58 protein-coding genes (2 of these 58 running past the window's edge) are annotated in these 57,671 nt (G+C 31.5%); 27 read left to right on the plus strand and 31 right to left on the minus strand.

The features are described from left to right. Positions 1–694 carry the 3' portion of a 3-hydroxyacyl-CoA dehydrogenase NAD-binding domain-containing protein gene (locus tag ACIJYA_RS01490; protein ID WP_435088715.1) on the plus strand. The gene continues 1,529 nt to the left of window position 1, outside the view, so the window shows 694 of its 2,223 coding nt (coding positions 1,530–2,223); its start codon lies beyond the left edge, outside the window; the stop codon is at positions 692–694. A gap of 2 nt (positions 695–696) precedes the next feature. Here ACIJYA_RS01490 and ACIJYA_RS01495 read toward each other — a convergent pair whose 3' ends face one another. Both ACIJYA_RS01495 and ACIJYA_RS01500 read right to left on the minus strand, forming a co-directional pair. Then, positions 697–1,341: a peptidylprolyl isomerase gene (locus tag ACIJYA_RS01495; RefSeq protein WP_435088716.1), complete on the minus strand. Its 645-nt coding sequence runs from the start codon at positions 1,339–1,341 to the stop codon at positions 697–699. 2 nt (positions 1,342–1,343) lie between these two features. Continuing rightward, a complete protein-coding gene (locus tag ACIJYA_RS01500) occupies positions 1,344–2,066 on the minus strand; it encodes a putative zinc-binding metallopeptidase (protein WP_435088717.1) in 723 nt (240 codons plus the stop codon). 56 nt (positions 2,067–2,122) lie between these two features. On the opposite strand from ACIJYA_RS01500, the gene speB reads away from it, so the two are divergent. Both speB and ACIJYA_RS01510 read left to right on the plus strand, forming a co-directional pair. Continuing rightward, on the plus strand, positions 2,123–3,082 hold the full coding sequence (gene speB / locus ACIJYA_RS01505; RefSeq protein WP_435088718.1) for an agmatinase: 960 nt from the start codon (positions 2,123–2,125) through the stop codon (positions 3,080–3,082). Between the two features lie 20 nt (positions 3,083–3,102). Then, on the plus strand, positions 3,103–4,539 hold the full coding sequence (locus ACIJYA_RS01510) for an aldehyde dehydrogenase family protein (protein ID WP_435088719.1): 1,437 nt from the start codon (positions 3,103–3,105) through the stop codon (positions 4,537–4,539). Here ACIJYA_RS01510 and argE read toward each other — a convergent pair. After that, the gene (gene argE / locus ACIJYA_RS01515; protein WP_435088720.1) at positions 4,536–5,726 is read right to left on the minus strand and encodes an acetylornithine deacetylase; all 1,191 of its coding nucleotides are present in this window, start codon (positions 5,724–5,726) and stop codon (positions 4,536–4,538) included. The genes ACIJYA_RS01510 and argE overlap by 4 nt on opposite strands. A gap of 27 nt (positions 5,727–5,753) precedes the next feature. Between argE and ACIJYA_RS01520 the strand changes: the two genes are divergently transcribed. Genes ACIJYA_RS01520 through ACIJYA_RS01555 form a run of 8 tightly spaced genes read left to right on the plus strand, consistent with a single transcriptional unit; the run spans position 5,754 to position 13,208 of the window. Then, a complete protein-coding gene (locus tag ACIJYA_RS01520; RefSeq protein ID WP_435088721.1) occupies positions 5,754–6,095 on the plus strand; it encodes a tRNA-binding protein in 342 nt (113 codons plus the stop codon). Between the two features lie 2 nt (positions 6,096–6,097). Continuing rightward, the gene (locus ACIJYA_RS01525; protein ID WP_435088722.1) at positions 6,098–6,688 is read left to right on the plus strand and encodes a LysE family translocator; all 591 of its coding nucleotides are present in this window, start codon (positions 6,098–6,100) and stop codon (positions 6,686–6,688) included. Positions 6,689–6,695: 7 nt separating this feature from the next. Then, the gene (gene acnA / locus ACIJYA_RS01530) at positions 6,696–9,365 is read left to right on the plus strand and encodes an aconitate hydratase AcnA (RefSeq protein WP_435088723.1); all 2,670 of its coding nucleotides are present in this window, start codon (positions 6,696–6,698) and stop codon (positions 9,363–9,365) included. 2 nt (positions 9,366–9,367) lie between these two features. Beyond that, a complete protein-coding gene (locus tag ACIJYA_RS01535) occupies positions 9,368–10,012 on the plus strand; it encodes a hypothetical protein (protein ID WP_435088724.1) in 645 nt (214 codons plus the stop codon). After that, positions 10,005–11,303: a PQQ-binding-like beta-propeller repeat protein gene (locus ACIJYA_RS01540; protein WP_435088725.1), complete on the plus strand. Its 1,299-nt coding sequence runs from the start codon at positions 10,005–10,007 to the stop codon at positions 11,301–11,303. Before ACIJYA_RS01535 ends, ACIJYA_RS01540 begins: the two co-directional genes overlap by 8 nt. A gap of 2 nt (positions 11,304–11,305) precedes the next feature. Then, positions 11,306–11,737 carry a hypothetical protein gene (locus ACIJYA_RS01545; RefSeq protein ID WP_435088726.1) on the plus strand — a complete coding sequence of 144 codons (432 nt, stop codon included), beginning with the start codon at positions 11,306–11,308 and terminating at the stop codon, positions 11,735–11,737. Beyond that, positions 11,737–12,792 (plus strand): cell division protein ZapE, encoded by a 1,056-nt coding sequence (gene zapE / locus ACIJYA_RS01550; protein WP_435088727.1) that lies wholly within the window; start codon positions 11,737–11,739, stop codon positions 12,790–12,792. Before ACIJYA_RS01545 ends, zapE begins: the two co-directional genes overlap by 1 nt. Next, positions 12,789–13,208, plus strand: coding sequence for a secondary thiamine-phosphate synthase enzyme YjbQ (locus tag ACIJYA_RS01555; protein ID WP_435088728.1), 420 nt, complete (start codon positions 12,789–12,791; stop codon positions 13,206–13,208). The genes zapE and ACIJYA_RS01555 overlap by 4 nt, the downstream gene beginning before the upstream one ends. Before the next feature lie 12 nt (positions 13,209–13,220). Here ACIJYA_RS01555 and ACIJYA_RS01560 read toward each other — a convergent pair whose 3' ends face one another. The 17 genes from ACIJYA_RS01560 to ACIJYA_RS01640 all read right to left on the minus strand — a co-directional run bounded on the left by ACIJYA_RS01560 (position 13,221) and on the right by ACIJYA_RS01640 (position 31,309). After that, the gene (locus tag ACIJYA_RS01560; RefSeq protein WP_435088729.1) at positions 13,221–14,639 is read right to left on the minus strand and encodes a cryptochrome/photolyase family protein; all 1,419 of its coding nucleotides are present in this window, start codon (positions 14,637–14,639) and stop codon (positions 13,221–13,223) included. 4 nt (positions 14,640–14,643) lie between these two features. Continuing rightward, complete coding sequence (locus ACIJYA_RS01565) at positions 14,644–15,774, minus strand: diaminopropionate ammonia-lyase (protein WP_435088730.1); 1,131 nt, start codon at positions 15,772–15,774, stop codon at positions 14,644–14,646. Positions 15,775–15,777: 3 nt separating this feature from the next. Further along, positions 15,778–17,103, minus strand: coding sequence for a type III glutamate--ammonia ligase (gene glnT / locus ACIJYA_RS01570; RefSeq protein WP_435088731.1), 1,326 nt, complete (start codon positions 17,101–17,103; stop codon positions 15,778–15,780). A 34-nt stretch (positions 17,104–17,137) separates the two neighbouring features. Further along, positions 17,138–18,445, minus strand: coding sequence for an FMN-binding glutamate synthase family protein (locus tag ACIJYA_RS01575; RefSeq protein ID WP_435088732.1), 1,308 nt, complete (start codon positions 18,443–18,445; stop codon positions 17,138–17,140). Positions 18,446–18,447: 2 nt separating this feature from the next. Next, a complete protein-coding gene (locus tag ACIJYA_RS01580; protein WP_435088733.1) occupies positions 18,448–19,128 on the minus strand; it encodes a protein glxC in 681 nt (226 codons plus the stop codon). 3 nt (positions 19,129–19,131) lie between these two features. Then, complete coding sequence (locus ACIJYA_RS01585) at positions 19,132–20,010, minus strand: class II glutamine amidotransferase (RefSeq protein ID WP_435088734.1); 879 nt, start codon at positions 20,008–20,010, stop codon at positions 19,132–19,134. 12 nt (positions 20,011–20,022) lie between these two features. Further along, positions 20,023–20,175 carry a hypothetical protein gene (locus tag ACIJYA_RS01590; protein ID WP_435088735.1) on the minus strand — a complete coding sequence of 51 codons (153 nt, stop codon included), beginning with the start codon at positions 20,173–20,175 and terminating at the stop codon, positions 20,023–20,025. Between the two features lie 62 nt (positions 20,176–20,237). Continuing rightward, positions 20,238–20,462 carry a hypothetical protein gene (locus ACIJYA_RS01595; RefSeq protein ID WP_435088736.1) on the minus strand — a complete coding sequence of 75 codons (225 nt, stop codon included), beginning with the start codon at positions 20,460–20,462 and terminating at the stop codon, positions 20,238–20,240. Positions 20,463–20,473: 11 nt separating this feature from the next. Then, positions 20,474–21,874, minus strand: coding sequence for an ammonium transporter (locus ACIJYA_RS01600; RefSeq protein WP_435088737.1), 1,401 nt, complete (start codon positions 21,872–21,874; stop codon positions 20,474–20,476). Between the two features lie 127 nt (positions 21,875–22,001). After that, entirely contained in the window at positions 22,002–22,424 is a 423-nt protein-coding gene (locus tag ACIJYA_RS01605; RefSeq protein WP_435086585.1) for a hypothetical protein, read from the minus strand. A gap of 8 nt (positions 22,425–22,432) precedes the next feature. Continuing rightward, positions 22,433–23,836 carry an FMN-binding glutamate synthase family protein gene (locus ACIJYA_RS01610; protein ID WP_435088738.1) on the minus strand — a complete coding sequence of 468 codons (1,404 nt, stop codon included), beginning with the start codon at positions 23,834–23,836 and terminating at the stop codon, positions 22,433–22,435. Continuing rightward, complete coding sequence (locus ACIJYA_RS01615) at positions 23,836–24,690, minus strand: GXGXG motif-containing protein (protein WP_435088739.1); 855 nt, start codon at positions 24,688–24,690, stop codon at positions 23,836–23,838. The genes ACIJYA_RS01610 and ACIJYA_RS01615 overlap by 1 nt, the downstream gene beginning before the upstream one ends. Continuing rightward, entirely contained in the window at positions 24,678–25,622 is a 945-nt protein-coding gene (locus tag ACIJYA_RS01620; protein WP_435088740.1) for a glutamine amidotransferase, read from the minus strand. The genes ACIJYA_RS01615 and ACIJYA_RS01620 overlap by 13 nt, the downstream gene beginning before the upstream one ends. 31 nt (positions 25,623–25,653) lie before the next feature. Continuing rightward, positions 25,654–27,123 carry a glutamine synthetase family protein gene (locus ACIJYA_RS01625; protein ID WP_435088741.1) on the minus strand — a complete coding sequence of 490 codons (1,470 nt, stop codon included), beginning with the start codon at positions 27,121–27,123 and terminating at the stop codon, positions 25,654–25,656. A gap of 72 nt (positions 27,124–27,195) precedes the next feature. Then, complete coding sequence (locus tag ACIJYA_RS01630) at positions 27,196–28,524, minus strand: NAD(P)/FAD-dependent oxidoreductase (RefSeq protein WP_435088742.1); 1,329 nt, start codon at positions 28,522–28,524, stop codon at positions 27,196–27,198. A 102-nt stretch (positions 28,525–28,626) separates the two neighbouring features. Then, positions 28,627–28,977, minus strand: a complete 351-nt coding sequence (locus tag ACIJYA_RS01635) for a hypothetical protein (protein WP_435088743.1) — start codon at positions 28,975–28,977, stop codon at positions 28,627–28,629. Between the two features lie 4 nt (positions 28,978–28,981). Further along, on the minus strand, positions 28,982–31,309 hold the full coding sequence (locus ACIJYA_RS01640) for a DUF1989 domain-containing protein (protein WP_435088744.1): 2,328 nt from the start codon (positions 31,307–31,309) through the stop codon (positions 28,982–28,984). Between the two features lie 180 nt (positions 31,310–31,489). Between ACIJYA_RS01640 and ACIJYA_RS01645 the strand changes: the two genes are divergently transcribed. The 6 genes from ACIJYA_RS01645 to ACIJYA_RS01670 all read left to right on the plus strand — a co-directional run bounded on the left by ACIJYA_RS01645 (position 31,490) and on the right by ACIJYA_RS01670 (position 37,136). After that, positions 31,490–32,395 (plus strand): ABC transporter substrate-binding protein, encoded by a 906-nt coding sequence (locus tag ACIJYA_RS01645; RefSeq protein WP_435089247.1) that lies wholly within the window; start codon positions 31,490–31,492, stop codon positions 32,393–32,395. A gap of 101 nt (positions 32,396–32,496) precedes the next feature. Beyond that, positions 32,497–32,940: a hypothetical protein gene (locus ACIJYA_RS01650; protein WP_435088745.1), complete on the plus strand. Its 444-nt coding sequence runs from the start codon at positions 32,497–32,499 to the stop codon at positions 32,938–32,940. 1 nt (position 32,941) lies between these two features. Then, on the plus strand, positions 32,942–33,316 hold the full coding sequence (locus ACIJYA_RS01655) for an MORN repeat-containing protein (protein WP_435088746.1): 375 nt from the start codon (positions 32,942–32,944) through the stop codon (positions 33,314–33,316). 2 nt (positions 33,317–33,318) lie between these two features. Next, positions 33,319–33,873 carry a hypothetical protein gene (locus tag ACIJYA_RS01660; protein WP_435088747.1) on the plus strand — a complete coding sequence of 185 codons (555 nt, stop codon included), beginning with the start codon at positions 33,319–33,321 and terminating at the stop codon, positions 33,871–33,873. Between the two features lie 74 nt (positions 33,874–33,947). Further along, positions 33,948–34,979, plus strand: coding sequence for a quaternary amine ABC transporter ATP-binding protein (locus ACIJYA_RS01665; RefSeq protein WP_435088748.1), 1,032 nt, complete (start codon positions 33,948–33,950; stop codon positions 34,977–34,979). Between the two features lie 3 nt (positions 34,980–34,982). Then, positions 34,983–37,136 carry an ABC transporter permease gene (locus ACIJYA_RS01670; protein ID WP_435088749.1) on the plus strand — a complete coding sequence of 718 codons (2,154 nt, stop codon included), beginning with the start codon at positions 34,983–34,985 and terminating at the stop codon, positions 37,134–37,136. Here ACIJYA_RS01670 and ACIJYA_RS01675 read toward each other — a convergent pair. Both ACIJYA_RS01675 and ACIJYA_RS01680 read right to left on the minus strand, forming a co-directional pair. Beyond that, entirely contained in the window at positions 37,133–37,507 is a 375-nt protein-coding gene (locus ACIJYA_RS01675) for a cupin domain-containing protein (protein ID WP_435088750.1), read from the minus strand. The two genes, ACIJYA_RS01670 and ACIJYA_RS01675, sit on opposite strands and share 4 nt — an antisense overlap. A 26-nt stretch (positions 37,508–37,533) precedes the next feature. Beyond that, on the minus strand, positions 37,534–38,871 hold the full coding sequence (locus ACIJYA_RS01680; RefSeq protein WP_435088751.1) for an NAD(P)-binding domain-containing protein: 1,338 nt from the start codon (positions 38,869–38,871) through the stop codon (positions 37,534–37,536). 145 nt (positions 38,872–39,016) lie between these two features. On the opposite strand from ACIJYA_RS01680, the gene ACIJYA_RS01685 reads away from it, so the two are divergent. Beyond that, positions 39,017–40,045 (plus strand): glycerol-3-phosphate dehydrogenase, encoded by a 1,029-nt coding sequence (locus ACIJYA_RS01685; protein ID WP_435088752.1) that lies wholly within the window; start codon positions 39,017–39,019, stop codon positions 40,043–40,045. 5 nt (positions 40,046–40,050) lie between these two features. On the opposite strand, the gene ACIJYA_RS01690 is transcribed toward ACIJYA_RS01685, so the two are convergent. Next, complete coding sequence (locus ACIJYA_RS01690) at positions 40,051–41,736, minus strand: formate--tetrahydrofolate ligase (RefSeq protein WP_435088753.1); 1,686 nt, start codon at positions 41,734–41,736, stop codon at positions 40,051–40,053. A 127-nt stretch (positions 41,737–41,863) separates the two neighbouring features. On the opposite strand from ACIJYA_RS01690, the gene ACIJYA_RS01695 reads away from it, so the two are divergent. The 5 genes from ACIJYA_RS01695 (at position 41,864) to ACIJYA_RS01715 (ending at position 49,680) form a co-directional block, all read left to right on the plus strand. Next, the gene (locus ACIJYA_RS01695; RefSeq protein WP_435086620.1) at positions 41,864–43,120 is read left to right on the plus strand and encodes a sarcosine oxidase subunit beta family protein; all 1,257 of its coding nucleotides are present in this window, start codon (positions 41,864–41,866) and stop codon (positions 43,118–43,120) included. Then, a complete protein-coding gene (locus ACIJYA_RS01700) occupies positions 43,121–43,390 on the plus strand; it encodes a sarcosine oxidase subunit delta (RefSeq protein ID WP_435088754.1) in 270 nt (89 codons plus the stop codon). Next, on the plus strand, positions 43,390–46,386 hold the full coding sequence (locus ACIJYA_RS01705; RefSeq protein ID WP_435088755.1) for a sarcosine oxidase subunit alpha family protein: 2,997 nt from the start codon (positions 43,390–43,392) through the stop codon (positions 46,384–46,386). Before ACIJYA_RS01700 ends, ACIJYA_RS01705 begins: the two co-directional genes overlap by 1 nt. Continuing rightward, positions 46,383–46,970, plus strand: coding sequence for a sarcosine oxidase (locus ACIJYA_RS01710; RefSeq protein ID WP_435088756.1), 588 nt, complete (start codon positions 46,383–46,385; stop codon positions 46,968–46,970). Before ACIJYA_RS01705 ends, ACIJYA_RS01710 begins: the two co-directional genes overlap by 4 nt. Before the next feature lie 175 nt (positions 46,971–47,145). Beyond that, complete coding sequence (locus ACIJYA_RS01715; protein WP_435088757.1) at positions 47,146–49,680, plus strand: autotransporter domain-containing protein; 2,535 nt, start codon at positions 47,146–47,148, stop codon at positions 49,678–49,680. 10 nt (positions 49,681–49,690) lie between these two features. Here ACIJYA_RS01715 and ACIJYA_RS01720 read toward each other — a convergent pair whose 3' ends face one another. Beyond that, positions 49,691–50,539 carry a DMT family transporter gene (locus tag ACIJYA_RS01720; RefSeq protein WP_435088758.1) on the minus strand — a complete coding sequence of 283 codons (849 nt, stop codon included), beginning with the start codon at positions 50,537–50,539 and terminating at the stop codon, positions 49,691–49,693. 107 nt (positions 50,540–50,646) lie between these two features. On the opposite strand from ACIJYA_RS01720, the gene ACIJYA_RS01725 reads away from it, so the two are divergent. Next, entirely contained in the window at positions 50,647–50,949 is a 303-nt protein-coding gene (locus tag ACIJYA_RS01725) for a hypothetical protein (RefSeq protein WP_435088759.1), read from the plus strand. Here ACIJYA_RS01725 and ACIJYA_RS01730 read toward each other — a convergent pair. Genes ACIJYA_RS01730 through ACIJYA_RS01740 form a run of 3 tightly spaced genes read right to left on the minus strand, consistent with a single transcriptional unit; the run spans position 50,946 to position 52,508 of the window. After that, the gene (locus tag ACIJYA_RS01730) at positions 50,946–51,386 is read right to left on the minus strand and encodes a hypothetical protein (RefSeq protein WP_435088760.1); all 441 of its coding nucleotides are present in this window, start codon (positions 51,384–51,386) and stop codon (positions 50,946–50,948) included. The genes ACIJYA_RS01725 and ACIJYA_RS01730 overlap by 4 nt on opposite strands. 3 nt (positions 51,387–51,389) lie before the next feature. Further along, positions 51,390–52,136: an aspartate/glutamate racemase family protein gene (locus ACIJYA_RS01735; RefSeq protein ID WP_435088761.1), complete on the minus strand. Its 747-nt coding sequence runs from the start codon at positions 52,134–52,136 to the stop codon at positions 51,390–51,392. A gap of 24 nt (positions 52,137–52,160) precedes the next feature. Beyond that, positions 52,161–52,508 carry a cupin domain-containing protein gene (locus ACIJYA_RS01740; protein WP_271515129.1) on the minus strand — a complete coding sequence of 116 codons (348 nt, stop codon included), beginning with the start codon at positions 52,506–52,508 and terminating at the stop codon, positions 52,161–52,163. 42 nt (positions 52,509–52,550) lie between these two features. Between ACIJYA_RS01740 and ACIJYA_RS01745 the strand changes: the two genes are divergently transcribed. Continuing rightward, the gene (locus ACIJYA_RS01745; protein ID WP_435088762.1) at positions 52,551–53,462 is read left to right on the plus strand and encodes a hypothetical protein; all 912 of its coding nucleotides are present in this window, start codon (positions 52,551–52,553) and stop codon (positions 53,460–53,462) included. 100 nt (positions 53,463–53,562) lie between these two features. On the opposite strand, the gene ACIJYA_RS01750 is transcribed toward ACIJYA_RS01745, so the two are convergent. From ACIJYA_RS01750 to purE, 4 genes are all read right to left on the minus strand, one after another. Continuing rightward, a complete protein-coding gene (locus ACIJYA_RS01750; protein ID WP_008545539.1) occupies positions 53,563–53,769 on the minus strand; it encodes a cold-shock protein in 207 nt (68 codons plus the stop codon). 113 nt (positions 53,770–53,882) lie between these two features. After that, on the minus strand, positions 53,883–54,341 hold the full coding sequence (locus tag ACIJYA_RS01755) for a GNAT family N-acetyltransferase (protein WP_435088763.1): 459 nt from the start codon (positions 54,339–54,341) through the stop codon (positions 53,883–53,885). Then, positions 54,342–55,388 (minus strand): 5-(carboxyamino)imidazole ribonucleotide synthase, encoded by a 1,047-nt coding sequence (locus ACIJYA_RS01760; protein WP_435088764.1) that lies wholly within the window; start codon positions 55,386–55,388, stop codon positions 54,342–54,344. A 1-nt stretch (position 55,389) separates the two neighbouring features. Next, on the minus strand, positions 55,390–55,881 hold the full coding sequence (gene purE, locus ACIJYA_RS01765) for a 5-(carboxyamino)imidazole ribonucleotide mutase (protein ID WP_435088765.1): 492 nt from the start codon (positions 55,879–55,881) through the stop codon (positions 55,390–55,392). A gap of 93 nt (positions 55,882–55,974) precedes the next feature. Between purE and ACIJYA_RS01770 the strand changes: the two genes are divergently transcribed. Continuing rightward, complete coding sequence (locus tag ACIJYA_RS01770; protein ID WP_435088766.1) at positions 55,975–56,940, plus strand: membrane dipeptidase; 966 nt, start codon at positions 55,975–55,977, stop codon at positions 56,938–56,940. 2 nt (positions 56,941–56,942) lie between these two features. Beyond that, positions 56,943–57,671 carry the 5' end (the start) of a hypothetical protein gene (locus tag ACIJYA_RS01775; RefSeq protein WP_435088767.1) on the plus strand. The gene runs 933 nt beyond the window's last position, so only the first 729 of its 1,662 coding nucleotides appear in the window; its start codon is at positions 56,943–56,945; its stop codon lies beyond the right edge, outside the window.

Raw genomic sequence — 57,671 nt, forward strand, 5'->3', positions numbered from 1 at the left:
TTTTCAAGAAACATGTAAGCATCTAAAATATTCCAAATATCCAGTAATCTCAGCTCCATCAGGCTTAACTCTTGGTGGTGGTTTTGAAGTGATGGTTCAAAGTAATTTTGTAGCTTCTCACACAAATATTGTTGTTGGTTTAGTTGAAACTATAGTTGGTTTAATTCCTGCTGGAGGTGGTTGTAAGGAAATGTTGGCTAGATGGCTTGATACTGAAGAAGCTGAAAAAGACCCAAATTATGCTCCTCTTAAGGTATTTGATATAATTGGTTATGGTAAGACAGCAACTTCTCCTGTTGAGGCTGAGCCAATGAAATATTTAAAACCTGAAGATAAAAAAATTATGAATAGAAACAGTTTGTTTGAAGTCTCAAAGGAAATTTTACAAAATAATAAAGACTTCAAATCACCATCAGAGACAAAATTTAATCTTCCAGGAAAAACAGTCCTTCCAGAAATGAATAAGATTTTAGAAAAACTCTACAATGATAAAGTTATTTTAGATCATGGGCTAAAGGTTGCTCAAGAATTAGCTCATGTATTAAGTGGTGGTGACACTTCAATTGACAAATCATTATCAGAAGATGATTTATATAAGTTAGAATTAGATGCTTTTATGAGGTTAATTGAAACTAACGAAACTCAAGATAGAATTAAACATACACTTGCAACAGGTAAGCCACTAGTAAATTAATTTTACTTAAACATCCTAACTGTATTTATAAAATCAGGTCTAAGTACATATTCAGATCTATGAGAATATTTAATTTTTTCTAAAACTTTAATACCGTAAATTACTTTTCCTACGGGAGTATATTCTCCCTCAAATAATGGTTCATCATCAAGGATAATAAAAAATTGACTGTCTTCAGTGTCATATTTTAAAGATCTTGCTAAGCCGACAGTTCCTTTTTTAAAATTAAATTCAGCATCAATTTCAGACTTAATTAAACCTAATCCAGATTTTCCAGTTCCAATTTTACCATAGTCTAACTGACTTCTTTTTCCATATTCAAGATCACCAGCTTGAACAAGTTTATCTTTAATCACTCTGTGGAAAGCAACATCATCATATGCTTTTAAATTAATTAATTTTTTAAATCTCTCAACTCCATTTGGAGATATTTCAGGATAAAGTTCAATTATAACATTTCCACATTCAGCATTGAGGATAACAATATTTTTTGGTTTTTCAAAATTAATCTCTTCAGGATTAATATTTTTTACGAATAAACATTTATTTTTAATTAAGATTGTGAAACTTAAAGTAAAAATTCCCAATAGTATTAAAAATATAAAAATCAACTTTTCATGCAATGAAGCTTTAACTATTTTAATCATATTTAAAATACAAAAGTATTATCAATTTTATTTAACTTATCTTTAATAAATTTAATTTTTTTATTAAGAATTTCATCATTTGAAACTTTATAGTTACCAGATATTAAATGTGAATATACTTCCGCCATATCTTCAGAAGGAATTGTCATTGAATATTCAGTAAAAAAACCGTTAGTATCTTTATATGTATCAAGACCTAATTTTTTTGAACAAGTGGAGCATTCTGCATATTTGAAATTTGGATTATTAAATTTTTTCCATTCATCTTCATTAAACAAATCTTTAAAACCATCATTAATAATATGAAACAATTCATGGTGAATTACTCTTTCAAAATATTTTTTATCAAATTTAAGATCTAGAATTAATGTTTTCATTAAATGATCTGGAATACCAGCTGTGTTAATTCCTGAGATTGAGAGATCTTCACACATGACAATATATTTAAGATTAATTTTTTTTAAAAATTCTTTTGAGTATTTTTTTAAATTGTTAGATATTATCTGATATTTTTCATCATATGTCCTCTTGTCTGAGTTGCTGCAGGCTATATTTTTTTGAACACCAAGTCTAAATGGTTTTTTTGCATATAAATATTTGAGTTTGTTAGGTGTTTTTAATTCGTATATTTCTAAATTTGGGATTTTGATTAGATTGTAAATAGAGTTCGAATTTGCTGAGGTTATTAAAAAAAATGATATTAAAATCAGCTTAAAAATCTTCATAAATACAATTTAGATGATATTCGATTTAAAAAGAATGTGGTACATTTTGTTTATAGATGAAAAAAGATCGCAATAAAAATCCTATTCAGCCTGTCAGTGGAACAAAGGTCCCAAGATTTGCCGGCCCATCAACGTTTGCAAGATTACCAGAGTTAAGAGATGTTGAAAGTTGTGATGTTGCAATTGTGGGAGTGCCATTTGATGCTGGTACAAGTTATAGACCAGGTGCAAGATTTGGACCACAAAGTATTCGACAAGCCTCAAGACATTTGAGAACCAATTATCATCCAAGTTATGATGTAGAGCCTTTCAAGGTTCAACAAGTTGCAGATGCTGGGGATATTACTTGCAACCCATTTAGTATTGATGAAGCCATAAAACAAATTGAAGCTGGGGCAACAGATTTATTAAATAAAGTAGGTGGTATAATTAGTTTAGGTGGAGACCATACAATCGCAGTACCACTTCTTAGAGCGATTAATAAAAAATGTAATGGCCCAGTTGCTCTAGTACATTTTGATGCTCATTTAGATACTTGGGATACTTATTTTGGTGCGCCTTATACGCATGGAACTCCGTTTAGAAGAGCAAGAGAGGAAGGTTTATTTTTAGATGATGCTTCAATGCACGTAGGTATTAGAGGCCCTTTATATAGTAGAGATGATATTAAAAATGATGAAAGTTTTGGATTTAAAATAATTCATTGTGATGAATTTCAGACAGAAGGAACAGATAAAATTGCTGAAAGAATTAAGAAAAGAGTAGGCGATAATCCTTTATATCTATCAATAGATATAGATGTGCTTGACCCTGCTTTTGCACCAGGTACAGGAACACCTGAGATTGCTGGAATGACAACAAGAGAGATGGTTAATGTTTTAAGAGGACTTTCAGGATTAAATTTAGTATCTGCTGATGTGGTAGAGGTTTCTCCCGCATATGATCATGCTGAAGTTACATCATTGGCTGCCGCAACAATTGTTTACGAATTAACAAATTTATTTGCAAAATCATAAAGAAAGGATAGTTTCTCAAAATGCTAGATAAGAAAAAATTTTATATCAATGGTGAATGGGTTTCTCCAAAAAAACCTAATGACATAAAAGTAATAGATCCTTCAACAGAAGAGGAATGTGCGTTAATATCTTTAGGTGGGATTGAAGATGTTAATGATGCTGTTAGTGCAGCAACAAAAGCTTTTGAGACTTGGGCATTTTCTTCAAAGGAAGACAGATTAAAATATTTAGAAGCACTTTATGCCGTTTATAAAAAGAGATGGGCAGATATGGCTCAAGCAATTTCTCTTGAAATGGGAGCACCAATTGATTTTTCAACTCAGCTTCAAGCTGGTACAGGGGCAAGTCATATCAAAACATTTATTAAGGTACTAAAAGAATACAATTTTGAAGAAAATCTTGGAAAACATGCACCTAACTGTAAGATTTTGCATGAACCAAAAGGAGTTTGTGCATTAATTACTCCATGGAATTGGCCAATGAACCAAACATGTTTAAAAGTAATTCCTGCAATAGCGAGTGGATGTACTATGGTTCTTAAACCATCTGAAATTTCACCTCTATCTTCTATAATATTAGCTGAAATGATAGATGAAATTAAATTACCAAAAGGTGTGTTTAATTTAGTAAATGGGGATGGAGCAGTTACAGGTAATACTTTAACAAGTCATCCAGATGTAGATATGATTTCTTTTACTGGATCTACTAGAGCTGGAGCTTTAATTTCTGAAAACGCTTCTAAAGATTTTAAAAGAGTAAGTCTAGAGCTTGGAGGAAAAGGGGCAAATATTATTTTTAAAGACGCAGATGCTGAAGCAGTAGAGAGAGGAGCTTTAAGATGCTTTAGAAATACAGGTCAATCTTGCAATGCACCAACAAGAATGCTAGTTGAAAAATCGATGTATGATGAGGCAGTTGAGAGAGTTAAAAATTTTGCTAATTCAATGAAAGTTGATGTTGCAACAAAAGAAGGAGATCACATTGGACCAGTGGTTTCTAAAACTCAGTTTGATAAAATTCAATCATTAATCCAAGTTGGAATTGATGAAGGGGCAAAACTAGTTGCGGGTGGAACAGGTAAGCCAAATGGTTTAGATAAAGGATACTTTGTTAAACCTACAGCTTTTGCGGATGTTAATAATCAAATGCAAATTGCAAGAACTGAAATTTTTGGACCAGTGCTATCTATTATTCCTTTTGAAACAGAGGAAGAAGCAATAACAATAGCAAATGATACTCCATACGGACTTTTAAATTTTATACAAACTCAAGATAAAGAAAAAGCTAATCGTGTGGCTAAAAAATTAAGATCAGGAATGGTGGATATTAATGGTGCAGGTCCTGCACCTGACGCACCTTTTGGTGGTTATAAACATTCTGGGATCGGTCGAGAAGCTGGAAAATATGGTCTTGAAGAATTTCTTGAAGTTAAATCAGTTAGTGGTTGGAGCGATTAATTAGCAATAGAATTTTTTTTTATCCCATCCAATAAATCTAAACACTTTTTAAGCTCATCTAGAACGATAAACTCATCAATTTTGTGAGCTTGTTCTATTGATCCAGGACCACAGACCACCGTACTAATTCCAATTTCTTGAAATAAACCTGCCTCAGTTCCAAATGACACAACTTGTCTAGAATTATCACCAGTCAAACTTGAGATTAATTCACAGGCATCTGATTTATCCTCTCTATCAAATCCAACTATTTCACCAATAATATTTTTTTCAATTGAAGCATTAGTAAAAATTTTTTTCATATCTGGGAGCAAGACTTCATTTGCATATTTGTCTATTTCTTGATTTAAAAATACACCGTCTTCTTTTACAACAGGTCTTGTTTCCCAATTAATATGACACTTATCAGCTATTACATTATGAGCTATCCCACCAAAGATGCCACCGATAGAAAGAGTAGAATGGGGTGGATCAAAAATAGAGTCTTTTGGTGCTCTTTCTCTAAGTTTTTCTCTTAATTCAATTAATTTATTTACATATCTTGAAGCATACTCAACAGCGCTTACCCCTTTGTGGGGAGCTGAACTATGACCTGCTAAACCTTTAAAGTAAGTTGTGTATTCATAACAACCTTTATGAGCATCGATGATTTTCATATTAGTTGGTTCACCAATAATACAAATGCCATCTTTAATATTTCTTTTTTTTAATTCTTCAATTAATATTGGGGCTCCCTGACACGCGGTCTCCTCATCAAAGGTAAAAGAAAAATGGATGTCTCTGTTTAAATTTAATTTAGAAAAAATAGGAGCATAAGCTAAAGCGCAAGCAATAAATCCTTTCATATCACATGAGCCTCTTCCATATAATTTGTCTCCCTTAACTGTAGCTGTAAAAGGATCAGAGCTCCAACCTTTCGAAACAGGCACAACATCTGTATGGCCTGATAAAATTATTGATTTTTTTGTGTTAGAATTCTTAGATTTAAGTGTCGCAAATAGATTTACTCTTTTTTTTTCATCATCATACGTTCTAAAAGAAGTTGCACCAAGTTTTTTTAAAATATCATCACAGTAGTTAATTAAAGAACTATTATCTTCTCCTGAAATAGTTTTAAAACCTATTAAGTCTGTTAAAATTTTAACTGAATTATCAAACAATAGCTCTGAATTATTTTCTGTACTCATATTTAGGTTCTATTATATATTAAATATATGAAAGAACAAATTACCTTTGATGACTTTGACAAAATAGACATTCGAGTAGGAACTGTCATTTCAGTTAAAAAAAATGAAAAAGCTAGAAAACCATCTTTAGTAGTTGAGGTTGATTTTGGACACGAAATAGGAATTAAGCAATCTTCAGCTCAAATTACCCATTATTACAACGAAGAAAATCTAAAAGGCAAACAAGTGATTGGTGTATGTAATTTTTCTGAAAAAAATATCGCAGGTGTGGTATCTCAAGTGCTTATTTTAGGATCAATAGACAAAGAAGGAAAAGTTATTTTAGTTCATCCGTCTCAAAAATCCGAGAACGGTCTACCTATAGCATAAGAATGCATCCAGAAATTTTATCACTTTCTTTGTTTATGTTTGTAACTAGTTGTTCACCTGGCCCCAATAATGTTGTTGCATCTCATTCTGGATTTAATCACGGAATAAAAAAATCAGTTCCATTAATGCTGGGTGTTATATTTGGGTTTACAACAATGTTGGCAATAGTTAATTTTGGATTAATTAATATTTTCAATATATATCCAATTATACAAAAAATTTTAATTGGAACGGGAACAATTTTTTTAATTTATCTTGCATATAAAATTTCATTTTCAAAATCATCTGACAAAAAAAATAATCTTGAACCTGTTAGTTTTGTTGAAACTTTTTTTTATCAATTTTTAAATCCAAAAGGTGTGATTGTTGCTGTAATAGCAGCATCAACCTATACAGAATCAGGAATTAATTTTATTAAATATTCATTATGGATGTTAGGAGTTGCTTTTTTATTTGCAATCATAAGCATTATTTTTTGGACTTTTTTAGGTAAATTTATGAGGAAATTCGCGACAAATGAGAAATTTATTAAATGGTTTAATTATGTTATGTCAACGCTCCTAATAAGTTGTATAGCAACTTTTTATTACTAAAGAAATTATGAAACCAGGAACAAAAAATTCTTACAAATCTCTTGCTGATATATCAATCAGTGACAAAAACTATAAATATTATTCACTTAAAAAAGCTGAAGAAAATGGTCTTGAAGGTATTTCGAAATTACCAAAATCTTTAAAGGTTCTTTTAGAAAATTTATTAAGATATGAGGATGATTTATCAGTAAATAAAAATCAAATTAATTCAATTAAAGAGTGGTTAAAATCAAAAAAATCAAATACTGAAATTGCATACCGACCAGCTAGAGTTTTACTTCAAGATTACACAGGTATTCCTGCTGTTGCTGATTTAGCTGCTATGAGAGAAGCAGTAAAAGATAAAAACAAAGATCCAAATACTATTAATCCATTATCTGCGGTAGACCTTGTTATTGATCACTCTGTTCAAGTAGATCAGTCTGCTAAATCAGATTCTTTTGAAAATAATGTTGATATAGAATTTGAAAGAAATGGAGAAAGATACTCTTTTTTAAAATGGGGCCAACAAGCATTTAATAATTTTAGAATAGTTCCACCAGGAACTGGTATTTGTCATCAGGTAAATTTAGAATATTTATCTAAAGTAGTTTGGTCTGAAGAGTTCCAAGGAGATAAGTATTTATTTCCAGATACATTAGTTGGCACTGATAGTCATACTACCATGGTCAATGGATTGTCTGTACTGGGTTGGGGCGTCGGTGGGATTGAGGCTGAAGCAGGAATGTTAGGTCAGCCAATTTCTATGTTAATTCCCGAGGTAATAGGCTTTGAAGTAAAAAATAAAATGCCCGAAGGAACAACGGCAACTGATTTAGTTTTAACAGTAGTTAAAATGTTAAGAGACAAAGGTGTAGTTGGAAAATTTGTAGAATTTTATGGAGAGGGTTTAGAAAATTTAACCCTTGCTGATAGAGCAACGATTGCGAACATGGCTCCAGAGTATGGTGCAACATGTGGCTTTTTTCCAATCGACGATGAAACATTAAAATATTTAAAATTTTCTGGACGAGATCAGCACACAGTCGATGTAGTTGAGCAATATGCAAAAGAACAAGGTTTATGGGCAAGTGATGAAATAGAATTTACAGATACAATCTCATTAGACATGTCTACAGTAGTTCCAACAATTTCTGGACCTAAAAGACCCCAAGATAAAGTGTTGTTAACTGATGCACCCATTTCATTTAAAAAAGTTCTAGAAAATGCAACAAATAAAAAAGATCATTCTATTTCTAAAGTTTCTAATACTGATTATGAAATTAAAGATGGGTCAATTTTAATTGCAGCCATAACTTCATGTACGAATACTTCAAATCCAAATGTTTTAATTGGTGCTGGATTACTTGCCAAGAAGGCTGTTGAATTAGGACTAGAAGTAAAACCCTGGGTTAAAACCTCTTTAGCACCGGGTTCTCAAGTAGTAACTGATTACTTAGCAAAAGCTGGATTAAACACTTATTTAGACAAACTAGGCTTTAATCTTGTAGGCTATGGTTGCACAACTTGTATTGGTAACTCAGGTCCATTACCTGAAAATATAGTAGATGCGATCCAAAAAGAAAATATTTACTCAGTTTCTGTTTTATCTGGAAATAGAAATTTTGAAGGAAGAATTTCCCCTCACATCAAGGCTAATTATTTAGCATCTCCTCCATTGGTAGTTGCTTACGCAATTGCTGGTCATATGGAAGTTGATTTATATAAGGATGCACTTGGTAAAGATAAAGAAGGTAATGATGTTTACTTAAAAGATATCTGGCCATCAAATAAAGAAATTGAAGATACTTTAAAACACTCGTTAAACGCAGAAATGTTTATTCAAAGATATTCAAATGTTTCAGAAGGACCTAGTCAATGGCAAAAAATTAAGACAGAAGAAAGTAGTATTTACAGTTGGGATGAGGGATCAACTTATGTAAAAAAACCTCCTTTCTTTGACAATTTACCAGACGAGCCTGAAGGATTTAAAAGAATCAAAGACGCAAGACCATTATTGATTTTAGGAGATATGGTTACAACAGATCATATTTCACCTGCAGGAAACATTCAAAAAGAAAGTCCAACTGGAGAATATTTTATGGAACACCAAATTCTTCCAAAAGATTATAACTCTTATGGATCAAGAAGAGGAAATCATGAAGTAATGATGAGAGGCACTTTTGCAAATATTAGAATTAGAAATGAAATGGCACCAGGAACTGAAGGTGGTTTTACAAAAATTTATCCAGAAGAAAAAGTATTACCTATTTATGATGCGGTTGTTGAGTATAAAAAAAGAGGCACAGATTTAGTTGTAATAGGTGGTAAAGAGTATGGAACTGGTTCTTCAAGAGACTGGGCTGCAAAAGGAACAAAATTATTAGGTGTTAAGGCAGTTATTGCTGAAAGTTTTGAGCGTATTCATAGATCAAATTTAATAGGTATGGGAATTTTACCTTTACAATTTACGAATGATATAAATAGAAAAAATTTAGATCTAATTGGATCAGAATTGATAAGCGTTCTTGATGTTGAAAAAGGCATTAATCCATCTGATGAAGTGACTGTTGAGATAAAATATGCCTCAGGAGATATCAAAAAAGTTAAAACATTATGCAGAATTGATACTAAAAATGAATTAGAATATTATAAAAATGGAGGCATACTTCAATATGTTTTAAGGAACATGATTTAATTATGGAAGAAGATATTTCAATTATAAATAGCAATACTAGAAATGAAAAAGTTAGAAACTTTTTTATTAATAATAAAAATAAAATTATCTCAACAGTGGTAATTTTGATTATTATTCTAATAGGAGCTTACAGTTTTGATAAATATAAAACTAATAAAAAAAGAGAAATATCAAATAAATTTAATTCAACTACTTTAGCCTACTCAGAAAATACTAAAAATAAAACAGTTCAAAATTTAATTGAAATTATTAATGAACAAGACCCAACTTATTCTCCTTTATCTTTGTATTTTATAATCGATAATGAATTAGTTTCTAATCAAAATGATATAAATAGCTATTTTGATATTCTGATTGAAAAGACATCTTTAGAAAATGAAATAAAGAATTTAATTATTTATAAAAAAGCTTTATTTAACGCTGATCAAGCTAAAGAAAGCGATCTATTAAATATTTTGAACCCATTGATTAATTCTAAAAGTGTATGGAAATCACATGCTTTGTACTTAATGGCTGAGTATTTTTATTCAAAAGATCAAAAACAAAAATCAAAAGAATTTTTCAATCAAATTGCTATTTTAGAAAATGCTAATCCAAACATAAAGCTTCAGGCACAAAAAAGATTGAACAGAGATTTAAGTGATTAAATTAATTTTCTTAATTTTTACATTATTTTTTTTATCCAATTGCTCTATTAGTGAAACCACCCGTATTTGGGATAATAAAGATGAAAATATAGATAATCAAAAAAATATAAAAAAGCTATTTGCTAAAGAAAAAAAAATAATCACCAAGTTTAATCCTGAGTTAAAGCTAGATTTATCTAAGATTGAGATTAACTCTTACACTATAGATAATCAAAATAATTATGGTTCACAAAATTATAGTGGTTTAAATGATAAAATTAGATCTTATAAATTTTCAAAAATAGAAGACGCTAATCAATTAAATTATAAACCAATATTTTTAAATGATGGGCTTATATTTTTTGACAAAAAGGGAACCATCACTAGATACGATAAAAATAGTAAAGTTATTTGGAAAAAAAATCATTACTCAAAGTCAGAAAAAAAACTAAGTCCTAAATTATATTTTGCTTTAGATGAACAAAATTTATTTGTTGCAGACAGTATTGCAAAATATTATTCAATTAACATTAAATCTGGTGAACTAAATTGGTCAAATAATGGAAATTACCCCTTTAATTCTGATGTAAAAAAAAGAGGAAATAAATTTTTTGTAATTGATTATAAAAATACTTTAAGATCATTTAGTGGATATGATGGTTCTGAATTATGGAATTTTCAAACCCAAGATTCTTTTACAAAGTCTGATACAAAAAATTCTCTTATTATTATTGGTGATTTAGTTATTTTTAATAATTCTATTGGAGACATTACTGCAGTCGATATAGAAACGGGCCTGATCACTTGGCAACTACCAACTCAAAGTAGCAATATAATTAATGAGTCTTATAATTTTAAAACTTCTAAATTAGTTTCTGATGGAAAATCTATTTATTTTTCAAATAATAAAGACGAATTTTATTCAGTAGATATAAAAACTGGAGTTACAAATTGGATTAATGAGGTTAATTCTAACATAATGCCGGCCATTATCGGGAATCTGATTTTTACTGTATCTGATAATGGTTACTTATTTGTATTAGAAAAAAATAATGGAAATATTATTCGTGTAACAAATCTTTATAATATTTATAAAGAAAAAAAGCGTCCATATATAAAACCAATTGGTTTTGTTGTAGGTAAAACAAACTTATACTTAACAAATAGCGATGGTAAAATGATTGTGGCAGATTTAATAACTGGAAACACGGTTAATATTGTTAAAGTTTCTAGTAACCTGATGTCCGAACCCTTTATTTTTAATGAAAACTTATTTGTAATTAAAAATGGCTCTGTTGTTCAGTATAATTAAGAATGTTCTTAAAATTTTTAGATAAAATTGGAAGAAAAAAAATTGTTTTAGACCGAGGACCCTCCCACCCAAGATATTACGAGGCTAAACCTTGGTTAAATAGATATTATGTTTTGTTTAGATACAGACCTAAATGGTTTCCATTTAATATTTTAATTCATGAAATGCTTGCAGACGATCATGGAGAAGGTGTTCATAATCATCTATGTCCTTACATTACTATTATTTTAAGAGGAGGATACTGGGAAACTACCAAAAAAGGTAAGTTTTGGAGAAGACCTGGCTATATAGGATTTCGTTCTGCAAATGCTCATCATAGAGTAGATTTAAAAGAAGATACAAAACCGATGACAATTTTTATTCCTGGTCCTTTTGGTTTACGAAAAGGTTCTAGATCTGAATATGGTATCGATTTTAAAACTAAAAAAAATTAATGATAAAAAAATTTCAAAAAGAATTTATATCGTATTGCAACAATCAACAATTAGAAGTTAATTCAAATCAAATAGAAGTTGTTAAGAGATTAGAGCAATACCACCAAGGGAATTTTCAATCTTATTTTTCAAAATTGTTTTCAAAAAAATCATCTAAAAAAGGTTTTTATTTATATGGTGATGTTGGTGTTGGCAAAACTATGATTTTAAATTTTTTTTTTAATCATTTAAAGGAAAAAAAGTTAAGACTACACTTCAATGAGTTTATGTTAAGTTTTCATGACTTTGTTTATCAAAAAAAAGAAAAAGAAGAAAATATAATCAATCAATTTGTAAAAAATTTAAAATTAAAGTCTTCATTAATTTATTTTGATGAATTTCAAGTCACAAATATAGTTGATGCTATGATTTTAGGAAAATTGTTTGATCAAATTTTTAAAGAGGATATCAAAATTATTGTAACTTCTAATACTAAAATCTCTGAATTATATAAAGACGGTCTTCAAAGGGATCAATTTAAACCATTTATTAAGATTATGGAGCAAAAGTCTATAGAATGTGAGCTTAAGATTGAAGATGATTATAGAAAATCAAGCAATAATCAAAAACAAAGATATTTTTATCCACTTAATCAAGAAACTAATTTTAAAATAAATAAATTTTTTAGAACTATTACAAAAGATAAAAAACACTCGTTCAAAACAATCAATGTCAAAGGTAGGGATTTTAAAATAGAAAATTTTTATGAAGGAGTTGTAAGATTTAACTTTAATGAGTTATGTGATAAAAATTTAGGTGCAGAAGATTATTTAGAAATTATAAAAAATTGTAAATTTATTGTAATAAATCAAATACCACAATTTAATGATACTAATTCAAATCAACAACAACGATTCATTACTTTATTAGATGTAATTTATGACAAAAATATTCCAATATCAGTTACAGCAAATCAAAATCTAGATGAATTTACTTCATCAAAATTATTAGAAAAACCATTTAAACGTACTATTAGCCGGTTGTATGAGCTAACATCAATTAACAAAAATCAATGAAACAAGAATTTTATAATCTTCAAATAGATACTAGTGGTCAAAAATTATATGAATTTACCAATCAAACAATTGAATGGATTAGCAAAAATAATTTTAAAAATGGTATACTTAATTTAAGTATTCAGCACACAAGTGCATCTTTAATTGTACAAGAAAATGCTGACCCAGATGTTCAAACAGATTTAATAAATTATTTTGATAAATTAGCTCCTATGGATAACAAACTATATGTCCATACCACCGAAGGAAAGGATGATATGCCTGCGCACATCAAGTCTGCATTAACCAATAATCAAATTTCATTAAGTATTAGAGAAGGCAAATTATTACTAGGCATCTGGCAGGGCTTATATTTATTTGAACATCGGCTAAACCCTCAAAATAGAACAATAATTCATCATTTTATTGGGAATTAATCTATTAAATGCTTATTTTTTTAAGGTCTTAAAGGCCTCTAGGGCAGAGGCTCTAGCTTTTTCATGGATCACAATTGGTTGAGGATAATCTTTACCAATTATAGTTTTAATAGCTTGTTGGTATTTTAATTCCATTTCCCAAGGCTTATGAACAAATTTATTTGGCACTTTATCTAATTCTGGCACCCATTTTTTTACATAATGTCCTTCTTTATCAAATTTTTCTCCCTGTAAGATTGGATTAAAAATTCTAAAATAAGGTGCAGCATCCGCACCACAACCAGCAACCCACTGCCACTGTGCAACATTATTTGCTTTATTAAAATCTAACAAACAATTTCTGAAATATTTTTCTCCTTCAGTCCAATTAATTCTCAAATGTTTAACTAAAAAAGATCCAACTACCATACGAACCCTATTATGCATCCAGCCAGTTTCGTATAATTCTCTCATACCTGCATCAACTATTGGATAACCAGTCATTCCTGTTTTCCATGCTTTAAGATATTTATCATTTTTGACCCAAGGAAATTTATCAAAATCTTTCCTATAATTACCTTTCAAAAATTCTGGAAAATAATTAATTAAACTATGTGAAAATTCTCTCCACCCAAGTTCATTAATATATTTTCTGTAACCAATTCCTTTAGATTTGATTTCACCACATTTTTTCCAAATACTTGCTACATGAATTTGACCGTGTTTAATATAAGGTGAAAGTTTTGAAGTTCCTTCAACTGATGGAATGTCTCTTGTAGTTCCATAGTCTTTAATTTTACTCTCTATTAAATCATTTAAAATTTTTTTTGAATTACTCTCAGAAATTTTCCAGTATTTATCAAATTTTTTATACCAATTGTTTTTGGGTAAAATATTTTTTGGTTCAATACAGTTTTTAAAAAAAGTTTTTTCTTTAGTCTTTTTTTTAACAATATAATTTTTAGCAGGAGCTAAACTTAAATATTTTTGCTCAGCAGTTCGCCAAAAGGGAGTAAATACTTTGAAGGGTGTTCCATCATTTTTAGTTACTTCCTGAAATTCATTTAAAATATTTCCTTTGAAATATTTAAAGTTTATTTCATTTTTAATAAAAACATCTCTAATTTTTTTTCCTTTAGCAATTACATCTGGTTCGTAAACTTTATTCCAATATACTGTAAGATTGTCCTTTTTTTTGATCTTAGAGAAAATATTCAATTCATCACCCTTAACTATTTGAAGATTGATATTATATTTTGATAAGTCAGTTTTAAAAACTTCTAATGATTTTGAGACCCACCATTTTTGAGCTTCAGTTTGATTATCAAAATTTTTATTATTATAGATAAATAAAGCAATTACATTGTCATGATTTTGAGTTGCAAATGACAATGCAGGATTATTTTCTATTCTAAAATCATCTCTTATCCAAAAAATCCCTGTATCAGACATGCAATTAATTTTGATTAACTAATTTTTGGTACATTTCTTGATCTGTATCACCCTCACAACCAATAACTAAAACATTAGAATTTTGATCTAATTTTAAATTTTGTTTTAAATTTTGATCCTCACAACCAGCAATTAAGCTAATCACTCCTGGTGCAGAATTTTCTCCGGCTATAATAGGTTCATCACTAAAACCTGAGTTTCCAAGTAATTTCATAGTTTTTGCAATATCATCATCGGGTAAACTGATGCAATGTTTAACTGAATTTTTTAGAATTTCCCATGGGACTAATGATACTTCTCCACATGACATACCACCCATCAGACTTTCTCTTTTAATATCAATTTTTTCTATTTTTCCTGTTTTAATACTTTCTAAAACACAAGCTGCACTATCAGGTTCAACAATTAATGTAATGGGAACGTTATCTAAGTATCTTGCAATACCCGCAACCATTGCGCCAGCCATTCCACCAACACCTGCCTGTAAAATTATATGAGAAATTTTTTCATTTTTAATTTGATCAATAATTTCTTTCATCATAACTGTATAACCAGCCATCGTGTATGTTGGAACTTGCATATAATTTTTCCAAGCAACATCTTGTACTATTTGCCAATTATTTTCTGTGGATTGCTTAATGCATTCTATTAGTGATTTTTCATAATTGCCTTTCACTTTAATCACATCTGCACCAAGGTCTGCCATAGCTTGACCTCTAGCATCACTAACAAACTCACTAATAAAAATTTTACACTTAAGTCCTAATCTTCTAGCACCCCATGCAACAGATCTTCCATGATTTCCAGCAGTTGCAGTTGCAACAGTGATATTTTTATTTCCTTGGGTTACTTTTTCAACAGCATAGGCACCTCCCAGTGCTTTAAATGATTTTAAATCAAATCTTTTACTTTCATCTTTGTAATAAATTTTATTTAAATCTAACTCATTAGATAATTTATTAAGAGATATTAATGGAGTAGGGGAATATCCTTCCCATTTTGAAATACTAGAATAAGCATCATCAATTTCTTTTTCGGAAAGTGAATTGAAAATTTGTTTTTTATCAAACGAATAATTTTTATTATCTAAAAATTCAGAATACTTCCATTGATGACCATTAGATAAAGTTGCCATAATCTAACAGTCTAAAGTATTATCTTTTTCCCACTTAGTGACTGGTTTTTTCTTATTAAATGAAAACTTGCTCTTAAAGTCTTTTATCTCGGAATTTTTAAGCTTTATGTAGCTTTCAATTACATCTTTTCCAAAGGCATCAGCAAGAGATTTACTTTTTTGAAGCATAGAAATTGCTTGATTTACATCATTAGGTAATTTTTTTAGTTTTGGATATTTTTTATAATCCTTGTACATATTGCAATGTAGTGGTTTTCCAGGATTTAATTTTTTATTAATTCCTTCAAGACCTGCAGCAATTATTCCTGCTTGAAGTAAATATGGGTTGGCTGCACCATCCATTAATCTTAATTCAAATCTTCCTTGATCTGGAATTCTAATCATGTGTGTTCTGTTATTTCCTGTATAAGAAATACTACTTGGCGACCAAGTTGCACCAGACTTTGTCGGTGGAGCATTAATTCTTCTGTAACTATTGATTGTTGGATTAAAAAAGGCTGATAAAGCTTGAGTATTATTCATTACGCCTCCTAAGAAATTGTAAGCTAATTTACTTAAACCAAGCGTATCTTTTTTATCTAAAAATTTATTATCTTTACCATTCCATACCGAAACATGAGCATGACAACCATTTCCAGTTAAATTATGAAAGGGTTTTGGCATGAAGGTTGCTCTTAAACCATGTTTTTCAGCTAAGCTTTTAACCATATATTTAAAGAATACATGTCTATCAGCTGTAATCAATGAATCTGTATAATCCCAATTCATCTCAAATTGACCATTAGCATCTTCATGATCATTTTGATAGGGCTTCCAACCCATTGTAATCATGCAGTCACATATCTCTTTAATTAAATCATATCTTCTCATTAAAGCTGATTGATCATAACAAGGCTTAGATTGAATATCTCTTTGATCAGCAATTGATGATCCATCTTCTGAAATTAAAAAATATTCACATTCGACTCCAGACTTCATCTGTAATTTTTTTTGAGACATCTTTTTAATTTGCTCTTTAAGCATCACTCTTGGTGAAGCCTTTACAGGTTTTCCGTCCATGTATAAATCTGATGCCAGCCAACCAATTTCTTTATTCCATGGTAATTGAATTAAACTATCAGGATCAGGCACTCCAAACATATCACTGTCTGCAGGTGTCATGTCTAACCATGTAGCAAACCCAGCAAAGCCAGCTCCATTTTTTTGCATCTCACCTATGGCTTGAGCTGGAACTAATTTAGATCTTAAAACTCCAAAAAGATCAACAAAACTTATTAGAAAATATTTTATTTTTTTTTGTTTGGCAATTTGTGAAAGATTTTTTGGCATGATTAATCCTACTTGTTTAAAAAGTTTTATTCAATTATTTTTTTCCAGGTACCCAATCTGTGCCAGCTAGAGGAACTCTTGCCATAGCAGCAGCTTCAACTGTTAGGGCAGCTAGATCTTCAGGTTCTAAGTTTCTAACATCTGATTTACCATTAGCTCTAGCTAACGTTTGCAACTCTAGGGTTAAAGTTGTTAAATAATTTTTAATTCTTTTACCAGCTTCAATTGAGTTTAATCTTTTTTCTAGTTTAGGATCTTGTGTTGCAACACCTACTGGACATCTTCCTGTATGACAGTGATGACAATAACCAGGTTCGGTTCCAAGTTTTTTATAATCTTCAACATATAGGTCGGCATTACAGTTTAAAGCCATCATTGCAGCAGAACCGATTGATACAGCATCTGCACCCATTGCCATTGCTTTTGCAACATCTGCACCAGTTCTAATACCACCTGAAACAACAAGCTGAACTTTTCTATGCATATTTAATTCTTTTAAAGCATCAACGGCTTCTCTTAATGCGCCTAAGGTTGGAATTCCAACATGTTCAATAAAAACATCTTGAGTAGCAGCTGTTCCACCTTGCATTCCATCAAGTACAACCACATCTGCACCAGCTTTTACAGCTAATGTGGTATCGTAAAAAGGTCTTGCAGCTCCAACTTTTATATAAATTGGTTTTTCCCAATTTGTAATTTCTCTAAGTTCTTGAATTTTAATTTCCAAATCATCTGGGCCGGTCCAGTCAGGGTGTCTGCAAGCACTTCTTTGATCAATTCCTTCTGGTAAGGTTCTCATTCCCGCAACTCTTTTATTAATTTTTTGACCAAGCAACATTCCACCACCACCAGGTTTTGCACCTTGCCCAACTACAACTTCAATAGCGTCTGCTTTTCTTAAATCATCAGGATTCATGCCATATCTAGAAGGTAGTAATTGATAAACTAAATATTTTGAAGAACCTCTCTCTTCTTGTGTCATACCACCATCACCAGTAGTTGTTGAAGTTCCCATTGCAGATGCTCCTCTACCTAAAGCTTCTTTTGCATTAGCACCGAGTGCTCCAAAACTCATCCCAGCAATTGTAATTGGAATATCTAGTTTGATCGGTTTTTTTGCAAATCGATCTCCTAAAATAACTGAAGTGTTACATGTTTCTCTATAACCTTCTAATGGGTACCTGGACATCGATGCGCCTAAAAAAACAAGATCATCAAAATCAGGAACTTTTCGTTTAGCACCCAATCCTCTTATTTGATAAATCCCTTCGTTTGCTGCTCTTTGAATTTCTTTTATTGTAGAGCTTGGAAATGTTTTAAATTCTTTAAGATCTTTTTTCATATTTAGTATGCACCCACATTATCAATTTTAAAATTATATAAATTTCTAGCAGAACCATATCTTTTAAATTTTTTAGGATCTTCTGAAATATTGAGTTTTTTAAATAGTTTTGTTAATTCACCTATATTCTTTTTATCCATTTTCTTTTCCACACAATCTGCACCTAAGCTTTTAACTTTACCTTTTACAAATATCTTAGCTTCATAAATTGAGTCTCCAAGATCTGCATCTGCATCACCCATTACAACTAAATTACCTTTTTGTGCCATAAAAGCTGACATATGGCCAACAGAACCTTTAACTACTATATCAATTCCTTTCATTGATATCCCACATCTAGAGCTTGCATCTCCTTCTATAATTAATGCACCCCCATGACCTGTCGCACCAGCTGATTGAGAGGCGTTACCTTTAACAACAATTTTACCTGACATCATATTTTCAGCGACACCAGTTCCAACGTTTCCATGAACTGTAACAGTTGCTTTTTGATTCATACCTGCACAGTAATATCCTGTATGACCTTTGACTGTTACATCAATATCGTCTTTCAAACCTGCACATATAGCGTGTTGTCCTTGAGGGTTTAAAATTTCGAATTTTCTAGTATTTTTTTTTCTATCAACGTTTTGTAGATGTTGATTTACTTCTCTTAAAGTTTTTTTGTTTAAATCAAAGTTCATAAATTACCAGTGATATACTACACCAGGTTTTGGTTCAAAAATTTTTGCTGAATTTACATTTGGAAGATGCGCCATAGCTTGAAACTCAGATGCAACCGCAACATAATCTTTAGTCTCAGCAACAACAGCTGGCTTGCAAGCAATTTCATCTCTCAATAATGCAAAGCCATCTTTTGTACCTGCAATAAAAGTATAAAACCCATCTAAATCTTTTAAACTGTTTTTTAATGTTTTTTCTAAGTCCTTACCTTTTGATATTTGATTTGAAATATATCCAGCAGCAACCTCAGTATCATTTTCAGAATTAAAGCTTTGACCATCTTTTACAAGAGACCTTCTTACATTGTTATGATTTGATAAGGAGCCATTATGAACCAAGCATTCATCTTCTGATGTGGAGTAGGGGTGAGAACCTTGTGTAGTTATTGCACTTTCAGTAGCCATTCTTGTGTGACCAATTCCATGCGTACCTGAAAAAGAGGATAATTTAAATTTTTTTACAACATCTTTTGGATTTCCAGTTTGTTTGAAAATATTAATACTTTTTCCATAACCAACTAAAGATACTTCTGGAATTTCTTTTTTTAATAAATTTAATATTTTAGAGGGTTTTTCGTTGGTTTCTAAAACAACGTGATCTGCATAACTAGTTAACTTAATTTTTTTTATAAATTTTGATATTTTCTTTTTAAAATCATTTTCTTTTATTTCATCAAGACAAATAGAGTATTTAAAAGTATTTTTATTTTCTTTCGTGTAAATCGCAAAACCTGCACTATCAGGTCCCCTTGTTGCCATGCCATCTAACATTCCAGATAAAAATTTACCTAAATGTTTTTCATATTTTTTTGTTTTTAAATAAATTCCAACAATTCCACACATAATATATTTGGTTTAGCTTAATAGAGATTTTAAGAAGTCTTTATAGTAGATAAGATTGACCACAACAATGATGATAATAGCCGCTATCACTCCATATTTAGCTTTAGGAAATAAAACACCTCTCATTTTAGTAGGTCTAAGATCTTCGTTATTATTATCGCTCATTTATAGAGATTATAAAAAAAAAGGGCGCCACAATCAAGTAGCGCCCAAATTTTTATTTTATATTACCAATCGGTAATATTGCTTTTATGATCATTAGCACCATGTCTTTTTCTAGCCAATTTTGAAAGTTCCTCACTCTCAGAATTGTTAGTAATAACATGCCAACCAATCCAGATAACTATACCTAAAATAACCAGTAAAGTTTCACTAGATCCAGCTCCTGGATAAACTGCACCGACAACCTCCTTAGCACTTAAATGATCTATCCAGTTTGTAACTGTAGCCATATTTTTCTCCTTTACCTAGTTGCAGATGAAACTGCTCGTTCATCTTTTTTAGCAGATTCCATCATATCATAGTCTAGTCCAGCTATTTCAACATCACGCGGTATTCTTAATTTACCAAATGCGCTTAGTATCTTAGCTATGACATAGCCTGGTATTAGTCCAAGAACTACGAACATTATTATTGCTCCTAGAAATTGACCTAATGGATTGATTGATGCATAAGTTGATCCGTCCCACATAGCGCCAACACTGTAACCAGATGATGGGTAACCATTTAAAACAAATCCACATATGATAAGACCAACAACACCAGCATAACCATGTACTGCTACTGCACCAACTGCATCATCAATTTTGAACTTACGTTCAACCCAGTAATGTAGTTTGTATGCAACAACAACACCGATCATACCGATAATCATTGCTTGAATTGGATGATACAAATCATTTCCAGCTGAAGCACAGATGATACCTGCTAGTCCACTTGAGTAAGTCCAGAAAGGATCACCTTTGGCGATCACATATCCAGCTAATAATCCTCCTGATAATGACATCAAGAAGTTATAAGTTATACCACTAAGTGTAGTAGGGGTTACATATATGTTTGTAGCTGTCCAGTATGTTACACCTTCCATTCCATACTCAGGTCCAAGATCAAATATCGGTATATTACATGCCGCATAAAATCCCCAGAAACCAGTATAGATTAAAAACAACCCAACTGTAACTAGCCAAGGATTTCTTGGTCCTATATTTCTTGGCTCACCACTTGATGAGAATTTTCCAATTCTAGGTCCTAAAACCATTAGAACACCTAAAGCAAATCCACCCGCAATTGCGTGAATTACTCCTGATGCATAAGCATCGTGATATCCTAAAATTTTAAGCATCCAGCCATCAAAGTGCCATCCCCAAGCAGCATCAATTACCCAGAAACACGAACCTATTGCAATTGCTAAAATTCCAAATGCAAAAGTTGTAATTCTTTCAATGATTGCTCCTGAAACAATAGAAGCAGCTGTCCATGAAAATAGTAAGAACGCAGCCCAGAATACTCCAGATATGTGGTCACCTAAGTTAACCGCCATAAATTCAGTATTTGGTGCATACCATTTAGCACTAAAAGTACTTTCATCGGTTATCAATGCAGCACTTTCATTCATTATTGAAGGTGCAATTCCAGGTCCTGTTGGAAATGCCCAGTAAATCCACCAACCAAAGAAAAACCAAGTTACTGTTACCAAAGGTATCAGCATTGTATTTTTCATAAGAGTATGTTGGTGATGTTTGTATCGAGAAGCTCCAACTTCATACATACAGAAACCGACGTGAATTAAAAACATCAGTACCACTGTTACCCAGTAGTAAAATTCTGTAAATATGGTTGTAAGAGCACCTAACTGATCAGTCATAATCTCTCTCCCATATTAGTTTAATGGAAGCCTATAAAATTTTGTAAGGTGTGACAAACAAAACAATACTTAAAAACCTAGCGTGAACACTAGGTTTTTAATTAAATATCAACTTAAGATTGTTTTATTAGAATTTTAAGTAAGCTTTTTTCAAATCAACAAGAGGATGTTTTGGAGACATTTGAAACTTAACCAAAAGTTCTCTTGCAATCATATCTCTATCTTGTTGGTTATTAGGAAGTTTAATAGATTTTGGAATAGTAACCCAGCCATTTGCGTTTCTACAAAATACAGCTGGTTTTCCTTCTTCATAACCCATATGAACATCTTCTAACCAGTTAAGATCATCCCAACCCATAGCTTCTACATATTTTTTAAGAAATGGAGTAATTCTTTTATAATCAGGAAGTAAGTTTACATCATATCTATAACCAATATGTTGGCCAATTAGCTTTTCTCTTGCTGTTTCTTTAAAAGTACCAAGCTTAAGTTTTTTCTCTTTTTTAACTTTGCTTTTTACTTTTGTTTTTTTTGTTTTTTTCTTAGCCATAGTTACCTCTATATTTTATGATAGTTATCAACACCAACTGTGTAGTTTGTTCCAGCTAATGGAACTTTTGCTAAAGCAGATGCTTCCGTAGTTAATGCAGCTAAATCTTCAGGCTCTAAAGAGTGAATATTAGTTTTACCACATGCTCTTGCTAAAAGTTGAGCTTCTAACGTCATTGCATGAAGATAGTTGTAAACTCTAAGTGCAGCATCATCAGGATTTAATCTTGCTCTTAGCTTAGGGTCTTGTGTTGCAACACCAACTGGACAACGACCAGTATGACAGTGATAACATTCACCAGCTTTTACACCCATTTCTTTTTCAAAGTTAGCTTCTGGGATATCTTTATTACAGTTTAAGGCGATCATTGATCCAGTACCTATTGCAATTGCATCAGCACCTAACGCTAAAGCTTTTGCCATATCAGCACCATCTCTTACACCACCCGCATAAATTAAAGTAACTTTACCAGTTTTACCCACATCGTCGATTGCTCGTCTTGCTTCTCTGATAGCAGCTATTCCTGGAATACCAGTATTTGCAGCTGCGATATGAGGTCCTGCACCAGTTGAACCTTCCATTCCATCTAAATAGATAGAGTCGGGGTCACATTTTGCAGCCATACGAACATCATCATAAACTTTTGATGCACCAAGTTTTAACTGAATTGGAACTTTGTTTTTTGTTAATTGTCTTAATTCTTCAACTTTTAAAGCTAAATCATCTGGACCTAACCAGTCAGGGTGTCTAGCAGGTGATCTTTGATCGATACCTGAAGGTAATGATCTCATCTCAGCTACTTGGTCAGTTACTTTTTGACCCATTAAGTGTCCACCCATTCCAACTTTTTGACCTTGACCAATGAAAACTTCAATTCCATCTGCAAGTTGAGCGTGATGTGGATTAAAACCGTATCTTGATTGAATACATTGGTAGTACCATTTTTCAGAATATCTTCTTTCATCAGGTATCATTCCACCTTCTCCTGAACAAGTTGCACTACCAGCCATAGTAGCTCCTCTTGCTAAAGCAGTTTTTGCTTCATAAGAAAGTGCTCCAAAACTCATACCAGTAATGTAAACAGGTATATCAAGTTCAATCGGGTTTTCACATCTTGGTCCAATTACAGTCTTAGTTTCACATTTTTCTCTGTAACCTTCGATTACAAATCTTGTAAGTGTTCCAGGTAGAAAAACTAGATCATCAAATGTTGGAATTTTTTTCATTAATGCCATTCCACGCATTCGGTATCTACCTAACTGAGATTTGATATGAATATCGTCTATTACCTCAGGAGTAAAAATAGCATTATGACCTAATAAACTTTTATTTCTTTTTCCATCTTCATGTGCATGAACGTCTGTTTTTCCACCAACGCCCTTACCATTTTTTTTTGTTTTTTTCTTAGGCATTAAATTGCTCCTTTCTTCTCTGTAGGTTCTAAATTATCGTAATTCCAAAGTTTTTTACCAGCTACAATTTTTTTCATTTTGCTTACATCAAAATTTTCACCGATTTCTGCAACTTTTAATTTTCGTTTTAACCAGTCTTGGTCACTTTTTGAAAGATCAGCATCAACAGCATCACTACCATATGAGCCAATACTTCCGCCAACAAAAATAGTACCATCATACATAGAGTCACCTAAATTTATTCCAACATCCCCAAGAATAATTATTCTACCTCTTTGCATCATGAAACCTGTAAATGCACCAGCGTCACCACCAACAATAATTGTTCCACCTTTCATATCAATACCAGTTCTAGCACCAACACTACCTTTGCAAATTAAGTCTCCACCTCTGATAGCTGCTCCAAAACATGATCCTGCATTTTTTTCGATTACAACTTTACCAGCCATTAAGTTTTCAGCACAAGACCAACCAACTCTACCATTAATTCTAACAGTAGGGCCATCACATGAACCCATACCAAAATAACCTAAACTTCCTTCAAAAATTAAGTTTAATTTATTCAAAATTCCAACACCTAAACTATGTTTTCCTTGTGGGTTTTTAATAACAATAGTTCCAAAACCTTGACTCATTAAATTATCGATTTCCTTATTAGCTTCTGGAGCCGACATATCTTTTACATCAAGATCTGTTCTTTTATTGAAATCAACATCATAAGTACCAAAGTAATAAAAGTTTTCAGCTTCATCAGGGTTAAAAAACTTTTGTTGAGTTCTTCCTGTTAAAACTTCACTGTGCATACCCATTGACTGGGCTTTTGATTTCTTCTCGCTTGTTTTTAGATTTGCCATACTTTTACCTCTCCATCAAATGGATCATATGTATCAATTTCTTGCGGTAAAACTGATCTGATCGCTATTTCTTCTGAACCCATTGCAACTAAATCATCTGACTCGTAGAGCACTAGTGGCTTTGCTGCCATAGTATCTTTTGCCATTCCTAACGAGTCACTTGTTGCAACAAAATAAGTGAATACTCCATCAAGTCCTGTTAAAGAGTCTCTCATACCTTCTTCAAGACTTGCTCCTTCTCTCATTTTTTGAGCAATATAAACTGCGATTAATTCTGAGTCACACTCAGACATAAATCTCATACCTTTATTTTCTAATTGTCTTCTATTGTTCCAATAATTTGTAAGCTGTCCGTTATGAACCACTGATACATCGCTAAAAGGATAACCCCAAAAAGGGTGGGCTGACTTAATATCAACACCAGATTCTGTTGCCATTCTAGCATGACCAATTGCATGAGTTCCAACAAGTTTATCTAATGAATATCTATCACAAACTGCTTTAGCATTTCCAAGATCTTTAATTACTTCCAACGATTTTCCCATTGAAAGAATTTCAACACCTGGGATGCTTTCAATTTTTTGAGAAAAATCTAATAGATCTTTTTTATCATAAGAAATTTCATATCTTAGTGAATAGGGTAGAGTTCTTTCTTCTTTTAGAACTTTAGCCCCTAACTCTGCTAAATATTGATCTACTATCTTTTTTCTTTCATCGTAAACTGAAACATCTTCCATAATTGATGAGCTTCCTTCACCAACATTTTCTCCAACTTTGAAACGCATGATAAAATTTTTACCATCTGTATCACCGTATAGAGCGTAACCTGTTAAGTCTTCACCTCTATGCTTTAATGCTTGAAGCATACCTTGTAATTCGCTTCCAACATTTGAAGATTTACCTCTATGTATTAATCCAGCTATCCCACACATATATTTTACCCCTTTTATTTATTTTTAAGACCTACGGTAGACAATCAAGATAAGTGTCCAGATCCCATTGAGTTGTTGCACCTAAAAATCTTTCCCATTCATCATTTTTATACCAATGAAATACTTTATACATTTCATCTGGCATAGCTGATTTAATAACTTCATCTTCAGATAGGCGATCTAATGCTTCACCAAGACTTAAAGGTAATTTTTTAACTTCTTTTCCAGCTGCTTGAGCTTCGTACATACTTCTAGATTCTGGTTTTCCTGGATCAATGTTATTTGATATCCCATCTTCAAAACATTTTAATAACCCTGAACCCATCAAGTAAGGATTATGCATCGAGTCAACTGAACGATATTCAAATCTTCCTGGTGCTGATACTCTTAATCCACAAGTTCTATTTTGATATCCCCAGTCTGCATAAACTGGTGCCCAAAAACCTGTATCCCATAATCTTCTATAAGAGTTTACTGTTGATGATCCAATTGCAGTCAAAGCACCTAAGTGCTTCATAACACCACCAATAGCTTTTAATCCAACTTTACCTGGTAACTGAACATCTTTAGTATCTGGCATAAAAGTATTTGTTCCACCTTCTACATATGTGAATACATGGTCCATAGCTGGTAAAGACTTGTGAGATAATTTGTTAACTTTATCTTTTCCACCTGTCCATAATGACATATTAGTGTGACAACCACTTGCAGACACTCCCATAAAAGGTTTTGTCATAAAGCAAGCGATTAAATTAAATTCTCTAGCAACTTGAGCACAAATTTGTCTGTAAGTTGAAAGCCTGTCTGCATTTCTTAACACATCATCATACATCCAGTTCAATTCTAATTGTCCTGGTGCGTCTTCATGATCACCTTGAATCATGTCAAAGCCCATTGCTCTAGCATATTCAAAAACCTTCATGAAAACTGGTCTTAACGACTCAAATTGATCTATGTGATAACAGTATGGTTTAGAAAAACCTTTTCCAGTAGGGGTACCATCTTCATTTTTTGTTAGCCACATCATCTCTGGCTCAGTTCCAACTCTTAACTGATATCCATGTTTTTTCTTAAATTCTTGGGCGTGAATTCTTAAGTTACCACGACAATCTGATGTTAAATGAGCGCCAGGGTTCTCTCTTTCTTCTCTGTTTCTAAAACAAGTTACAAATACTCTTGCTACTTTTTTATCCCAAGGAAGTTGACAAAATGTTTCTGGATCAGGAATACCTACAAGTTCTTTTGCTTCAGGTCCATAACCAATATAATTACCATGACGATCTGTAAATAAGTTTGCTGTTGCACCATAGACTAATTGAAATCCTTTTTCACAAGTTCTTTCCCAGTGATCTGTGGGAATACCTTTACCTACAACTCTTCCAGTAACAGAAATAAATTGAAAAAAAATATATTCAATACCAAGTTCATTAATCTTAGCTCTAACTTGCTTTACTAACTTTGCTCTACCTGGTTGGTTAACGTGTTTGTCTAGATCAGTCATTATTTTCATCCCCCAATGAATTTTATTTATTCAAAGTTAGCTGAAAAACTTATTAGTGTCTAGGCTTGAAGTTTAACTCCAAGGGAACGGACTGTTCGATGTAGGGTGAAGTTCACCTTTCTCGTAACGGTTGAATCTAAACGGTTTCAATAAATCACTCTCAGTACCAAGAATTTCTTTTGCAACAAGTTCACCAACACCAATCATTTTATAACCGTGATTAGCATCAGCAATCATATAAACATTTTCTAAAAATCTATCAAAGATTGGAAATGAGTCTGGTGTCATACATCCAAGACCACCCGATGGTCCTTTTCTATAAAGATCTGATTTACCTTCAAATCTTTTTTGGCAATGAGCTAAAGCTGAACACCACATATCATTAAAAGCTTCAGTAGTTTGAAATTCTGGAGAGTCTAAACCGTATGGATCTACATTAACTTTATCAAAATGTTTATCAACTATGTATGGAGATGTTCCACCTTGAACACCTAAACCTTCAATATCAGGTTTATAATAAATTCCCCAAATTTTTTCTGTAATTAATTTTTTTGTTTTATCTGAGTACAATGGCGCAGTAGAGTCAACGTGGATTACCGGTGGTTGTTTTCCATTATTCATCTTTAAAAAATCTGGCTCAACGCCAATTACACCCTCTTGTAACATCCAATATGTCCACATATCGGTTTCGTGTAATTTACCATCTTTGCTTTTAATGTTAGCCTTTTTAGGAAGCTCTAACATGTTCCAAAAATCCCTAGCCCATGGACCTGCTCCAACAACTACTTGTTCACACTCTATCGTACCTTTATCAGTTTCAACTCCTGTAACAGCTTTACTATTACTACCTCTTTTAAACCCAGTTACTGTTACACCCTTCATTACTTGAACACCATTTGAAGTAGATTTGTTTTCAAGAGCTTTAATTGAGTCTTTGTTAAATGCGTAACCACCTTTTTTTTCATGAAGAACTGAAGTAATGCCTTGAGCTTGCCAATCATCAAACATTCCCTTCATATAATTCATGCAATCTTTTTCACCTTCAATAAATTCTGATTCGTAACCAATAGCTTTTTGCTGCTCATAAATAGTTGCAACATCTTCATGCATTACCTCTGGCGATATTTGTAAATAGCCAACTGCATTATACTTAAATGCTTTTGGATCACTCTCCCAAACTGAAACTGAATGAGCCATTAGCTCTCTCATAGCTGGTTGAAAGTAATTGTTTCTAACAACACCACAAGCAATACCACTTGCACCAGCAGCAATATCATTTTTTTCTAAAACTATGATGTCACCAGGATTTTTATAAGTTTCTGAAAGTTTCCAGGCTGTACTTAAACCGTGAATACCACCACCTATAATTACTACTTTTGCTTTTGATGGTAACGTTGACATAACTAAACATTATTTTTTGAAACAAGATATTAATATAATTTTTTATAGAACTAAAAATTATATATAAAAAATATATATTATGGATTATTTAAAAATAAATAGCTAATAGCTTATGTTTTTAAGTGTATCTAAATATTCATTAAACTCATTAATAAAAGAAGAGCTAGGTACAATATTTTTAATTCTCTGGTCAGTAGAAGTTTTTTCCAAATGAAAGAATCCTTTTTCACATGCCTCAGTAATTATAAGAGCTGATTTTGGTCGAGAAGTTTTAAATAATTTTGTTTTAAGTTCTTCGACTGAAAGTTTTTGTCCTTCTTTATGAGCAGACATGACTAATAACATCATATGATAATGTGAAGGAGATTTTCTAAAAAAATAGTTACTTGATGTATGGGATTGTTTCATTTGATCTTCCCAAAAGTTTAAAAGTGTTTTTTTAGTGGAAGCCATTTATCTAAGCTCTTACTCTTGATTTTGTTGGATCGTAGAATGGAAAAGCAATAACTTTGGCGCCAATTCTTTTTTGATGACCGTCTAGTTTCCCTATTTCAACTTCTGTTCCAATTTCAGAATATTTTACATCAATTCTACAAAGAGCAATATTCTTTCCAAGTTTTGGAGAAAGCATAGCACTAGTTATGACACCAATTTGTGCACGACCTATGTGAACACAGTCTCCGTGAACCGCTGGTTCGTGACCGACTAACTCTAGTCCTACTAATTTTTTTTGTGGGTTTGCTTTTCTTTTAATTAATTCTTCTTTGCCAATGAAATCATCTTCTTTTGTTTTAAGTGGAACGGTAAAACCAATTCCAGCTTCAAAAGGATCTGTTTGGTCATCAAATTCATATCCATAAAAAATTAGTCCAGCTTCTATACGAACCATGTCTAAAGCCTCTAAACCAAGCGGTGTGATATCAAATTCTTTTCCTGCTTCCCAAACTTTATCCCAAACTTCTGCAGCATCTTTAGGATGACACCAAATTTCATATCCAAGTTCACCAGTGTAACCCGTTCTAGAAATAACAATTGGAGTTCCAGTTTCATGTTCTATTCGCGCAATATTAAATCTAAACCACTCAAGTTCAGTTATTGATGGTTGAATTGGTGCTGTCCAAACAAATTTTTCTAAAATTTTTCTACTATTAGGTCCTTGAACAGCAATATTATGAATATGATCCGTAGCTGATTTGATCCAAACTTTATAATTTTTCTTTTTTGCTTGTTCTTTTAACCATTCTCCACTGTACTCATCTCCACCAATCCATCTAAAGTTATCCTGTCCAAATTTAAATAAAGTACCATCATCTAACATGCATCCATTTTCATAACACATAGCAGTGTAAACAACTTGTCCGACTGATAGTTTTTTAACATTTCTTGTTAAGGTATATTGCATAAGGTTTTCAGCATCTGGTCCTAAAATTTCAAATTTTCTTAATGGCGAAAGATCTGTTGCTATCGCACTTTCTCTACATGCGTTATATTCTTTTATCGTTCCAGAATTTGTAAAATTATTAGCTAGCCAAAAACCTTTATACTCAACAAAGTTTCTAGTTAGTTCAGATGTTTTTTTATGAAAACCTGTCTCTTGAGTAAGTTTTGGTTCAGCGTCTGTTTTCATTCTAAATGCAATTGCTTTTGAGTATTTTTCATTCTTTGCATAAGTTCTAACAAATATATCTGTAGGGTTCCAGCCATTTGCAGCATCAACATCACAAGGACAAGCGGATGAAACACATGTTAAATCTTTTAAAGCTCTGAACAAAACATAATCACCAGGTCTTGACCAAGGTTCATCAAATGTTGCAACATTATTTGCATCTATTGCTGTATTAAAAAAAAGATTTATAGCTGACCAACTTTTTCTAGCATTAACATCATATTTTTCTAATTCCTTATTAAAATTATCAGTACAATTAATATGACCCATGTAACCCAAATCTTCGTAGTATTTTGAAGTACAGGCTAGATTAAAAGTATCATGTCTTCCAACAGTATCTCTAACCACTTCAACCATTGCCTCATGATCACCATCATAGAATTTTGAAAATAAACCTGGACCAGGGTAAGCGCTACCCATAAAAGTTCTAGTTGCTTTATCATCAATAATACTTTCAACACCATCATTTAATTTATGAGTATCAAAAGCTAAAAAATCAGAGCATTGCCTTCCCCCTGTATCAATTATTTGAATATACTCCCCAGCTTTAACTTCATAAGTTTCTGCAGTTCTTCTTTTAACAAGTTGCTCAACTAATGGATCACTTAAAGGATCAGGTAAAATAAATTGCTCTTCTGTTTCTGAAAACTGGGCTTTATTTAAAAAGATTGTTAGATCAGTTGGTGGATTTTGTTCGTGAACATTGAGAGGATTACCAGGTGCTGCAATCAAAACAAAACATCTATCTTTTGCTAATAAAGTTATTTTTTCTCCCATTACACAATCTTCATTAAAAATAATTGAAGATTTAGCTTTATTTAATTCAAAGTTCTTTTTTTTGAATATTTTCGAAATTTTTTCATCATTAGCTATAGCTCTTTTTGAAAAATCTGCGTTTGAATTTTCTTTTAAATTTAATATTGATAAATCTGATTTCCCCTTGGAATTAAAAACAATTATTTCACAAACTTGTTTTCCTTCATCATTAATAATTTCGATTTTATCTTCTTGAGAAACTTCAATTACAGATAAACCACCACCCTTAACATAATATCTTTCAACTCCTGGTGGTAAAACTCTTAATCCAGGATTTTTGATATTATTGCTAGTTCCTAACATCTACAGTGCTTTTTTAATATTTTTTATTAACCATAATATAATCATAGGGGATTGACTATAAATTTAATAAGTGAGAACATACTTTATTAAACTTAATATTAAGGGAGATTGAATATGAAGAAGAATCAATTACCGATAATAATCGGTGCGGTAGTAATAGTTGTTGCCGCAATTTTTTTCATGCAAGGTGGAGACAAAACTGCCAAAAAAGGTGGTGATAGTGCTCAACCAATAATTATTGCTACTCATAACTGGTCAAGTCAAATTGTAATGGCTCATGTTATTGGTGGAATTTTTGAAAGCATGGGTAACAATGTAAGTTACGTAAATACAGATTCACAAGCTGTATACGAGTCAATTCGTATTGGTGATGTAACTCTAGCACACGAAGTATGGGAATCTGCTTTTGGTAAATCATTCACTACAGCACTAGACAAAGGTGGAATAGTTGATTGGGGTGATCACGAAGCAAGAACTCTTGAAGATATGGGATATCCTAACTGGGTTGCTGACAAAGGATTATGTCCAGGTCTACCAGATTGGACTGCTTTAAAGAATCCAGACTGTGCTGCAAACTTTGCAACACCGGATTCAGGTGGAAAAGGAAGAATGTTAGAAGGTCCACAAACTTGGCATGGAGATTTAATACCTCAGAGGGTTGATGCTCTTGGGTTAGGAGATCTTTGGACAGTTAAATTTGCTGGAAGTGCAGATGCACTTTGGGCAGAACTTAAGGCTGCTGAGAAAGAAGGAAGAGGAACTATAATATTCAACTGGACTCCAAACTTTACGGATGGAAAAGGTTTCACATTTATTGATTTTCCTCCATATTCTGCTGGTTGTAGACCAGAAGATGGTGGTGATGGAAAATGTGGATCTCCAGATGGTTATTTGAAAAAAGCTGTAAATGAGGATTTTCCTAATACTCATCCAGGTGCAGCTGCAGTTTTCAAAAAAATGTCATTTTCAACAAGTCACATCGGAGCAATGGCTGCTTTAGTTGACGAAGATAAAATGACACATGAAGATGCTGCAAAAAAATGGTTAGCAGACAATAAAAGTGTTTGGGAACCATTTACTAAATAAAGTATAAAAATAATTGCAAAATCTCCCCCAACAAATTTGGGGGGGATTTTTTTATGTAAGTAAATCTAGTGAAGTTTCAAATTATAAATTTTATTAAAAAAATGACGAAGTACTCTATTTATATATTTTTAAGCCTGTTTATTTTTAATTTATCCTTAGCAAAAAATATCGACATACAAGAAGATATTGAAATTGGTTATGTATGCGAGTTAGAAAAAAAAATACTTAAGAACTCAGAGTATAATTATAAAACTTTTTTAGCAAAAGATTTAAATGAAAAAAATTTAGATCAATTTAAGATTGATGCAAAGCAACCTGAAAAACTTTCGATTAATGGATTGTCAGTATTTCTCTCTGAAAATACAAAGTTTGATGTAAAGGTTGTTAATAAGGATATAGTTTTATTTAAAGCTTTTGATAATGACAAAAATTACTCCGAGTCTGGTATAATTAATAGAAAATCGGGTGAATTAGTTCATGAAATTACAAAAGATTTAAAAAGTGAAAATTTTGAAAAGGATATTTCTTTTTATATATGTAGCTAAAATGAAAAAATATATTTTTTATATAACTTTGAGTTTTTTAATCGCAACTTCAGCATCAGCTCGAAAAACAGGCTGTGAAGGAGACTGTGAAAATGGTTTTGGTAAATGGACTTATACAGACAAAACAACTTATGAAGGAAATTGGGTAGGAACACAAAAACATGGACAGGGTGTTGAAACTTGGCCCAATGGATACATTTATAAAGGTGAATTTAAGAATAGTGAATGGAGTGGTCAGGGAGTTTTAACTTTTCCAGATGGCTCTGTCTACGAAGGGGAATGGGCCAACGGCTTTATGAATGGAAGAGGTAAATTTATTTGGTCTGATGGAAAAGAAAAAGTAGGAATTTGGAAAAATGGCAAAATACAAGAATAATTATGATTGATAGATATTTGAATAAATTTAAAGGACTGCTGCCTGAGCCTATTCAACAATTTGGTGGTCTTGTTTTATTAACATTTATTGTAATTTTTTCTTTCGGTATTTTAAATATTTTTTTTGGTCAAGGTGAAGAACTGGTAGAAAAAATGAAAAAGGAAGAAGCAAGAATTGCTGAGGCAAACAAACTAAGCAAAATAATCTCCACACTACCATCTGGTATTTTAACTTTTTATGAAGGAAGTGATCATTACAAATTATCTAAAGAGCAATATGAAACAGTATGCAAAATAACAAAAATTATCCCCCAACGAGCTGTTATGGGTGCGAATTTAATAAATTTTAAAGCAAAGCAAATATATACTACCAATGGCAATCAAATAGCCAAAACATTTGTAAATTGGGACAAAGAAAACAGCAAGTGTATTGCTGGTTTTGTTTTAAGTGGAAGCATGAATGGTGAGGAAAAAGAGAAAATTACTGTTAGTGGAGAAGTTTTAAATTTTTTAAGCACAGGAATTGATACCAGAGTTTATTTTATTAAAAATTTTTAAAGGAGGAAAACAATAAATTGAAATAATATAAAAAGTGTATTTTATTTTTATTTCGTATAACTTATTAAAACAATATGACCAATACTGTTATCAAATGTGAGTCTGTTTACAAAATTTTTGGAGCAAATGCAGAAAAGATGCTTCAAGAAGCAAATGGAAACGTTGATGCAAAAACATTTCAAGAAAATGGATGTATAGTTGGAGTGAATAATGCTTCCTTTGAAGTTTCAAAAGGAGAAATGTTAGTTGTAATGGGTTTATCAGGCTCTGGAAAATCAACTTTATTAAGATGTATTTCAAGATTAACAGACGCAACAGGTGGAAAAATTTTTATAGAAGGTCAAGATTTACTTTCATTAAATAATAAAGAGCTAATAGATATTAGAAGAAATAAAATGGGGATGGTATTCCAAAGTTTCGCATTACTTCCACATAAAACAGTTTTAGAAAACATTGCATTTCCTCTTCAAATAAAAGGAATTGAAGATCAAGAAAGTATAAATAAAGCTATGGACATGGTTAAACTTGTTGGCCTTGATGGAAGGGAAAATTATTTTCCAAGAGAACTTTCTGGCGGGCAACAGCAAAGAGTAGGAATCGCTCGGTCTTTAGCTGTTGAACCTGATATTTGGTTTTTAGATGAACCGTTTTCAGCACTAGACCCATTAATTAGAAAAGAAATGCAAGATGAGTTTTTAAGGCTTCAAGAAAAATTACAAAAAACAATTATGTTTATTACTCATGATTTTGATGAAGCATTAAAGCTTGCCGATCGAATTGCAATTATGAAAGATGGAATAATAGAGCAGCTTGATACACCGGCAAATATTGTCTTAAATCCAGCAACTGAGTATGTCAGAAAATTTACCGAAGAAGTTCCTAGAGAAAAAGTATTAAAGATAGAAGACATTATGGATAAACCCCATAATGAAAATTTAAGTGAATTAAAAGTTTCAAAAGATGAAATAATTGAAAATGTTGCTGAAAAGATTTTAAACCAAGAAAGATCTGTTGGTGTAATAGATAAAAACAATCAAATTGTTGGAACTGTTCATCCTTCAAAAATAATTAATACTGTGTTTGGTGGAAAAAAAAATAATGATTAAAATATGGAATTATTAAAAAAATATCCAAAGTTATTTCAATGGCTATTTTTGTTGATTGTATTTTTTTCACTATGCTTTGCAATTGACGTCCCGGAAACTTACAAATTTATAAGAGGCCAAGCAGAATTTATTAAAGATCCAAATCAAAGTACCTACACACTGTTTGGTGCAGAAGTAAGATATTATGCATTTGATGTTTTTTGGAGATTACCACCTCTTTTGGGATGGTTGCCTATTTGGATAAATGACTCTTTATTTTTTTTGATGAATGAGTGGATGCCAATGGAGTTTTGGAATGAAAATACTCAATCGTACAAAACTAGGCCTTTAGTTCTTCAATTAACACGAAATATAACAGCGTTTATGACATTTCTAATTGAACTAATTAGAGAAGTTATATTAGGAGGAGTTCAAACAGTTGTAGCATTTACTAGTTGGGATTGGATAGGAGCAAATCCATGGGCAAAATTACCAGGTTTACCTTGGACCATTGTTGCAGCGGGAGCAGTAATACTTGGTTATAATTTGAGTGGAAAAGGCTTAGCTTTATTTGCTGGTATAGTCATGATTTATATTTCCATATTTGGCCAATGGAAACCATCAATGCAAACTCTCTCTTTTATATTGGTTGCAGCGCCACTATCTTTTATTTTTGGTTTGGGTCTAGGTATAGCGGCATTTAAAAGTAAACGAGTTGAAAAAGCTTTGTATCCAATACTTTTAGTTATGCAAACTATGCCTCAATATGCTGTATTAGTTCCTGCAATTGTTTTATTTGGTGTAGGCGATCATGCGGCTGTAATCATAACAATGGTTGTAGCAGTTCCACCAATGATATTATTAACTTTACTAGGCCTTAGAGGTATACCTCCTGAAGTTATTGAAGCTGGCAGAATGAGTGGATGCACAAATTCTCAACTCATGTTCAAAGTATTAATTCCAACTGCAAGAAGAGATATTTTAATAGGAGTAAACCAAGTGATTATGGTGTGTTTCTCTATGGCAGTTATTTCAGCTTTTATCGGTGCGAAAGGTTTAGGGTTTAATTTGTTACTTGCGCTAAACCAATTAAATATTGGATTAGCACTTGAGGCAGGTTTATGTATTAGTTTGATTGCAATATTATTGGATAAATTATCTTTAGCTTGGGCAAATAAACAAATCGATTATTTTGGTAATCTAACTTTTTTCGAGCAACACAAAAATAGTATTTTTTTTGGTGGTGCAGTATTAATTGGAATTATACTTGCTTTTGTGGGTTCTTTTTTCTTTAAAGAAGGTTTTAATTATCTATATGAAATTCCACACAATAAAGGAATATCAACAGCAGATTTTTGGAACAAAGGTGTTGATTGGGTTTGGGATACTTTCTTTCAAACTTTAAAAATATTTAATACCTGGTTAATTACAGAAGTTCTTCAGCCAATGAGAGCTTTATATTTAAGGATGCCAGCTGTTGCTACTTTAGTTTTAGTTATTGGTGCTGGTTATATAATTGGTGGAATACGTTCAGCTTTTGTAGTGGGTGGATTAACATTATTTATAGCACTTAGTCCTTGGTGGGATAGAGCTTTAGTAACCACTTATATGGCAACATTTGGTGTAATTATTTCTTGTGCTGTTGGCTTTACAGTTGGAACTTTATGTTTTCAAAACAAATATACTACTAATTTTATGCTGGGGGTTTGTGATATTTTTCAAACTTTTCCTTCATTTGTATATTTAATTCCGGTAATGATGCTTTTTGGTGTTACTGATACATCGGTATTAATCGCAGTAATCGTCTATGCAACGATACCTGCAACAAGGTACACAATTGAGGGATTAAGAAGTGTTCCAGCTTCATTGCATGATGCCGGCTCAATGTCAGGTGTAACGAAACTACAAAGATTGATGAAAATAGAATTTCCATTAGCTTTTCCTCATATGATGCTTGGTTTAAACCAAACAATTGTATTTGCTTTATTTATGGTAATTATTGGGGCATTTATTGGAACAGAGGATTTAGGACAATATATTTTAAAAGCCCTATCTGATAAAAAGGGTGCTGGAATAGGATTAACGCTTGGTGTTTGTGTAGCTTTTATAGGTTTGGTGTTTGATCATTTAATTCGAACGTGGGTAGATCAACGAAAAAAACACTTGGGCATCAGCTAGGATAAATACTCGACCTCAGAAAAACGATCTGTCGGAAAAATCCAATAAAATTCTAAAGTTTCTTTTCCGTTATTTTTTAAAGCATGTTTTGCATTCCCGGCTATATAAACTACATCACCTTTCTTAATTTCTTCTAGCTCACCAGACTTATTCAATGTTCCACTACCATTAGTCACCACATATATCTCTGCGGGCGAATGATAATGTAGAGTTAAATTTCCTCCTGGAGCTATTTCAGCAAAACCAAGAGAAAGTCCAGAACTTTCTGTATAGTCTGCATCTATTAAGAATTTCCATCTTACACCTGGATATTTCTCAGTTGTTTGCCATTTTTGATCAGAAATTGATTTAAGATTTTTTACAAACAACATATCTTTAAAATAATAGTGATAAAAAATTATTTTATGTAGGCCTTCATGGAATCATCTAACTCATCTAACCATTCTGTATGATGTAAAGGAGATTTTTTTCCAGTAATTAGAGATTTATAACTATTATTTCTAAAAGTCATAATATCTTCATGTTTATGATGCTCCCACTCCATAAAAGTTTTATTTACTCCCTCTATATCAAAATCAGGATAATCTGTAGCCTCAATAAGTTCTTTTGTATAATCACCTTGGAACCAAATCTTTTGCTCATCATCTTGTAACGAATCTTCTCTTTTTTTCCATTCAAGACTATTTTTTGTCATTTCATCTTTTGAAGGTAATGAAATTTTTCCAAGAATAAAATCTCTTGCATACCAAGCTTGAGCATCAAACATATTAAAAGTATAAAATTGATCCTGCATACCCAAATACATCATCTTAGGGTTAGATTCCCAAAATATTCCTTTATATAAATTAAGAGGCCATAATAAATTGCTGGTTTTTAATTTAAGCTCTTCTTCAAGAAAAGGAAAATGATGCAAATATCCAGTACATAAAATTATGGCATCCACCTTTTTTTTTGATCCATCTTTAAAGTGAACAGTGTTATCTGGATCAGCTTTTATTAACAAAGGTGCTTGAGTAATTTTATCAGGCCAATGATAATTCATTGGTGCAGTTCTGTGACTAATTATTATAGATTTGCATCCATATTTGTAACATTGAGATGCAATATCTTCTGAGGAATAACTTGTACCTACAATCAAAATATCTTTGTTTTTAAATTCTAATGCATCTCTAAAATCATGTGCGTGCATTACTCTTCCACCAAAAGTAGAAAGTCCTTCAAACTCAGGCACATTGGGAGTGCTAAAGTGTCCTGAAGCACACACAACATAATCAAATTCTTCGCTATAGGTTTCTTTTTTGACTAAATCTTCAACTGAAACAGTGAATAGCTTACTGTCTTTGTTGTAACTAACCCAACGAACAGAAGTTCTAAATCTTACTTGTTTTTTAAAATCTGATTTAGCAAGTCTGCCACGTATATAATCCAATATTACTTCTCTCGGAGGGTAAGATCCAATAGGCTTACCAAAATGTTCATCAAAAGAATAATCTGAAAATTCAAGACATTCTTTTGGTCCATTAGACCAAAGATATCTGTACATGCTGCAATGAACAGGCTCTCCGTATTCATCTGTTCCAGTTCTCCAACTATAGTTCCACAATCCTCCCCAATCTTCCTGTTTCTCAAAGCAAACTATTTCAGGAATTTTCCCACCTTTTTTTTGAGCAGATTCAAAAGCTCGTAGTTGAGCTAAACCAGAAGGGCCAGCACCGATTATTGCTACTTTAGTCATAAAAGATCTCCATTTAAAATTATTATATAATCTACTTTACTAACAAAATGTTAAAAATTACAATAAATATATCTTATTACAGTAATATTATTGATATAAATCAAATGAGTAAATCTTGTAAAAATAAAGCTTTAAACTTCAATTTATGAAAAAAATAATTATTATTGGTGCTGGTGCAATGGGGTCTGCTTTTGCGGTCCCATGTCTGGATAATAAAAATGATGTTACAATTGTTGGAACACATTTGGAAGACAACCTAATTAAAAGTATCAATTCTAACAACCATATCCACCCAGCACTAAAAACACAATTACCAAAAGAAATTAAATTTGAGCAATTTGAAAAATTACAAAATATTTTAAAACAAAATATTGATATTATAGTTTGTGGAGTAAGTTCAGTAGGTATTGAATGGTTTGTTCAACAAATTTCAAAAGATTATAAAAAGAAAATACCAATTGTATTATTGACTAAGGGTTTATCCATAGTAGACAATGAACTTTCTACACTTTCAGACAAAATTAAAAATCTTTTAGAAAGAGAAGGTCATTCTGAAATAAATATTTCAGCCATCAAAGGACCATGTTTAGCTGCAGGATTAGCAAATAAAATGAGAACAGGAACAGTTATTGCAAATAAAAACTTAAAAGAAAGTCAGTTCCTAAAAGAAACAATCTCAACTAACTATTACTCTACTGAAATCTCAGAAGATATAAATGGTGTTGAGTTATCAGGAGCAATAAAGAATATTTACTCAATGCTAATTGGAGCATCTGAAGGCTTGAGCAATCCCAAAGCATCAAAAGATATTCAGTCAAAATATTTTTTAAATACTGCAGCGTCTTTGATACATAGATCAATTTCTGAAATGGTAGAGTTTGTTTCTAATTATGGAGGTAAAGCAGAAACAGTTTATGGTTTAGCGGGTTTAGGAGACTTATATGTTAGTGCAATAGGAGGAAGAAATAGTTTGATGGGAAAGTATTTGGGTGAAGGACATCTGTATAATGATGCTAAAGAAAAATTTATGAAAGATATTACTGTAGAAGGTGCTCAATTAGCTTTAGAAATTGGACCAAAAATTTTACAAGATTTAAATCCTCAGCATTTCCCGCTAATGTTTAGTATGCTGCAAACTATTTGTGAAAATAAAAAATTACAAATTGACTGGTAAAAATTTTAAAATAGACCTTCTATTTCACCATCTTTATTAAGCTTGATTGAGTCAGCCGCAGGCACTCTTGGTAAACCTGGCATTGTCATAATAGCCCCACAAACAACAACTATAAATTCTGCACCAGAAGAAAGCCTTATTTCTCTAACTGGTAATGCGTGACCTGTTGGTGCACCTTTAAGACTAGGATCAGTTGAAAAACTATATTGAGTTTTTGCAATACAAATTGGTAATTCACCATAACCAGCTTCTTCAAAACTTTTAAGTTGATCTCTAATTTTTGTATCAGCGATAACTTCATCTGCTCTGTAAATCTCTTTTGCAATTGTCTCTATCTTTTTAAATAAAGGTGTTTTGCTCTCGTATAAAAACTTAAATTTAGCTTCATTTTTTTCACATAAATCAGCAACATGAGCTGCTAGTTCCTTTGTTCCTTCACCACCGTTTGCCCAGTGAGTACAAAGACTTGCCTTAACTCCCAATCCATCACAAAATTCAATTAAAGCTTTTACTTCATTATTAGTATCTTTAATAAAATGGTTAACTGCAACAGCAACAGGTAACCCAAATTTTTTTACATTTTCAATATGTCTTTCAAGATTAATCAATCCTTTTTTTAGAGCTTCTACATTTTCATTTTTCAGATCATCTTTGGCAACCCCACCATGCATTTTTAATGCTCTAATTGTTGCAACAATTACTACACAGCTCGGTTTAAGATTTGATTTTCTACATTTTATATCAAGAAATTTTTCTGCACCAAGATCAGCACCAAACCCTGCTTCAGTCACCACATAGTCAGCAAGCTTTAGTCCTGTTTTTGTAGCAATTACAGAGTTGCATCCATGAGCAATATTTGCAAATGGACCACCATGAATAATCGCAGGATTATTTTCTAAAGTTTGAGTTACGTTAGGTCTAATAGCATCTTTTAATAATACAGTCATCGGTCCTTGAGCTTTCAAATCTTTTGCATAAACAGGTTTTCTATCTCTCGTGTACGCTATTGTAATATTCCCTATTCTTTTTTCTAGATCTTCTAAATCATTTGATAAACAAAAGATCGCCATGATCTCTGATGCAACAGTTATATCAAATCCATCTTCCCGAGGAAATCCATTTGCGATACCACCTAAATTAATATTTATTTCTCTCAAAGAACGATCGTTCATATCCATCACTCTTTTCCAAACAATTCTTCTTACATCTATATCTAATTTATTTCCCCAATAGATATGATTATCGATTAAAGCAGATAATAAATTATGTGCAGAAGTTATTGCATGAAAGTCTCCAGTGAAATGTAAATTAATTTGTTCCATTGGAACCACTTGTGCGTATCCACCGCCAGCTGCTCCACCTTTCATACCAAATGAAGGGCCAAGACTTGGCTCTCTTAAACATACAATAGATTTTTTTCCAATTTTATTTAGACCATCGTTAAGTCCAACTGAAGTAGTGGTCTTACCTTCACCTGCTGGAGTAGGAGTGATTGCGGTAACTAAAATTAATTTTCCGTCTGGTTTATCTTTTAAGGTATCTAAATATTCTAAATTAATTTTTGCAATGTGTCTGCCCATTGGACTGAAAGCAGCACTTTCGTCAGGTACATTTATTTTCGCTAGAATATCATTTATAGGTTGCATTTTAGCTTCTCTAGCTATTTGAATATCTGACTTAACTTCGCTCATATAGAATCCTACAAGTTATAAATTTCTTTGATGACTTCTTACCCCTTTTTGACATCTTTGGAAACTTCTAAAAAATATATATAAAAAAAATAAGAACTATTTATATTCATTGAGATAAAAATATCTGATGCAAAAATATTCAATTTTCAATCTAATTAAAAATGCTTTTTCTGGGCACCAAAACTGGGATTTGGCATGGAAAGATCCAACACCTAAGAAAGAATATGATGTTGTAATCATTGGAGGTGGTGGTCATGGTTTAGCGACTGCATATTATTTAGCAAAAGAACACAACATTACTAATGTTGCAATCATTGAAAAGGGTTGGATTGGTGGTGGAAATGTTGGCCGTAATACTACAATTATTAGATCAAATTATATGCATGATGATAATGCGCTTTTTAGTGAATTTGGAATGGATCTATGGAGAAAGATGAGCCAAGATTTAAACTACAACGTAATGTTTTCACCAAGAGGAATTATTAATCTTGCTCACTCAGATGCCCAAATGAATGTTTATGCGAGAAGAGGAAATTCAATGAGACTGAATGGAATAGATGCAGTTTTATTAAATAGAGAGCAAGTTAAAGAAATTATTCCAATGGCAGATTTTTCTGAAAATGTGAGGTTTCCAATTTTTGGGGGATTGATGCAACCAAGTGCTGGAACAGCAAGACATGATGCTGTTGCTTGGGGGTATGCAAGACAAGCAGACTCAATGGGAGTTGATATAATTCAAAATTGTGAGGTAACAGGATTTGACGTTGTTGGCGGGAAGATTAATGGAGTAAGAACTTCAAGAGGTGACATCAAGGTTAAGAAAATCGGATTATGCGTTGCTGGAAGTACAAATATTTTAGCAGAGAAATTAAATATGACATTACCTGTAGAAACTCATTTACTTCAAGCTTGTGTTTCAGAGCCTGTAAAACCAATTTTAGATAGAGTAGTTACTTTTGGAGCTGGACACTTTTATATTAGTCAATCTGACAAAGGTGAAATGGTAATGGGTGGGGATCTTGATGGATATAATAGTTATGCACAAAGAGGTAACCTGCCAACTTTACAACATGTGTTAACAGAAGGAATAGCAATGATGCCGTTCTTAAGTAAATTAAAAATGTTGAGAACTTGGGGTGGAATAATGGATATGTCTATGGATGGTTCTCCAATAATTGATAAAACACATATTGAAGGTTTATATTTAAATTGTGGTTGGTGCTACGGTGGATTTAAAGCAACTCCTGCATCGGGTTGGACATTCGCTCATACAATTGCTCAAGACAGGGTTCATAAATTAAATGCTGGTTATAGTTTAAATAGATTTAACACAGGTCACTTACTTGATGAAAAAGGACTTGGAACAAAAACTTGGATTTCATAAATGCTTCATATTAAATGTCCACACTGTGGAATGAGATCACAAAATGAATTTTCTTATGGTGGTGATGCAACTGTTAAAAGACCAGAACTTAATAAAGAGGTAACAGATCAAGATTGGGATAACTTTGTCTATAATAGAAAAAGTTTAAGGGGAAAACATTTAGAGTTATGGCAACATTTATCAGGGTGCAGACAATGGATAAAAGTTGAAAGAGACACTGCAACTCATGAAATATTTAGAACACTAAAAGCTAATGAGGATAATTTATAATGGATCAAAGTTATCGATTATCAGATGTTGGTTTAATAAATAGAGATAAGAAATTATCTTTTAAGTTTAATGGTAAAACTTATTATGGTTATGAGGGAGACACTTTAGCCTCAGCTTTAATAGCTAATGGTGTTCATTTAATCGGTAGAAGCTTTAAATACCATAGACCAAGAGGTTTTTTTGGTGCAGGAGTTGATGAACCTTATGCAATTGTTCAATTATATAGAAATGGTGAAACTGAACCTAATATTAAAGCCACAGAACAAGAGCTTTTTGAAGGGTTAGAGGCAACAAGTGTAAATTGCTGGCCAAGTGTAAACTTTGATATTGGAGCAATAAATAATTTCTTTAAAATATTTTTACCTGCTGGGTTTTATTACAAAACTTTTATGTGGCCAAAAAGCTTTTGGTACAAAGTTTATGAACCATTTATTAGGAAAGCAGCAGGTCTTGGTGTTGCATCTACTAAACATGATAAAGAGAGATATGAACATAAATATGAATATTGTGATTTATTAATAGCTGGTTCAGGCCCATCAGGTTTAGCGAGTGCATACGCTGCAGCAAAAAATGGAGCAAGAGTTATTTTAGCTGAAGATAAAGCTAGACATGGAGGAACTTTATTAACTAGTGATGCTAATATAGGAAATCAATCAGGCAAAGAGTGGGCTGATGGAATAATTTCAGAACTTAAAGAAATGCCTAACGTTGTTGTTAAAAACAGATCACAGGTTTTTGGATATTATGATCATAACATGCTGGTAATGTCTGAAAGAATTAGTGATCACCTTCCACAGACAAAAAAATACCATCCAAAACAAAGACTTTGGTACATTAGAGCAAAAGAGGTTTTAATTTCTTCAGGATCAATTGAAAGACCAATTGTTTTTGGAAACAATGATACACCAGGAGTAATGCTTTCATCAGCAGCAAAAGAATACCTTAAAGTTTATGGAGTATTAGTCGGAAGAAATCCTTTAATATTTACGAATAACGATAGTGGTTATGAAACTGCAATTGAATTTAAAAAAAATGGTGTTGAACCAATTATTTTAGATACAAGAAAAGATCCTCAATCGGAAGTAGTCAATGAAGCAAAAAATTTAGGAATTAATATTAAGTTTTCTTATGTGGTAGTCGCCGCTCAAGGTTATAAAAAAGTAAAATCAGCAGATATTGCAAAAATTTCAGATGATAAAGAGCAGCTTGGTATGGTAGAAAATATTAAATGTGATTGTATATGTGTTTCAGGTTTTTGGACACCAACAATTCATTTAGCTTCACAATCTGGAAATAAAACAAAATTCAATGAAGATATTGATGCATTTGTTCCAGGAACATCAAAACAAAACGAAACAACTTTAGGCGCAGCAAATGGAACTTATACTTTAGAGGAAACTTTGAAAAGTTCTTTTGAAACTGGTCATGAGTTATCAAAAAAAATTACTAACAATAATAATGAAATTTCATTTCCAAATGTAGTCGAAAAAAAATCAACAACTCACGACAAGTTTTGGTGTGTGCCATTACCTGAGGGAAAAAATTATAAAAGATTTTTAGATTTTCAAAATGATGTTGCGGTTTCTGATGTAGAGATAGCGCTTAAAGAGGGTTATCGATCAATTGAACATGTAAAAAGATATACAACGCTTGGTATGGCAACTGACCAAGGCAAGACGAGTAATTTAAATGGCTTACAATTAGTATCAAATATTGAAAATAAAGTAGTACCAAATGTTGGTCACACTACTTTTAGACCTCCATATACGCCAGTTTCTATAGGAGCAATTGTTGGAAGAGAGGTTGGTAAACACTCAAAACCAACACGAAAATCACCAATGCACTCTTGGCATGAAAAAAACAATGCAGTTTTTGTTGATGCAGGTGTGTGGTTGAGACCTAGATACTATAAGCAGGGAAATGAAAATTTATTTGAGGGATCAAAAAGGGAAGCAAAAAATGTAAGAGCAAATGTAGGAGTTTGTGATGTAACTACATTAGGTAAAATAGATATTAAAGGACCAGATGCAGCAGAACTTTTAAATAGAGTTTATACAAATGCATGGTTAAAGTTACCAGTTGGTAAAGCAAGATATGGCGTGATGTTAAGAGAAGATGGGATTGTTATGGACGATGGAACAACTACAAGAATTTCAGAAAATCATTATCATATGACAACTACTACCGCGCAAGCTGCAAACGTTCTTTCACATTTAGAATATTATTTGCAACTAGTGTGGCCAGAATTAAATGTTAATGTAGTTTCAACTACAGAGCAATGGGCAGGAGCTGCAGTTGCTGGACCTAAATCTAGAGATTTATTACAAAAACTATTTCCAAATTCCGATGTGTCAAATGAAGGATTACCTTTTATGGGTTACATGGAGGGAGATTTGTTTGGAGTTAAGGCTAGAATTTTTAGAATTTCATTTTCTGGTGAGCTTGCATATGAAGTAAATGTTGAGTCTGATAACGGAAACTTTATGTGGAAAAAAATTATGGAAGTTGGTCAACAATTTAAAATTCAACCATATGGAACAGAGGCATTATCAACTCTTAGAATTGAAATGGGACACGTTGCAGGATCTGAGCTTGATGGAAGAACAATACCTTATGATAATTCTCTAGAAGGATTATTAAGTAAAAAGAAAGATTTTATAGGTAAAAGATCTTTAACTAGAGAAGCATTTGTAGCTGAAGATAGACAAAAAGTTGTTGGTGTTGTTCCATTAGATAAAAAAACAAGTATTCCCGAAGGATCGCATTTAGTTAAAGATTCAAATGCACCACTACCAAATCCAAAATTAGGTTATATTTCAGCTTCTTGTTGGAGTGTAGAACATGATAATCCATTTTCTTTAGCAATACTAAAAGATGGAAAAAACATGATTGGTGAAAAATTATTTGTAATGTCTCCAGTTAAAAATAAAGTAATTCCAGTAGAGATAGTTTCTTCGCACTATGTTGATCCAAAAGGGGAGAGGGTTAGATCATGAGTTTAATATCAGCTTTAGCAAATGTTCATGTAACAGGTCAATTTGGTGATCATGAAGGTAAAAATGAAGATAATCTTATAAAAATTTCTGAGATAAAGAATTTATTAATAGTTCAAATAGTTCAGTATAAAAGTTCTACAGTTTCAATTGAAAGTGTTGATATTGATGGTTTAAAATTAAAAGATGAGCCATTAAATGTATCAAATAATAATGATACAAGAATTTTATGGAATGGACCAAAAAATTGGCTTTTAGTTTCAACAAAAAAAGATTTACTTAAAAATATTTCACAAAATTTAAATGAAACAGATTTTGCGGTAACTGATTTATCTCACTCAAAAGCGATAATTGAAATAGAAGGTCAGGATGCTAAAGAAGTTTTAAAGAAAGGCTGTCCTTTTAATTTTAATACTTTAGAAAAAAATAATTCAATAAATTCTACTTATAATGGAATAGCTTTCACGGTTGATATGCTAGACGACAATTCAGATAAAGTAAGATTGTTTGCTCTCAGAAGTTTTGGTGAATCTTTGTATCACTCTATTACAGATGCTTCTTTAGAATTTGGCTTTAAATCTTTGTAAGACAAAAAGCTTTATTTTACATCAAATTTATTCAACTATTTGACCCATAATGAGCATATTAAGCATTAAAAATTAATTATTTTTTTTATAAATTTCTAGATAAATTTTGTCACTACATGATTTTAGGTTGGTGATCTTCCTAAAGAATAAATAGGCCACAAGGAATATTTATTTAATGTATGTATTTAAATTGATATTAAATTACTATAAAACTTATATCTGTGTAAGTTTAATTTTTCTTATTACATTATTAATAATTTTTTTTCCTAAAAAAACTTATGCTGCTGATTGTGCCGATGTTAATGGCACGACTGTAACTTACACTTCAGATTGTAGACAAATAGTAGTAACGGGTGATGGTTCTAACATTACTATTGATGGTGCTACAATTAAAGGACATTCAAGTGATGATGAAAAGGGAATAATCACTACAAACGGTACTAATACTACTATTACTATTAATAGCGATGCAGGTATAGGTTACGACACTGCAGCTGGCCTTGATAGATACGGAATTAAACATGCAGCAGGCTCAGGCAGCATTACAACAATTACTAATAATGGAAGAATAGAGACTAAGCAATCCACTTCCAATGGAGCTGGTTATCCAATTTTTAATGGATCCACCATTGGAGATATAGTTAATAGTGGACAAATTTATTCAAACAGTAAAGTTGCAATTGCAAATACGAAAAATGGAACAATTAACAAAATTGAAAATACTGCTACCGGTGATATATGGTCAGTACGAAAATATACTATTCAAAATAACAATACCATTGGAACAATAACAAATGCAGGGATGATTAGATCTAGTAAAGAACAAGCAATTAGAAACGCATCAAATGATTTATCAGTGCCCACAATTACTTTAATAGAAAATAAAAGTGGCGCAACGATACAAGCTGAAAACGAAACTATTATGAATTCAGGTCGCGGTATAATTACAACAATCAAAAATGCCGGCACAATTAAGGCATGGGGAGCTGATGGAAAAGCAATTAGAAATTTTAACGCTACAATAGGTACCATAGAAAATACAGGAACTATTTCTACCACCAAAACTAGCGGTGGTAGCGGTCAGGCAATCGTTTCTTCAACTGGTGGTGTAATTAATACAATAAATAATTCTGGAACTATTTCTGCTATTGATGGTAATGGTGTAATTTACGTGAACGCAACCGGAGCTATCGGAACAATTACTAACTCAGGCAATATTACAGGAGATGACAGTGGTGCTGCAATTAAAAATGAAGGGGCAATCACCACAATAAATAACTCAGGCAATATTACAGATTCTACTAATGCAGATGGTATTAAAAATATATTAGGAGCAACTATTGGAACAATTAACAATACTGGAACGATAACAGGTGCTGATTTGGATATTAATAATGCAAATGACTCAGGTCAATCTGGAACTATTACAACATTGATTAACTCTCAAGGAGGCAATGATGCGCTGACTTATGGATATAAGCTTCCTACAAATTACAACGTAATTGTTAATAGCACTTCTGATTATGGTAAAATAGTTTTTAGCAATAAATCAGGAACGACAACTTTCGGTGTACATAGCACTTCAACACTAACTGGTTCATCAGTAAATACGACTTATAGCGACGTAATTAGCGGCTTAACAGAAAGTGATTTAGTATCATGCACTAGTGATACAGACTGCATAACTGGTGATCAATTTGAAGGAACAAATAAATATTATTGGAAATTAGATGATACTAATAATGATGATGATTGGGATTTAATTATTACTGCTATAGAAAGTTCAGTTCCACCAGCTTCTAAGTTGCCTAAAACACCTACTCTTGAGACTATGAATAGTCTTAAATCAGTAACAGATGCAAACTTTGCTCATATGAATACTTATGATTGTGATTTTTTTGGCAATAATAATGATACATGTCTGTCATTAGGAGGCAGACGTTCTAAAGTTACAAATCCAAGTTCAACAACAGATGGATTAGTACTAGTAGGTGGAAAGAGATTTTCTGATCAACTGAGGATAGGAGGTTTTTATCACACCAATACTAAACACGACACATCAAAAAATTTAAAACTTAAGGATAATACTCCACTTCTTGGAAGTTTAATTGTTTGGAATCAAAAAAACTCTGGCTTAGGATTTCAAGTAAAATACGCAAACGCTTATCAAGAAAAAGATGCTACAATCACACGTGAAGCAGGAGAAAATTCAGAAGAAGGAACAGGAAAAACACTAACAAAAGCAATTAGTAATACAATTGAAACACGTTATGTAATTTCAAAAAAAAATAAAATTAATTATACTCCCTATTTTGCATCAAGATACGCAGTCAAAACACAAGATAGTTATACAGAAGTAGGACCTGTTAGCCCACTTACTTATAATAAAATTAATGATAAAGCGCTTACCGTTTTATTAGGTACAAGAATTGATGCAAATTTCACACCAGCACTTAACCTTCATGCTACTTTAGGAATAGAACATGATGTTTATCATACAATTTCTAAGTTAGCACCCACGGGTATGTCAGGTCTTCCAACAGTAAATCTTGATGCAAACTTAAAAAAAACTCGTCCAGTAGTTTCCCTAGGTTTTGATTATGATTTATCTTCAAATAATAGATTTTCTTCTATTATTCAGTATCAAGAATTAGCTTATGAAAATATGACACAAACAAATTTATATATTTACTATTCAAAAGCATTCTAACTAAATATCTTTAATCTCGTGTTGCAATATAAACACCAATGGTGGTTATTAAAAAACCTAAAAGATCTAAATTAGTTAAACTTTCATTTAAAAACAACCAAGCCATGAGAGCGGATGTTGCTGGTATTAAAAAAAATATAGAAACAGTTTTACTTGCTGAGTTATTTTTAATTAAGTACATCAATATTGTAAAAGCACCAAATGACACTAAAAATATCTGGTGACTCATAGCAATTAAAAATGTTTGTGAAAAATCAATATATGGCTTTGCAAAAAATATTATAACTAATAGATGAAAAGTAAAACCACCTATAGCTTGATACATGTTACTTACTGATAGAGGTAAATTATTACTAAGTTTCTTTTGCCAAATAGTCGAAGATGTTATTGCAATTAAAGCTATTATGGTTGCAACCAAACCAGCTATTGGAATTTCTGAACCAATATCTAAACCTAAAACTAAGGTTGCGCCAACAAACCCAAGCAAAACTCCAATCCATCGTTTAATTGACACTTTTTCATTTAAAATTGGCCCACTTAGAGCATTTGTTAAAATTGGTTGAAGAGTAACTATTAAAGCAGCGATTCCTGTAGGCATTCCTTTTGAAATTGAATAAAAAACCCCACCTAAATAAAATCCATGAAAAAGAACACCACTAAAAAAAGACTCAATAAAGTTTTTTTTATTTATTAAAATTTTTTGTTTTGAATAGATAGAAAATAAAAAAAAACCAATAGCAACAATTGAAAATCTAAACGTAAGTGCTGAAAATGGATCACTGTTATCTATTATTGGTTTTGTAGTAATGAAGGCTGATGACCACAATAAAATAAAAATAAACGGAAAAACTTTGACCATTTTTGTTTTATAGATGAATATTATTCTTATTCTCTTAAATTATACTCAAATTGAACTTATTCTATCTTGAGTTGAATCTTAAATTATGTATCACTTCAATATATCTTATGAAATTTTCAAAAATATCAATAATACTTGTAACTCTTATCGTCTTAAGCGGATGCGTTCAATCTACAGCATTGCTTGGTCCCGGAATTACAGTAGTAACATCAGGTAACATCTTGCAAGCTGGATTTCAATATGGAGCCAATACAGCAATTAAAAAAGAGACTGGCAAAGATCCATTTAATCACATGTTAGATGCAGTTGATAACATTGAAAATGATAGTGAAAAAAAAAAATCTCTTAAAGATTTAAAAGAATGGGCAGAAAATAAAGCTTTGTTAGTCAGAAAAAAATTAACAAACTAGTCTAATATATTTAAAAGAATTAATTCTTTTTGTTTTGTTTCTTTGCACCACATTTCATAACTTTCACAAACTCTCCACAAATGATCAAAAGCTCTTTGAGATATTTCTAAGGGAAAGTGACTTTTTGTATAATAAAGTTTTGGAATTTTCATCAAAAACTTAACCATCGAGTCTTTCTGAATCTCTAAAAGTCTCATTGTCTCTTCGTTAATTTTTTTACCAGTCTGTTTGTCTATAAAATCATTTTTTTTTAATTCTAAAAACCATTGATTATGAAATTCTCCAGAACTTATTAAATCATAATCTTTTGTTGTCATAAAAACTTCAAATGCTTGAATGTTAGTCATTTCAGAGTTTTTTTTTTTAATATTTACTACTTTAGAGTAAATTAGTTCTGCAACTCTTAGAACGTAAGGCTTGTCGTTATCAATTGGCATGAATTAACTTTTGTGTTTAGCCATTGCAGAAGTTGCAAGTATTAAATTAGGGTCTAAAAAAATTTTAGATGATTTTACATTACTGAATGATTTAAAAGCAAAAATTGCTATTGGAAGCTCTGTGCAGCCTAATATTATTTTTTTACATTTCATTTTGATTAATTCATTAATTGCAGGTTTTATTGCTTTTGCAGCAGCTTTGACGTCACCCATTTTCACAAATTTTATGGCTTTATTTACAGATTTTTTTTGAAGATTTTGAGAGGGTTGTATTAAATTATAATCTTTATTAAAAATTTTATTATATACACCAGTTTTTAGTGTTCCTTCAGTAGCTAATAAGCCAACTTTTGAATTTTTCTTACAATTTTTTTTTGTAAATTTAAAAACTTCTTTTGGCATATTTATAATTGGAATGTTAATTTTTTTTTGCAAATCATCAAACCAATAATGAGCTGTGTTGCATGGAATAACAATAAATTTACATTTATTTTTTTCAAGTAATTTACATCCATGGAGTAAACTTTTTAAAACATTGTTATATTTCTTTTTACTAGCATTATTTGAGGATTTATTTGATAAATTTCCAGTTTGTACCCCAATAGACTCTGGTCTACCAGGTATGTTTGATTTGTTATAAAGAATGAATAAGGGGTACTCTTGATCAATTTTTCCTCGATTTAAAATCGCAAGTTTATTACAAAAGTCCAAACCTGCTTGCGTTCCCATTCCACCTAAGATACCGATCATAATATATTTTTGAAATTAATTTAATTAGATTGCTTTATTAATTCCTCTCATAAAAACTAGAACCAAGCAACCATTTATTGTGTGTGATGAGTGTTTTGAACCTGGCTTAAAAGATATAAAGTCACCTTTTTTAAAAATCTTACCATCAGGATCGGTTAATTCTCCATCTAACATTAAAAATTCTTCAAACCCAGTGTGCTCATGAGGTAAACTTTTTGAACCTGGCTCCATCTTAAGAACATATGTACCCTGACCACCATTTTCTCTATTATAGCTAATTTTATGCCAACTCATACCAGGCACAACAACACCGTAATTATCAAAAGGCTCAAATTTAAGATTATTAAAGTCTATTATTTGTCTTTTTTCCATAATTTATTGTAATAACAATATAACAATATTTGCAATCTCTTTATGATAAATTTAAGGCATATAAAATTTTTAGTAATAATTATCTTTAGTTTACTGTTATCCAGTCAATCATTTGCAGATAAAAAATTTGAAAAGGATTTAAAAAAAATTTCAAAAGATAATGGATTTATTGATAATTTTGGAAATATTTATTCAGATGATAAAATTACGGATAAATCAAAAACTATTTTAATTATCTATACTCATGGTGGAATGGGTGATCAAACTTTAGATAAATGCTTAAAAAAATGGAATTTGGTAGCGCCTGTAATTAGAAACTTACATGATAAAAGAATAAAAAATTATCAAATTAAAATTTACCGCCTTTGTACTGGAGTAAGAGGATGGTCTAAAGCTGAACAAGATAAAATGTGGAAATCAACTTCTAAAAAGAGGCTTACATTAAAGAATAGTGAAGGAGAACTTTTATTCCATAAAGTTAAAGATTTTCTTAGAATAAAAATTATAAAAGCAAAAATTGATCAATTTAAATCAGATGGATTTGAAAATATAGTTTTAGCTGGACATTCGATGGGAGGGTGGGCATCACTTAAATTTAAAACAATCCATCCTAATTTAATAGAGGGTTCAATTGGTCTTCACCCTGGATCTGGAGGAACAAAAAAAAACAGAAAGGATTGGCCTTGGTGGGAAGAAGTTAGAAATTATGGTTTTGGAAATTTATCAAATTTAAATGCATTGATAGTTACTCATGATAAAGATAATTTTAATAGTCCCGACGATTATTCTATGTTTAAAAATCTTACTGAAGTTAAATTTGTTAATATAACATCTTCAGAATGCAAAAAGAAAGCAACTCTTGGCGGTTATCACGGATTAGCATTAACAAAATGTTTTGCTAATGAAGATCCCAGAAGTAAAGAAATTGCTAAATACTTAGAGGAAATTTTTTAAGTGTGAATATTTTTTGACTAATTGGTATTGGCTGAAATATTTAGCTAAATAATTAAAAAATTAATTTAATTAAAAAATCTCAGCCAATAGGAAGTGTGAATTATGCAGTTTTTAAGTTAACTGCTGAAGGACCTTTAGGACCATCTTCAACATCGAAAGTCAAAGCTTGACCCTCATCTAAACCGTTCATACCAGCATCTCTTACTGCTGAAACGTGTACAAACACATCTTTTTCTTTGTCTTCTCTTTCAATAAAACCAAAACCTTTAGTTGGATTGAACCATTTTACTTTTCCTTGTAGACTCATATTTATCTTCTTACTTTTCGTTGTATTAATTTATTACTTATAATTAAGTAATTCTGGCTTTGTTTAGATTAATTAGGGTTTTGTCAACAAAATTGATTAAATTTTGATTTTTTTTATAAGGTCTTAGTCAGATAAACAGAGTTTACATCCTCTTTATAATGAGCAAATGGGTCACATATTTCAAAACCACATTGTTTAAATAATCTTCTAGCAGGCTTGAAGAAATCACCAGCACCAGTTTCTATACTTAACTTTTTAATATCTAGCCTTTTAGCTTCATTAATTAAATGATTAATTACGTTAATACCATTTCCCATTCTTCTAAAATTATCATGAATTCTAATTGATTTGAATTCTCCATGCTCTTTATCCAAAAACTTTAAAGCACCACAGCCCATCAACATATCTTCTTGCCATAAACTCCAAAATTTTATTGATGAAACTTTTAATCCAGGAATATCTAAAACGTGAGCACTCCCTTCGGGTGAGGCTGCTCTTAATTCAATAAAATGCCTTGTAAGCAGCTCATGTACCTTAGGATCATCAAAATTACCTTCTATTGATTTTAACATTTATACCAAAGTTGTTAGGTGACCCATTTTTCTTTTTTCTTTAATCACCTTTTTAAGATAATCAAAAAAGAACTCATTTTCTTTAAATTTAGATAATTTTCTATATTCAGATATTTGATCTCCAATTAAATTAACCATTGTTGCATTAGATAATTTTTTTAACGGTAGTTGTTCTAAACCACATACTGCTCTAATATGGTTTTCAAATTGACTTACGTTATATGCGTTAATTGTGAGATGGCCAGAATTGTGAACTCTTGGAGCAATTTCATTAACATATAAATTGTCATTTCTATCAATAAAAAATTCTACACATAATGTTCCGACATATTTTAGTTCTTCAGCTATAGACATTGCCCAATCTTTAGATTGATTATAAATTTTTTCATCAATATCTGCAGGAATTTTTGAAAATTTTAATATTTGATCTTCATGCTTGTTTTCTATTGGTTCATAAATTTCATATTTTTGGATATCAAATCTAGTAATAATAATTGAAATCTCTTTTTTTAATTTAACTAACTTCTCTAAAATATAACCTTTTGAAAAATCAATGTTTAGTGAATTAAATTCTTCAATTGAATTAACAGGATATTGTCCTTTTCCATCATATCCAAGAGTAGTTGTTTTTAAAATACCTGGCAAAAGATCTTCAAGAGCTTCAATTTCAGACTCGTTTTCAACAGATGCATATCTTGTTGTTCTGATATTTAAATTATTTACAAAATCTTTTTCTGCCAATCTATGCTGAATAAGTCTGTTTACAGATGGTTTCGGTAAAACAGGTTTCAATTTATTTATTTCACTTAATGTTTCAAAAGGAATATTTTCAAATTCATAAGTGACATAATTAACTAAATTTACAAATTCAATAATCTTTTCCTTATCGTTATAGGTACCTGAAATAAATTTATTACAAAAATTTTGTGCAGGTGCGTCAGGATCATCACAATAAATAACAGTTTTGATATTTAATTTTTTTGCTGATATCGCAAGCATACTACCAAGTTGGCCACCACCAATAATACCAAGTGTTATTTCTGACATCTTACTTAGGTTTTTTTTTAATAGATTTTGTTTGTGATAATCTCAAATTATTTAAATGTTTTTTTATAGTTGGATTATTATTTGCAATAATAGAAGCAGCTAATAAACCAGCATTTATTGCTCCATCTTCACCTATAGCTAGTGTACCAACAGGTATACCTTTTGGCATTTGTGCAATTGATAGCAAGCTGTCTAATCCTTTAAGTTTTTTACTCTCTATTGGAACGCCTAAAACCGGCAAAGGAGTTAACGCAGCAATCATACCTGGTAAATGAGCAGATCCACCCGCCCCAGCAATAATAACACCAATATTATTTTTCTCAGCAGCAGAAGCGTATTCATACATTCTTTTAGGAGTTCTATGGGCTGATATAATTTTTGTTTCAAAAGAAACTCCAATTTTTTTTAGAGTTTTTTCAGCAAGTCGCATGGTTTTATAGTCAGATTGACTACCCATTATTATTGAAACTTTTAAAGGTTTATTTTTTTTCATGAAGAATACTAAAAGTCTTATTTCAAAATTAGCTTAAAATTTCAATAAAATTAATAGTATTTAAAAACCATTTTGATTAAAGTTACTCATAATATGAATTTTAAAATTGATAATCTACAATACTGTAATTGGTCTAGAAAAATTTTTGAATATAATAGATCTGCGGGACTAGACGCGGTCCACGTAACAATTGTTTATCACGAAGATTATCATGAACTTTTAGAAGAAATTAAGAAATGGGAAATACTTTTTTCAGAAAACTCTGACTTAATATTTCTTGGAAGAGACTATAAAGATATTGAAAAAGCAAATTCTGAAAAAAAAACAGCAATTTTTTTTGGTTTTCAAAATTGTTCCCCAATTGAAGATGATATTAGTTTAGTAGAAAAGGTTCATAATTTAGGATGTAGATTTATGCAACTCACCTATAATAACCAATCATTACTAGCAACTGGTTGCTATGAAAAAATAGATAGTGGAGTTACAAACTTTGGTCGTGAAGCAATAAAAGAAATGAATAGAGTAGGTATAGTGGTTGACATGTCTCATTCAGCAGAAAAGAGTACATTTGATGCAATTGAATTAAGTGAAAAACCAATAGCAATAACTCATGCAAACCCAACATTTTGGCATGCCGCAAAAAGAAATAAATCTAATGATCTTTTAAAAACGCTAAGCGAAAGTGGTGGCATGTTAGGGCTATCTTTGTACCCACATCATTTAAAAGATAACACAAATTGTACAATTGAAAGTTTTTGTGAAATGGTTGCCAGAACAGCTGAAATTATGGAGTTAAAAAATATAGGTATTGGTTCTGATCTCTGCTTAGATCAACCAGACAGTATTGTTGAATGGATGAGAAATGGCACTTGGTCTAAAAGTAAAAATTATGGAGAAGGTTCTAAAAATAAACCTGGCTTTCCTAAACAACCCGAATGGTTTGAGGATGCTAGAGGATTTAAAAATATTGAAAATGGCCTCAAAAAGATAGGATTTTCAGATAGTGAGACATATGGAATACTAGGAAACAACTGGTATAATTTTTATAAATCAATTTAATTATGAAAATTGAGTTAAGAGACCCAAATACAATTATGAAATTATCAAGATTAGGATCATTTCATCAGTCAAAATTATCATTTTTGAGAAGTTTTTTAAGTGAGTTTAAAGATTGGGATTACAATAGGGATATTTTTAACTTAGACCAAAAAGGTTATGGAGAAGCAGTTTATTCATTTAAAAAAAAAGATAGAGTTTATTCTTTAGTATGTTTTGCAAATCCAATTAAAGATGAGGAAAGATCTGATAGGGTTATAGCCACTAAATGGGACGCAGCATTTACATTACATGATGGTATTCCAAGCTCTGATGATATTAAAAGATTAAAAGACGAAGTTCCCAAACAGGAAGTAGGGAGACTTACGTTTAAAGAGTTAACTCTTTCAAGAGCCAACAAATCAGTAAGAGTTTTTAACCATGTTGTAGAAAGTCTAAGTGAGGGCAAACAACCTGATGTAAACTTATTATCTAAAGTTGGTTATTTGTATAGAACCACAGCAGTTTATGGATCTGGTAAATTTGGACTTGCTGATAGATTTAGAATTAAAAATAGAGAGGAAATTAATGGTCCTTTCAGATTAGAGATGATGTTAGTTTACCTTGTAAGACAATTTACTTTTGATCAAGTAAATCATGTTGCGCATTGCAAAAACCCAAAAAAAGCAGTGAAATTAGATAAGAAAATTTGTAAAAATTTAGGTATTGGCAACTCAACAGGCCTTGGCATGGCT

Source organism: Candidatus Pelagibacter bacterium nBUS_29 (assembly GCF_051200905.1).
Lineage (GTDB): Bacteria > Pseudomonadota > Alphaproteobacteria > Pelagibacterales > Pelagibacteraceae > Pelagibacter.

Excerpts from the sequence above, each read along its gene's own strand:
- ACIJYA_RS01740 (WP_271515129.1), bottom strand. The coding sequence starts at position 52,508 with ATGGAAAAAAGACAAATAATAGACTTTAATAATCTTAAATTTGAGCCT.
- ACIJYA_RS01520 (WP_435088721.1), top strand. The coding sequence starts at position 5,754 with ATGAAAGAACAAATTACCTTTGATGACTTTGACAAAATAGACATTCGA.
- ACIJYA_RS01700 (WP_435088754.1), top strand. The coding sequence starts at position 43,121 with ATGCTTCATATTAAATGTCCACACTGTGGAATGAGATCACAAAATGAA.
- ACIJYA_RS01500 (WP_435088717.1), bottom strand. The coding sequence starts at position 2,066 with ATGAAGATTTTTAAGCTGATTTTAATATCATTTTTTTTAATAACCTCA.
- ACIJYA_RS01695 (WP_435086620.1), top strand. The coding sequence starts at position 41,864 with ATGCAAAAATATTCAATTTTCAATCTAATTAAAAATGCTTTTTCTGGG.
- glnT (WP_435088731.1), bottom strand. The coding sequence starts at position 17,103 with ATGCCAAAAAATCTTTCACAAATTGCCAAACAAAAAAAAATAAAATAT.
- ACIJYA_RS01630 (WP_435088742.1), bottom strand. The coding sequence starts at position 28,524 with ATGTCAACGTTACCATCAAAAGCAAAAGTAGTAATTATAGGTGGTGGT.
- ACIJYA_RS01495 (WP_435088716.1), bottom strand. The coding sequence starts at position 1,341 with ATGATTAAAATAGTTAAAGCTTCATTGCATGAAAAGTTGATTTTTATA.
- ACIJYA_RS01670 (WP_435088749.1), top strand. The coding sequence starts at position 34,983 with ATGGAATTATTAAAAAAATATCCAAAGTTATTTCAATGGCTATTTTTG.
- ACIJYA_RS01730 (WP_435088760.1), bottom strand. The coding sequence starts at position 51,386 with ATGCCAATTGATAACGACAAGCCTTACGTTCTAAGAGTTGCAGAACTA.
- ACIJYA_RS01770 (WP_435088766.1), top strand. The coding sequence starts at position 55,975 with ATGAATTTTAAAATTGATAATCTACAATACTGTAATTGGTCTAGAAAA.
- ACIJYA_RS01560 (WP_435088729.1), bottom strand. The coding sequence starts at position 14,639 with ATGTCTGATACAGGGATTTTTTGGATAAGAGATGATTTTAGAATAGAA.
- argE (WP_435088720.1), bottom strand. The coding sequence starts at position 5,726 with ATGAGTACAGAAAATAATTCAGAGCTATTGTTTGATAATTCAGTTAAA.
- acnA (WP_435088723.1), top strand. The coding sequence starts at position 6,696 with ATGAAACCAGGAACAAAAAATTCTTACAAATCTCTTGCTGATATATCA.
- ACIJYA_RS01745 (WP_435088762.1), top strand. The coding sequence starts at position 52,551 with ATGATAAATTTAAGGCATATAAAATTTTTAGTAATAATTATCTTTAGT.
- ACIJYA_RS01625 (WP_435088741.1), bottom strand. The coding sequence starts at position 27,123 with ATGACTGATCTAGACAAACACGTTAACCAACCAGGTAGAGCAAAGTTA.
- ACIJYA_RS01585 (WP_435088734.1), bottom strand. The coding sequence starts at position 20,010 with ATGTGTGGAATTGTTGGAATTTATTTAAAAACAAAAAAATATGAAAAA.
- ACIJYA_RS01660 (WP_435088747.1), top strand. The coding sequence starts at position 33,319 with ATGATTGATAGATATTTGAATAAATTTAAAGGACTGCTGCCTGAGCCT.
- ACIJYA_RS01510 (WP_435088719.1), top strand. The coding sequence starts at position 3,103 with ATGCTAGATAAGAAAAAATTTTATATCAATGGTGAATGGGTTTCTCCA.
- ACIJYA_RS01750 (WP_008545539.1), bottom strand. The coding sequence starts at position 53,769 with ATGAGTCTACAAGGAAAAGTAAAATGGTTCAATCCAACTAAAGGTTTT.
- ACIJYA_RS01690 (WP_435088753.1), bottom strand. The coding sequence starts at position 41,736 with ATGAGCGAAGTTAAGTCAGATATTCAAATAGCTAGAGAAGCTAAAATG.
- ACIJYA_RS01725 (WP_435088759.1), top strand. The coding sequence starts at position 50,647 with ATGAAATTTTCAAAAATATCAATAATACTTGTAACTCTTATCGTCTTA.
- purE (WP_435088765.1), bottom strand. The coding sequence starts at position 55,881 with ATGAAAAAAAATAAACCTTTAAAAGTTTCAATAATAATGGGTAGTCAA.
- ACIJYA_RS01600 (WP_435088737.1), bottom strand. The coding sequence starts at position 21,874 with ATGACTGATCAGTTAGGTGCTCTTACAACCATATTTACAGAATTTTAC.
- ACIJYA_RS01655 (WP_435088746.1), top strand. The coding sequence starts at position 32,942 with ATGAAAAAATATATTTTTTATATAACTTTGAGTTTTTTAATCGCAACT.
- ACIJYA_RS01525 (WP_435088722.1), top strand. The coding sequence starts at position 6,098 with ATGCATCCAGAAATTTTATCACTTTCTTTGTTTATGTTTGTAACTAGT.
- ACIJYA_RS01640 (WP_435088744.1), bottom strand. The coding sequence starts at position 31,309 with ATGTTAGGAACTAGCAATAATATCAAAAATCCTGGATTAAGAGTTTTA.
- ACIJYA_RS01755 (WP_435088763.1), bottom strand. The coding sequence starts at position 54,341 with ATGTTAAAATCAATAGAAGGTAATTTTGATGATCCTAAGGTACATGAG.
- ACIJYA_RS01760 (WP_435088764.1), bottom strand. The coding sequence starts at position 55,388 with ATGTCAGAAATAACACTTGGTATTATTGGTGGTGGCCAACTTGGTAGT.
- ACIJYA_RS01675 (WP_435088750.1), bottom strand. The coding sequence starts at position 37,507 with ATGTTGTTTGTAAAAAATCTTAAATCAATTTCTGATCAAAAATGGCAA.
- speB (WP_435088718.1), top strand. The coding sequence starts at position 2,123 with ATGAAAAAAGATCGCAATAAAAATCCTATTCAGCCTGTCAGTGGAACA.
- ACIJYA_RS01535 (WP_435088724.1), top strand. The coding sequence starts at position 9,368 with ATGGAAGAAGATATTTCAATTATAAATAGCAATACTAGAAATGAAAAA.
- ACIJYA_RS01620 (WP_435088740.1), bottom strand. The coding sequence starts at position 25,622 with ATGTGTGGGATAGCTGGATTAATACATAGAGGTAAATCTTCAAATGTT.
- ACIJYA_RS01565 (WP_435088730.1), bottom strand. The coding sequence starts at position 15,774 with ATGGCAACTTTATCTAATGGTCATCAATGGAAGTATTCTGAATTTTTA.
- ACIJYA_RS01665 (WP_435088748.1), top strand. The coding sequence starts at position 33,948 with ATGACCAATACTGTTATCAAATGTGAGTCTGTTTACAAAATTTTTGGA.
- ACIJYA_RS01555 (WP_435088728.1), top strand. The coding sequence starts at position 12,789 with ATGAAACAAGAATTTTATAATCTTCAAATAGATACTAGTGGTCAAAAA.
- ACIJYA_RS01685 (WP_435088752.1), top strand. The coding sequence starts at position 39,017 with ATGAAAAAAATAATTATTATTGGTGCTGGTGCAATGGGGTCTGCTTTT.
- ACIJYA_RS01680 (WP_435088751.1), bottom strand. The coding sequence starts at position 38,871 with ATGACTAAAGTAGCAATAATCGGTGCTGGCCCTTCTGGTTTAGCTCAA.
- zapE (WP_435088727.1), top strand. The coding sequence starts at position 11,737 with ATGATAAAAAAATTTCAAAAAGAATTTATATCGTATTGCAACAATCAA.
- ACIJYA_RS01710 (WP_435088756.1), top strand. The coding sequence starts at position 46,383 with ATGAGTTTAATATCAGCTTTAGCAAATGTTCATGTAACAGGTCAATTT.
- ACIJYA_RS01705 (WP_435088755.1), top strand. The coding sequence starts at position 43,390 with ATGGATCAAAGTTATCGATTATCAGATGTTGGTTTAATAAATAGAGAT.
- ACIJYA_RS01610 (WP_435088738.1), bottom strand. The coding sequence starts at position 23,836 with ATGCCTAAGAAAAAAACAAAAAAAAATGGTAAGGGCGTTGGTGGAAAA.
- ACIJYA_RS01590 (WP_435088735.1), bottom strand. The coding sequence starts at position 20,175 with ATGAGCGATAATAATAACGAAGATCTTAGACCTACTAAAATGAGAGGT.
- ACIJYA_RS01545 (WP_435088726.1), top strand. The coding sequence starts at position 11,306 with ATGTTCTTAAAATTTTTAGATAAAATTGGAAGAAAAAAAATTGTTTTA.
- ACIJYA_RS01650 (WP_435088745.1), top strand. The coding sequence starts at position 32,497 with ATGACGAAGTACTCTATTTATATATTTTTAAGCCTGTTTATTTTTAAT.
- ACIJYA_RS01595 (WP_435088736.1), bottom strand. The coding sequence starts at position 20,462 with ATGGCTACAGTTACAAACTGGATAGATCATTTAAGTGCTAAGGAGGTT.
- ACIJYA_RS01615 (WP_435088739.1), bottom strand. The coding sequence starts at position 24,690 with ATGGCAAATCTAAAAACAAGCGAGAAGAAATCAAAAGCCCAGTCAATG.
- ACIJYA_RS01580 (WP_435088733.1), bottom strand. The coding sequence starts at position 19,128 with ATGAACTTTGATTTAAACAAAAAAACTTTAAGAGAAGTAAATCAACAT.
- ACIJYA_RS01575 (WP_435088732.1), bottom strand. The coding sequence starts at position 18,445 with ATGAAAAAAGATCTTAAAGAATTTAAAACATTTCCAAGCTCTACAATA.
- ACIJYA_RS01605 (WP_435086585.1), bottom strand. The coding sequence starts at position 22,424 with ATGGCTAAGAAAAAAACAAAAAAAACAAAAGTAAAAAGCAAAGTTAAA.
- ACIJYA_RS01635 (WP_435088743.1), bottom strand. The coding sequence starts at position 28,977 with ATGGCTTCCACTAAAAAAACACTTTTAAACTTTTGGGAAGATCAAATG.
- ACIJYA_RS01645 (WP_435089247.1), top strand. The coding sequence starts at position 31,490 with ATGCAAGGTGGAGACAAAACTGCCAAAAAAGGTGGTGATAGTGCTCAA.
- ACIJYA_RS01715 (WP_435088757.1), top strand. The coding sequence starts at position 47,146 with ATGTATGTATTTAAATTGATATTAAATTACTATAAAACTTATATCTGT.
- ACIJYA_RS01735 (WP_435088761.1), bottom strand. The coding sequence starts at position 52,136 with ATGATCGGTATCTTAGGTGGAATGGGAACGCAAGCAGGTTTGGACTTT.
- ACIJYA_RS01720 (WP_435088758.1), bottom strand. The coding sequence starts at position 50,539 with ATGGTCAAAGTTTTTCCGTTTATTTTTATTTTATTGTGGTCATCAGCC.